We start from the raw sequence: 56,668 nt of genomic DNA, 5'->3' as shown, positions 1-56,668 counted from the left end.
ACCGAGAGCGTGTCCTGGGCGCTTAAGGTGTTCACCGCCATTACGGCGGCTTCTGTTGCTTGTTCGATACGCTCGCCGCCCATAGAGCCGGAGCGGTCAATCACCAGTGCGAGGTTGATCGGGCTGCGTTTAGTTGCATGTAGCGGGAAACCCGTCAGTGACACTTTGAGGTAGTTTTTGTCCTGGCTGTTTTCCAGCACCAGAGGGGAAGCCAGTTCGGATTTGATCGTCACTTTCGGCGCGGACGGTTGTGCCGCCGTTGTTGTCGCAAGCAGTCCCATTGCCAGGGCTGCGAAGAGGTGTTTGAGATTCACGGTACGTCTCCTTGTCTTAAGAATCGACTCCATTCTTATGCGACCGCAACGTCGGTTGGTCTGTTATCTGTATAAAGTTGTCAAAAACTTGTCAAAACTAAAAGCCATTCTAAAAAAACGCCGGAAACTCAGTCTCCGGCGTTAACTTATCGGTTCACGAACAGTCTTTGCTTACGACTGGGTCTTATCCTGCTTTTCACGCACTTCACGATACCAGCGCGGGTGATGTTTCTTCGCCCAGGAGCGAGTCACCCAGCCTTCTACCATCGCGGTAATCGTGCCTTTCACCCACAGCGCGGCGTAAATATGCACCATGATAACCACAATCAGCGCAACGGCGGCAAAAGAGTGCAGCATTAACGCAAAGCGGATCACCGGAATGGAGAACGCTGGCGCAAAGTATGGACGCCAGATGATCACACCGCTCACCAGCAGCAGCACCAGGAAGATAATTGCCGCCCAGAACACGCATTTCTGACCGAAGTTATACCGCCCGGTGTCGCCCACTTCTTCGTTGACGACAATCTTACGGATGTTCTTCGCCCAGAAGATGTCATCCCGATTGATCAGGTTGTGGTGCCAGTACCGGAAGAACATGATGATGAACGAGGCAAACATGATGACGCCTACAAACGGGTGCAGAATACGCGCCAGTTGCGGTGTCCCCATGATTTGCATCAGCCAGTTGAAGGACGGGAAGAAAAAGCCCAGTCCGCTCACCGCCGCCAGCACGAAGCAGAAGGCGGTGACCCAGTGGTTGATGCGTTCCGGCGCGGTGTAGCGCACGATGGTGTCACGTCTTTTCATTTGCGCACCTCATCGTCTTTCTCTTCATGCAGGTTGTTCTCTTCCTCATCCGCACGGTTCGGGCCGACACCGACGTAGTGGAAGATGCTGGCCGCAAAGGTCGCGGCAAAGCCGACCGCTGCAAGAGGCTTCCAGATCCCTTTCCAGAATTTTACGGTGGCGCTGATTTCCGGGTTCTCCGGCAGACCGTGATACAGATTCGGCTTGTCGGCATGATGCAGCACGTACATCACGTGCGTCCCGCCTACGCCTGCCGGATCGTACAGGCCCGCATTGTCGTAACCACGGGTTTTCAGCTCCGCTACGCGCTCGCCGGCCAACGTTTTCATATCCTCTTTCGAACCAAAGTGGATAGCACCCGTCGGGCAGGTTTTCACGCAGGCCGGTTCCTGGCCGACGGTCACGCGGTCAACGCACAGCGTGCATTTATAAACCCGGTTGTCTTCCGGGTTCAGGCGCGGCACGTCAAACGGGCAACCGGCGATGCAGTAGCCACAGCCGATGCACTGCTCAGACTGGAAGTCGACAATCCCGTTGGCATACTGAATGATAGCCCCTTCTGCCGGACACGCCTTCAGGCAGCCCGGATCGGCGCAGTGCATACAGCCATCCTTGCGGATCAGCCATTCCAGTTTGTCGTTCTGCTCCACTTCCGAGAAGCGCATCACCGTCCAGGATTTGGCGGTTAAATCCGCCGGGTTATCATAGACCCCGACGTTGCTGCCGATTTCATCACGGATGTCGTTCCACTCGGAACAGGCCACCTGACAGGCTTTACAGCCGATGCAGGTGGTGACGTCAATGAGCTTCGCCACTTCTTCCTGGAAGTCCCGCGCCTGAGGCGCGGGGGTGAGACCGTTAGTCGCGGAACGACGGATAATGTCTTGCGATTGATAAGCCATAAGTCGTCTCCGTTACACCTTTTCCACGTTCACCAGGAAGGACTTAAATTCCGGCGTTTGTGAGTTGGCATCACCCACCGACGGCGTCAGGGTGTTCGCTATAAACCCTTTCTTCGCCACACCTTCATAGCCCCAGTGAATCGGAATACCGATAGTATCGATATCCTTGCCGTCTGCTTTCAGCGTGCGAATACGCTTAGTCACCACGGCTTTGGCTTTGATATAGCCGCGATTAGAGGAGACTTTAACGGTGTCGCCATGAGCGATGCCGAGCTTGTTCGCCAGCGTCTCGCCGATCTCCACAAACTGTTCCGGCTGCGCGATAGCGTTAAGCAGCGCATGCTTGGTCCAGTAGTGGAAATGCTCGGTCAGACGGTAAGTGGTTCCGACGTACGGGAACTTATCGGCTTTACCCAACGCTTCGGCGTCGCCCTTGAAGATACGGGCGGCAGGGTTGGAGATCACGTTCGGGTGCAGCGGGTTGGTACCCAGCGGCGTCTCAAACGGTTCGTAGTGTTCCGGGAACGGCCCTTCCGCCATCTTGTCGAGAGCGAACAGACGTCCCATCCCTTCCGGCTGCATGATGAACGGCCCGACGTCGCTGCCGGGTGCGGCGGCGCTGTAGTCCGGAATGTCCATCCCGCTCCATTTTGCGCCGTCCCATTTCAGGATTTGGCGCTTCGGATCCCACGGGTTGCCCTGTGGGTCAGCGGAAGCACGGTTGTACAGGATACGGCGGTTCAGCGGCCACGCCCATGCCCAGCCCAGCGTATTGCCCAGACCAGACGGATCGGCGTTATCGCGACGCGCCATCTGGTTGCCTTCCGGCGTCCAGCTACCGGCGAAAATCCAGCAACCGCTGGAGGTGGTGCCGTCGTCACGCAACTGAGCAAACGAGCTGAGCTGTTGGCCTTTCTTCACGATCACCGCGCCCGTAGCCGGGTCGATGAGATCGGCCAGTGCTTTCCCGTTACTCTCCATCGCCACTTCTTCCGATGCCGGTTCATGTGGGGTGGAGTAGTTCCAGGTCATGCTCAGCACCTGTTCCGGGTTGGCGCCGCTCTGCTCAGCATACATTTTGCGCAGGCGCAGGAAGATACCGGCCAGGATTTCGCCATCGGTGACCGCGATCCCCGGGGCGTCCGCACCTTTCCAGTGCCACTGCAGCCAGCGGCCGGAGTTCACGATCGAACCGTTCTCTTCGGCAAAGCAGGTGGAGGGCAGACGGAACACTTCAGTCTGGATTTTCGACGGATCCACATCGTTCGACTCACCGTGATTTTGCCAGAAGGTGGAGGTCTCCGTGTTGAGCGGGTCGATCGTCACCAGGAACTTCAGTTTGGACAGAGATGCAATCGTCTTGTTTTTGTTAGGGAATGACGCGACCGGGTTGAAGCCCTGGCAGATATAGCCATTGACCTTACCCTCTTTCATCATCTCGAAGTACTGCAGCACGTCGTACCCTTTGTCCCACTTCGGCAGGAAGTCAAAGCCCCAGCTGTTTTCCGCTGTCGCTTTATCGCCGTAGAAGGCCTTCATCAACGAGACGAAGAATTTCGGGTAGTTGCCCCAGTAGTTGACCTGATCTTTCAACAGCGGTTTCGGCGTGTTGGCGGCCAGGTATGTTTGCAGGTCAGGCTGTTTTTCATTGGGCAGCGTCAGGTAGCCCGGCAGGCTTTGTGACAGCAGGCCCAGGTCAGTCAGCCCCTGAATGTTGGAGTGACCGCGCAGGGCGTTAACGCCACCGCCCGCCATCCCCATGTTGCCGAGCAGCAACTGGATCATCGCCATCGTGCGGATGTTCTGCGAACCGATGGAGTGCTGTGTCCAGCCGAGGGCATACAGGAACGACGCGGTTTTGTCTTTCGCGCTGGTTTCTGCGATGTACTCACAGACTTTCAGGAAGTCGGCTTTTGGCGTACCGCAGATGTTTTCCACCACGTCCGGCGTGTAGCGGGAGACGTGCTGTTTCAGCAGGTTCCAGACGCAGCGCGGGTGTTGCAGTGTGGTATCGCGTTTGGCAAAGCCCTCTTCGTCCAGCTCATAGTTCCAGCTGGTCTTGTCGTACTTGCGTTTATCCGCGTCATAGCCGGTAAACAGGCCGTCCTCGAAGCCAAAATCTTCACGCACGATCAGACTGGCGTTGGTGTAGGCCTCGGTGTATTCGCGGTTATATTTTTCGTTAGTCAGCAGGTACAGCATGACGCCTGACAGGAAGGCAATGTCAGTACCCGAACGGATTGGGGCATAGAAATCGGCCACCGACGCCGTACGCGTGAAACGCGGATCGATCACAATCAGCTTCGCGCCGTTGTGAATTTTCGCTTCCATCGCCCAGCGGAACCCGACCGGGTGCGCTTCAGCGGCGTTGCCGCCCATCACCACGACGAGGTTGGCGTTTTTGATGTCGACCCAGTGGTTGGTCATCGCACCGCGACCAAATGTTGGAGCAAGACTTGCTACCGTTGGTCCGTGTCAGACACGCGCCTGGTTGTCGACCGCGAGCATACCGAGCGCGCGGGTGAATTTTTGCGTTAAAAAGCCGGTTTCGTTACTGGACGCGGAAGCACACAGCATCCCGGTAGACAGCCAGCGGTTAACGGTAACGCCATCGGCGTTTTGCGCAATGTAGTTGGCATCGCGGTCTTCTTTCATCAGTTTCGCGATGCGGTCAAATGCCTCATCCCAACTGATTTTCTGCCATTTATCCGAGCCTGGCGCGCGGTATTCCGGGAATTTCAGGCGGCTTTCGGAGTGGATGAAGTCCACCAGACCGGCCCCTTTCGGGCAGAGCGCACCACGGTTGACCGGATGGTCCGGATCACCTTCGATATGGAAGATAGACGCTTTGGCGTTTTTAGCACCGTCGCCGAGGCTGTACATCAACAGCCCACAACCAACGGAACAGTAAGTGCAGGTATTACGGGTTTCGCGGGTGCGCAGCAGTTTATATTGCCGTGTTTCCGCTAGCGCTACGCCGGGCGCGAAGCCCAGTGCCGCCGCCGTGGTGCCTGCCATACCGCCAGCGCAGATCTTAAAGAACTGCCTTCTGCTGACCTGCATGGTTTGCTCCTTTTCGACATTGTCACTTCTCTTTCACATTCGTGCCGAATGTTCAGAAAGTGGTTGTTATTTTTCTTTGCGGACAGGACCGCAAAGGTCCAGAATTGGGTCAATTTCCCGGCGTCCTGCCTGGGGTTGTGACAGAATACCACAATGTTGGTACGTGTGTTCTTATACGGTTAAAAGAAAGTGAATAAGATACATCCAGAAGAAGTCGGAAATGTGATAAATGTCACAAGCTCTCGCCAGGTTAACCTGTGGAAGCGTGAGGACTTGCAACATCCTCAGCCGGATGAGGTGGCTGAAGAGGTGCCCGTTGCGCTGGTCTACAATGGCATTTCCCATGTTGTGATGATGGCCTCGCCGAAGGATCTGCACCACTTTGCGGTCGGTTTCTCCCTCTCCGAGGGCATTATTGACAGCCCGCGCGAGATCTATGGTATGGATGTTGTCCCCTCCTGTAACGGCCTTGAAGTCCAGATCGAACTTTCCAGTCGCCGTTTTATGGGGCTGAAAGAACGTCGTCGCGCGCTGGCCGGACGCACCGGCTGTGGCGTGTGTGGCGTTGAGCAGCTCAATGATATCGGTAAACCGGTGCAGCCGCTGCCGTTCACCCAGACCTTTAACCTCGCAAATCTCGACCACGCGCTACGGCATCTGAAGGATTACCAGCCGGTGGGGCAACTTACCGGGTGTACGCACGCTGCGGCATGGGTGCTGCCATCGGGCGAACTGGCGGGCGGACATGAAGACGTTGGGCGTCACGTCGCGCTGGACAAACTGCTGGGGCGTCGCGCCGCAGAAGGCGAAAGCTGGATGGCGGGGGCGGCGCTGGTATCCAGTCGTGCGAGTTATGAGATGGTACAAAAGTCCGCAATGTGCGGTATCGAGATCCTGTTTGCCGTTTCTGCGGCCACCACGCTGGCGGTGGAAGTCGCTGAGCGCTGTAACCTGACGCTGGTGGGTTTCTGCAAACCGGGCAGGGCGACCATTTATACTCATCCGCAGCGTTTAATCGCTGAGTGATTTAAGTTCAGTTTATTTGAATAAGATGGGCAAATCCTTCCGCTTTTAGTTGTCTGAGTAACGGCCTATGATTTATCACATCAAGGCACGGTGCCTTACTCAAACAACTAAGTTAAAGGGTTTACATCATGAAAAGCATCAAAACTTTTGTCGCAGTTATCGCTCTCGCTACCTCTTTCGGTTCTTTCGCTGCCCAGTCCGTAACGGCAACCGGGTCGACCCTGGAAAGCACTGAAGCGAAAATCGCCGCACAGGCGGAACAGGCTGGCGCAAGCTCTTACAAAATCACCCAGGCTTACACCGGCAACCGCGTGCACATGACGGCGGAACTGCTGAAATAAGTTCATCTCCATTGTCGAAAGAGCGCCCTTGAGGCGCTTTTTTTGTTTCTGTCGTTACTGCTTTAGTAGCGCGATAAACGCGTCATAGCCAGTTAACCCACAAATGGTTTCTGCCGGATGGCTGCATAATACGCTTGCCAGATAGCTGAAAATTTTTAATTCATGGTGTGCGTCCGCGGCGGCGCAGGCAATTAACACATGGCTGACCGGTTCGTTATTCACCTGAACGGGAGAGGCCAGAGTGATGAAAAATCCGCGAAAGCGACGCGCCTGCTCGCCCCAGCAGTGGGGGATCGCCAGATGATTCACAATCAGGTTTTCACCTTCGTCTTCACGGGCGCAGATACGCTGTGCCTCATCGCGGGTGATATGTTGCTGCGCCACGAGTTGGGCGCAAATCTGACGGGTAATGCTATGCCAGGTTTCGTCAGGAGTATTCAGGTAGTGAAAACTTCCCGGTTCTGAAAAGAAGCGCTCCGGTTGTTGGCGAATAAACGCGGTCGCAAGGAAGCTTTTGATTTGCTCGGTGCCGGCGGCAGAAATGATATTTTTAATTGTCAGGACATTTTTTAATGAGTCGTCCAGTAAATAATGGCTGTTATTGACGATCAATAGCGGCTCGACCTCCTGACTTATTGCATGCACCTCACCGGGAGTCCGCGCGATCATCACCCGACAACTCAATACGTCACGCTCGATGGCCTGCTGGTTAATGGTGGCAATCGCATTCTGATCGGATAACAAAATGATGGGGTGACGCTCATTTTGATGCCGTTCCAGCGCGCAGGCAAAGTAAAGTCCGATCAGATCGCTGTCGAACAATGGAATCGTAAGTTGTTCACGCAAAAGAGCAATGAATCGCAGGCTCATATCGAACGCCGTCGGCCAGGCGGCTTTCAGGTTGTTCATGCTGCTCTGGCGATGATCCGGTACCCAAACGGGGGCTGAAACGCATCTCAGCAGATGACCCGTGATATTTTCAACCAGTTGCGTATCGATAATGTTCAAGGTGGCCACACCAGGAACGCGTTGTAGCAACGCAATCACGGTTTCAGCAGACAGGGTCATAGCCTGTTGTTGCTGTTTATCCAGTAGCCCGTGTAGCGTTTTGAACGCGTTCTCGCCAAGATAGATCCCGCCCTGTTCTACGGCATTTTTTAGCGATGTCTGTCGACATTCCGGCCATGTGCCCGAGAGTTGATTACGCAGTGCGTAGACCGCCAGCACCAGACTTGCGAGGTATTCTCCCGACGTCAGTGGGAACTCAGCAAGAAGAGGTTCGCATGCGCTGTTAAGTCGTTCGACAGTGTCTCGCGTCACGCCGGGTAGCGGAATTAACAACGGGTCTTTTTTGAGCAGATTCGCCAGCAGAATAATGCGTTTTTCCTCAGGCTCATCAATGAAATGGCCTACGCCCGGGCGACTGGAAAGACAAAATGCCCGTTCGTAGCGTTGCTTCAGTCGGGACAGGCGATCGGCAACCCAGGTTTCGGGCAGGTTAAGCGAAGCGGCCAACTGGACGCGGGGAGTAAACGTATTCAACAGCAAGAACGCCAGCAAGCGATCGTCGTTATCATGGCGTTGCAGAAGCTGGAAAAAGCTACGCCGGTCAATAATGTCCAGTTGATAACCCGCACTGCCACCAGGCTGGATGCGGGCCTTACCGCTGAGCGTAAAGTTAAGATAATCAATATCACGCAGGATCGTTCTACCCGACACGCCAGTTTGCCTCGCCAGCTCGTTCAGCGAACAGGGCTGTTGTTCAAGCAGATCGACGAGCATTAACTGGCGTTCATTGAGCATCAGATCACCTGGCGAAAATCAGTTAACGTGCTGATGTTTTCGGCAGTAAATGACATGAGCAGTTCGCGCACTAAGGTAAACAACGCGTCATAATCCTTTGCGGAAATCATGCCGCTGTTGGCATGCAGATAACGCGTAGGTAAACAGAGCGCCGCAACGGGACGCCCGCCGCCCATCACATTATAACGCCCGCCGTCCGTCGCTCCGGTTTTCATGGTGCAAAACTGCAAAGGAGAATCGCTGCTTGCCGCGCTGGCTTTTAATGCGGCGACCAGTTTTTGATTAGGGAAATAACGCTTATCAAACAGCATAAGCCCAGGACCGTCGCCCAGTTTCAGGGGATACTTAATACTGTCGATACCGGGCACATCGCCCGCCACGGCGGTATCCAGGACGATAACCACATCGGGTTTGATATGTTCTGCAGAGGTTTGCGCGCCGCGCAGCCCCACTTCTTCCTCCACGCTACCCACGCCGTATAGGGTGATATTTGGATTATCGACGGACTGCAAAAGTTCTACCATCAGGGCGCAACCAACACGGTTATCCAGCGCTTTGCCCACAATTTTATCTTCGCCCCAACGGGCAAAGTTTGCTTCCGGGCTAATGAAATCACCGATTGCAATGCCGCGAGTTTCCACTTCTTCGCGGCTGTTTGCGCCAATATCAATGAACATTTCGTCAAAGGTCAGCGGCTGTTGTTTTTGCTTTTCGGTCAGGGCATGTGGCGCAACGGAGCCGATAACGCCCGGGATTTTACTGCCTTTACGAGTGCGGACAGTGACCCGATGGTTCAGCATCGACTGATTCCACCAACCGCCAATCGTTGTGAAGCGCAGAAAACCGCAGTCGTCGATATGGGTGACCATAAAGCCAACTTCATCCATATGGCCGACGACCGCAACCTTAGGCCCACGATGACCTTTGCGGGCGATAACGCTGCCGAGGCCGTCAAAGGTGATGTCATCCACACAGGGTTCCAGCGTCTTGATGAGGATCGTGCGAACGTCCTGCTCATCACCGCTGACGGCGCTGGCTTCGCAAAGCTGTTGAAGTAATTCACTGTTCATTTGCACGCTCCTGTTGTGCGGCCTTCCGCTTCAGCCATAGCCCTTTCAGGATGATAATCAACGCAATATTCAGTGCCAGACCGATAGCCAACACCAGATAAAAGGAACCGACCGGAGACATCAGGCCGATCAGCGGGTCGAAGATACCCAATCCCGGCGCGAGACGTTTGATTCCGAAGGCGATCACCAGCATGCCGGTAATTCCACCGGCGAGCGTATTGGCGGTGATCATCGGCAGCGGTGCGGCCAGCGCATAGGGAATCGCGGGTTCGGTGGCGACGGTGGCACCGACGACAATGGCGCTGCTGGCAGCAGCCTTTTCCTGTTGGGTAAACAGTTTTGGCGTCAGATACGTGGCAATGCCTGCCGCGACGGGCGGCATCAGCGCGACGACGCCGACAATGGCGTACCAGTCGTAAATATGTTTTTCCAGCAGTGAGAAACAGAAGAACCAGGCGGTTTTGTTGATAGGTCCACCCATATCAAATGCCAGCATCGCGCCAACGAGAAAGGCTGCGCCCATTTTCATGGAGGGTGGGATCGTATTCAGAAAATGCAACAGGCCACTCATGATGTCTGACATGACCGGGCCGATGGCGTAATAGGTCAGTACGCCAAATACCAGCAGTGTGACAAACGGAATTAGCATTGATCCCAGCAGCGGTTGAAGCGCTTTGCCGAGACGCACTTTGCGAAACCACAGCACGAAATAACCGATTGCCAGGCCAAGTACTACCGCGCCGAGAAAACCGGCGCCAGACTGGGTGCCGAGCAATCCTTTATCGTTAGCCAGATAACAGACCAGGAATGCCGGGGCGAATGCGGGTTTGTCAGCAATCGACCCTGCGATGTAAGCCCCCATAATCGGGATCATAAAGGTGAAGCCCAGATAACCGATGGATTCGACAATCCAGGAAAATGACGGCGCACCTTTCGACATATCGGTATACGGTAAGCCGAACTGCACCAGCATATTGGCGATGGCAACCAGAATACCGCCACCGATCACAAACGGCAGCGCGGCGGAAACCCCCGCCATCAAATGGCTCATGACGCTGCCTTGCGGGACATCCTGCTTACCGAGTTTTACGCCGTTGTCGGTGGCAAAAAGCTGAGAGTGTGACGGTAATTGCGTGAAAATGAGGTCGATATTTTTCAGCGCCTGCGCAATGGCTATCTCATAGACTTTTTTCCCGGCAAATCGCGCCCGATCTTCACCGCTTAATCCCCGACCGGTGGCTAAAATCACGTAATCGGCCGCGGCAATTTCATCCTGAGTCAGTCGGTTTTCGACACCGCTTGAACCCTGGGTTTCGACTTTTATCGTATATCCGAGCGAGCGCGCTTTTTGCTCCAGCGCTTCCGCCACCATGTAAGTATGAGCGATACCGGCAGGGCAGTTGGTGATCGCCACTAAACGTAAGGATGACTCCATAGCCGCTTCCTTATGAGGTTAGGGTCTGATTTAACAAGGTCAGCACCTGAGTGGCATCGCCTTGTTTCAGTTGATTGATGAAATCCTGATGGATGATTTTGCGACACAGGGTGCCGATGATTTGAACCTGAGCGTCTTCACCGGATTGCGGTACGCCGAGGCAGATCCAACAATTGACGACTTCGCCATCGCTGGCGCGCCAGTCAACGCCCTGAGCGTGACGGGCGAACAGAACAAAGGGATGTTTTACACAGTCGCTTTTGCCATGCGGCACGGCGACGCCTGAGCTAAATCCGGTGGAGTGGAGTTTTTCCCGCATCAAAAGCGTCTGTAGAAACACCTGTCGGTCGGTGATGGCGCCATTGCGAAAGGCCATTTCCGCAAGTTGTTTAAGAATGGAATAAGGACTGTTGCCCTGAATATTCAGATCAAGGCAACGTGTTGTGAGCATGGACATAAAGGAACTCCGTTAAAACGCGTTATGAAGATTTTAACGAGGAGACCGTGTTGTGATGAGCGGCAATATGTCTGAGCGGAGTGACATAATGTGGGCTAAGCATCAACAGGCTTTGTGCGCAAGCCCACAGTTTGCAAAGTGAGGCAGAACGAAATAAGGCGTAAATAAACCTCCCGGTCGCAAAAAAATGCGATATTTCTCACATTTCTCTCTTTTCATAACATCGATGCAGGAAGCGGAAGACAACCGCTTAAAAGAAAAGATTTCTGTGTCAATTAACGCAATGATAATTAACGAAATTAAAAATGGATGCCTCGCGGATGCACCCTCTTAAAATGAGATGTTAGTCACAAAAAACAACCATGTAATCATCCTGTCAATATTCCGCGCTACGGAATTTATCATCATAATGTGATCTTCATTGCAAATAACAGGCTTGAAGTCAGGGAAAAATGTTTCCACGGGTGCTTCGGAGGAAACGCAATGAAAATTGGTATTGTCATTAGTGGTGGCGATGTTTCTGGAATTAATAACTTTATATTCCAGATCGCCAGACTCGCGGATGCAAAAATTACCTTATTCAATGGTGGGATCCCCGGTTTGCTGGAGAAAAATCACCATGACGTGGCGTGGCGTGATTTGGTCGATTTTTCCATTGCAGCGATACCCATTATTACCTCGGGAAGAACAACCCGTAAATTGCAGCGTAGCGAATATGAAACGATCGCCAGAAAACTCAAGTCGCTGCACATTGATGTACTGATTATGGCTGGCGGCGACGGCAGTTTACAGTTTCTCAATACCCTGAGCGAATTTGATATTAATTGTTTTGGTGTGGGCATGACCATCGATAATGATGTTTACGGTAGTCATTATACGATTGGTTTTTCGACTGCCTGCGAACAGATTATTAAGGAGGTTTCTCGTTTACGAAATACGGGCAGAGCCCTACCCGGTCGCGTGTTTATGGTGGAGTTATTGGGTGGCTATTGTGGCGAATTAACCCTGCAATCTGCGATTAAATGCAATGCGGATATCGCCCTGATTCCAGAGTCCCAGATGTCGCTTGAAGCTTTAGCAGAACGGGTAAAGCAAAAACTGGCCACCCAGAACAGCGTGATAATTCTGTGCTCAGAAGGCTACACCAGAGAATATTCCCCCGGTTTTCAGGGGGCGATTGATACCATGATTAAACAACTCGAACCGCGTATCGGCGAGCGAATTCGGAAAACCATTGTCGGTTACGGTTTACGTAATGGCGATCCGACCTGTGAAGAAATTTATCAGGGCACCATTATGGCGAGCGAAGTGGTTCGGTGCATTCAGTCAGGGATGAAAAATAAAGCAATTATTATTAATCAAAGCAATAAACCTATTCCGATTGATCTCGTAAGTATGAAAAAACGTCTGGTCGATACAGAAGGACATCATTACAAACTTGCCAAACAACTCAATATTATTTGAGGAGACCTTACATGCTGAAAATTCTTTGCGTATGTGGCTGCGGCCTCGGTTCAAGTTTTGCTATTGAAATGACGGCGAAAGCGGTTTTAAAGAAACTGGAAATTCCTGCGCATATCGAACATACCACAGTATCCGAAGCAGGCGCGTTTAAATCTGACATGATCCTGACGCAAAAAACCTTTGCTGACATCTTAACGGCGGATGCCAGTGAAGAAGAAATTAAACGGGTTGTGGTACTGAATAAGCTCACGGACAAAGACGAAATTGAAGCTAAGATCGTCGCGTTTTTAAAAGAGCGGAATCTGAAGGTAGCCGATTATGAATAGTATCGTTGAATTCATCGTTAAAGATTTGCTCGGGCAGGCATCGATATTAATTGCTTTTATCGCGATGCTCGGTCTGATCCTGCAAAAGAAATCGCCGGGGAAAACCGCAGAAGGCACGTTTAAAACGCTGCTTGGTTTTTTAATCATGATGGCTGGCATTAATATTATTGTCGCCACGCTGACCTTCCTGAACGATATTTTTACTCAGGGATTTGGCATGAAGGGCTATATTACCGATGTGGCCGCCATTGCCGGGTTAGCGAACCGTGAACTGGGTTCGGAAGTGGCGTTAACGCTCATGGTGATTTTTGCCGTCAATATCATTATTGCGCGCCTGACACCGCTGAAATACATCTTCCTGACCGGACAGGCGTTATTGTGGATGGCGACCATTGGCGCGGTTATTGGCTATAAATCAGGCCTCACCGGACTGCCGCTGATTTTAACCGGTGGGATTTTTGGCGGCGTGATGGCGGTATTGATGCCTGCGCTGGCGCAACCGGTGGTCAGACGCATTACCGGCTCGGATGATGTGGCGCTGGGACATTTCTGCACCATTGGTTATCTGGTCCAGGCCGCAGTGGCTAAAGTGGTAGGCAAAGGGTCTCGCTCCACGGAAGATCTTGAGTTACCTGATAACTTCAAGTTCTTACAGGATACTTATCTCGCCATGGCGGTCGTGATGGTGCCGATGTACCTCATTCCGGCGCTGGCGGCGGGTCCGGAATATATCGCTCAGTTTTCCGGCGGTGTTAACTACCTGATGTTTGCCTTCATGCAGTCCATTCAGTTTGTAGCTGGCGTCTTCGTGCTCTACAGCGGCGTACGCTTATTGCTCAACGAACTGGTTCCGGCGTTTCGCGGTATCGCCATGCGTATCGTCCCGGACGCTAAGCCTGCGCTGGATTGTCCGGTTCTGTTCCCTTATGCACCCAACGCAGTGATTGTCGGATTCCTGGCGACAACCGTCGGTTCCATCATCGGCATGCTGGTCTTCCCGATGTTTGGTCTGGCGATGATTCTACCGGGTCTGCTAACCAACTTCTTCGCCGGGGGGACGGCGGGCGTCTTTGGCAATGCGCTGGGCGGTCGTCGCGGCGCGATGATTGGGGGTGTGGTTCACGGTTTGTTCATCACCTTCCTGCCAGCGATTCTGGTGCCGATGCTGGAAACTTACGGTTTTACCGGCGTCACGTTCAGCGATTCAGACGTTATCAGCTCTGGCCTCGTCCTGGGCCACGCCTTCCAGAATAACTGGCTGTTTGTTGCCTTGTTCATTGTTTTTGTTGCCGCACTGGCGTGGTTCGTCAACGGTAAATCCGCTAAGCCAAAAGGGGAAAATGTTCATGAGTCTTTATAACTTCAACGAGATCCTAAAAATCGGCCAGGAAAGAAATTTCAAAGCGATTGGATCCTTTAATCTGCACTGTATTGAAATGCTGCCCGCGTTTTTTAAAGCGGCGCAAAAAACGAACAGCCCGTTAATGATTCAGATCTCGACCGGGACGGCTGAATATCTGGGCTATCGCCTGTTGGTGGATGCGGTGCGTTCGCTGGCGGAGAGCGAGAATGTCCCGACCTGCCTGCATCTGGATCACTGCTCTGATATCAGCGCCATTGAGACGGCGATGAATGCCGGGTTCTCTTCGGTCATGTATGACGGCTCGCATCTTGAGCTGGATGAAAATATCGGTAATACCCGCATCGTAGTGGAGATGGCGCGACCGCGAAATATTACGGTAGAAGGCGAGCTCGGGGCCATCGGCGGCTCAGAGGATGGTAAAGCGGTGGCGGCAGAAGATATCTGCTTTACGACGGTGGAAGATGCCAGACGCTTCGTTGATGAAACACGAGTCGACATGCTGGCGGTGTCGGTGGGTACGGTACACGGCCTGTATACCGGCAAGGCACAAATTCAACATCAGCGGCTGAAAGAGATCAGCGCCGCGACCGGTGTTCCGCTGGTATTACACGGGGGGACAGGGGTGAGTGACGACGATATGCGCCTGGCCGTCACTGAAGGCATTAATAAAGTGAATGTCGGCACGGAAATGAACGTACAGTGGGTCGACCAGTGTAAAAATACCTTTGAGAAAGGCAAAGTGAATGACAGCGTACGTAAGTTTTTAATTCCGGCAAATAATGCCGTCACCCAGGTATTAATGGAAAAGATCGCGTTATTTAAATAACTCCGTTATTAATGAATGATATTTTGTTGCCCTGTTGTCCATCAGGGCGGGGGATCGCTATGTTTGAATCTTTGAAGTCGCTATGGAAAAAAGAAACACGCCCGCCGGAAGATTATGATGAACAATCTCGTGTTCTGGCGGGAGAAATCGCCAGGCTGGAAGGTGAACTGCAGGGCAATCCGGGTAATGGCGAAATACAGAAGTCATTAATGCTTATCTATAATCGGGCGTTGTCAGTTTATGCCAAAAGCCAAACGCACCGACAGGAAATTGATACGCTTTTTGTGCGTATAGATGAGCTACGTAATGTTATTCGCCGAAATATTTAGAGCCGGATTCGTTAAGCTCTTAGGGAGTCTTCATGACGATAAAAGAATTACTTATCGAGGCCGATGCGATTCAGGTTGGCGTAGCGGAAACTGACTGGCAGAAGGTGATTCAACTGGCGGCCCGTCCATTGGTCGCAAAAGGGTATATTTCAGCGGAATACGGACAGGCGGTGATCGATAATACCCTCAGTCACGGAGCGTATTATGTGTTTGATGAGGGCGTTGCGATCCCCCATGCGCGGCCTGAGTGTGGTGTGAAGCGTAACTGTTTTAGCATGGTATTACTCAATACGCCGATTCAGTTTGCTGACAGTGAAGCCGCCGACATTGTCATTATGTTTGGCGCACAGGACAGTAATGCGCATATCGAAGAGGGCATACGCGCTATTGTCGCGTTACTGGATAACGATGAACGCATGGCGAAGCTGCGGGCGGCAAATTCCCGGGAAGAGGTGGTCGCGCTGCTATGAAAAGACACCTCTCGCCAGACTGTAAAACAGTCATTTTAATCAACGGGGTCCCCGCGTCAGGCAAAAGCACGATTACCCGTCAGCTCTCCGGGACATTCAGTCTGCCGCTGCTGACGATTGATGGGATCAAAGAGCCGTTTATGGCACGCTTTACGGATATCGACCGGCCTTTCAACCGGCAGTTGGGCTGTGCGGCCTATGAGGTGATCTGGTCGATCATTGGCCACTCTCCGGCAAGCGTTGTCTGGCTGGTTGACGCCTGGTTTGGCTTCCAGCCTCGGGAGACATTACAGCAGTTGTTGCAGCAGGCGGGCGTTGAGAAGGTGGTGGAGGTGTGGAACCAGATCACGCCTGAGCTGGCGGTGACGCGTTATGCGACTCGCTTACAGGATCGTAAACCAGGTCATCCCGGTGAGGAGTATTTACCCGAACTGGCGCAACTGGCAGAACACGCTGAGCCAATGCGGCTCGGGCCGGTATTCACGGTTGACCAACAGCAAACGCCGGATATGGACGCCGTTATCGCCTGGATAGGCGAACAGATAGAGAAAACCTGAACGACCCTAACAAAGCGCCCACGGGCGCTTTTTTACTGTATCCCTGTTATTCGCAGCAGCGCGGTTACCACGGCGGCGGCGACGATCACCACAATCAGCGGCATCTTGCGCCAGGCGAGGAAAACCGCGAATGCGACGCCGAGGACGCGTGCCATACCGGCAAAATGTTCTCCTTCGTAGAAGGTCGTGGCCAGGGCGACGGAAAACAGCAGAACCGTGGCGGCATCGGATAACAGCGCCTGAGAGCGCTCCGAAAGCGCCAGGCGGCTGCCGAGTCTGGCGCCGCCGAGGCGCATCAAATAGGTCCCCGCCGATAAAATGGCAATACCGATAATGAAAAGCGTCATGTTGCCCATTATTTTTTCCTCGTCAGTAAGCCCAGCAGGGAGAGCAGAACCGGCAGTCCGACCGGCGCAAAGGGCACGGCGGCGAGCGACACGACGGCGCCGCTCAGGCCACGAACCAGGGTGGTGCGGTTTTTAAACGCCGGGACGACGAGTGCCAGCAGGATTGCCGGGAACACGGCGTCCAGCCCGATGGTTTCCGGAGCAGGCAGCATCTGACCCACGACCGTACCCAGTAACGTTCCCAGCGGCCACAGAATAGCGACGCCGAGGCCGCACAGCCAGTAGGCTGCTTTGCGCTGCTCCGGGGTTTTCTGCGACAGGCCGAATACCACGCTTTCGTCGTTCATAATATGGCAGCCGAAAAAACTCGCCGCACGGGTGCCGACCAGGTCGCGTACCGTCACGCCAAACGGGATATGTCGGGCGTTTACCAGCAAGCCTGCGGCAGCGGCGGCTAACGGATTACCGCCACTGGCGACAATGCCGATAAACATGAATTCGGATGCGCCCGCCAGCACAAAAATAGAGAGGACAAACGGCACCCAGACCGGGAAGCCGTAAGCCATCGCCAGTGAGCCGTAGGACATCCCCACCACGCCCACTGCCAGGCAGACCAGGAAAATTGCTTTGATCGTATCTGCCTTCAGGCAGGAGAAGATGTGCTTCATGATTTAGCCATATCGAACGAATTTCCATTATAATGAACGCAACAAAGATGTTTTACAAGACGAACGATTCGTTCGATATAAAAATGGAGTGGTGTATGACACAACCCATCAGCGTGATTGCTAAAAGTCTGGTTCGTGAACGTCAGCGGACGGGGCTATCTCTGGCAGAAATCGCCAGGCGGGCGGGGATCGCCAAGTCGACGCTCTCTCAACTGGAAGCGGGCAAGGGTAATCCTAGTCTGGAAACCCTCTGGTCGCTCTGTGTGGCGCTGGATATTCCCTTTGCGCAGTTGCTGGAGCCACAGATGCAAAAAACGCAGGTGATCCGCTGCGGTGAGGGCACAAAAGTGGTGGCTGAGCAGGCGCACTATCAGGCGATTTTGCTGGCCGCCTGCCCACCGGGTGCGCGGCGCGATATCTATCTGCTTTTAACCCAGCCCGGCGCAGATCGCATTTCTCAGCCGCATCCGCCGGGATCGATCGAACATATTATTGTGACGAAAGGAAAAGCGCAGGTCGGCCTGACGGAAGCGCCAGAAGTGTTAAGTGAGGGCGACTATATTTGTTATCCCGCCGATCAGGAGCATATTTTTAAAGCGCTGGAAGCGGATACCCAGGCGATTCTGGTGGCCGAACAGGGTTTAGCGACCCTCGAATTCCACCGGTATGGTATAAAATCCCCTCATGAGTGATTACGTTTAACTATTTATTACCTTAATTTTTATTCAAAAAAGCCCGGTTGGAACAGCCCACAGCGGCAACCGGGCTCATCGATTACTCCAGATAAAACACGTTTTTCAGCTCTGCACTCACCGGGCTGTTATCCGGATTCGCGGGCATCACGTCACGCATATATTTCCACCAGCGCTGACAGACGTCAGTACTGGCAACGGCATTCCAGCGTTCTTCGGACTCAATCTCTACAGTCGCAAACAGCAAATTACGCGGCGCATCGAGATAGATCGCGTAATGATGCGCGCCGTGAGCCTTTAGTACGGCTTCCAGTTCCGGCCAGATGGGGTTATGACGACGCTGATACTCATCGTGCGCGCCGGCATTCACCTGCATCACGAACGCTTTGCGGATCATAACGCCTCCAGATACAGTTCGCGCACTTCCTCACGGCTGGCGGTGCGTGGGTTACATGGCGCACACGGATCCGCCAGCGCTTTGTCCAGCCAGCCTTCGATATCCTCTTTGGTGACGCCAAGCTGGCTGAAACCAGCCGGAATACCGACACGTTTGCTTAGCGCGCGGATGGCGTTGATCGCTTCCATACTTGCTGCTTCATCGCTCATACCACGGGTATCGACACCCATCGCCTGCGCGATGCGGGCAAAACGTGCGATCGCGTTCGGGCGGTTAAAGTTTTCAATAATCGGCAACAGGATCGCGTTACAAACGCCGTGCGGCAGGTTATGCGTGGCGCCTGGCTGGTGCGCCAGGGCGTGAACCAGCCCCAGACCGGCGCTGTTAAACGCCATTCCCGCCAGATACTGGCCAAACGCCATTTGCTCGCGCGCTTCCAGGTTGTGGCCATCATCGACCGCTTTTGGCAGCCACAGGGTGATCAGGCGAATCGCTTCCAGCGCATTGGCGTCAGTCAGCGGATGCGCGCCAACGGAAACATACGCTTCCACCGCGTGGGTCAGCGCGTCCATACCGGTTGCTGCCGTCACGGAGGCCGGGATTTCCAGCATCACGCTGGCATCGTCCACGGCGATATCCGGGATAATGTTCGGATCGATGATGACCTCTTTCACCTGGCGTCCGGAGTCGATGATCACGGCATTACTGGTCATCTCGGCAGCGGTCCCGGCAGTGGTGTTAATGGCAACCAGCGGTACGCCTGGGTTTTTCACTTTCCCCACGCCGGAGTAGGCGGTGGAAGGCCCCGGGTTCGCGGTAAGGATTTTCACGGCTTTAGCGGTATCGATCGGGCTGCCGCCGCCAAAGGCGATAAGGTAATCACAGTTCGCTTCCTGATAAGCCGCGTAGCCTTTTTGTACCAGCGCTTCGGTCGGGTTCGGGAACACCTCATCGAACAGGTGGTACGACATTTTGTGCTCATCCAGCGCCGCAAACAGGCTATCGAGCAGGCCCAGCTTAACCAGTTGACCGTCAGTGACGATCAGCGCCTTACCCCATTGCTTATTGGCAACGAGATTCACCATATCGCCAATCGCGCCCGCGCCGTGCAGACTGATTTTCGGAAGTGCCAGCATAAAGCTCATGTTTTTTTCTCCTTAAGATGATGATATTTCCGGCGGCAAAACTCCATGTCGCCGGAGGGATTCTGATGCGTCTTCGTCGCAACAATCGGCGGGTCCTGATCGGCAGTGAGATCACCACGATCAACGCACCGCACAGGCAGCGGACAACGTGACCGATCCCTTCCATCGTACGAATACCCCCAATTAGGGAGATTGCCACAACCTTTCACTCAAAACCGTTAGCCACATCGACATCGGCGACAGCGTTCGCCCCGTCCCAGCGAGCGGGGCGCGATGTTGTTATCAATACAGCTCTAAAGCACTGGCGAGCGGGGTAACACCAAAGCGTTTACCCAGCGCGATCAGTTCTTCACGGCGGATGGTCTGCTTCATTCCGCCCATTGACAGCACTTTGACTAACACTTCGGCGGATTTTTCGGCGGTATCGATTAACCCGAACGCTTCATCCAGCGTCGGGCCACTGCCGAACACGCCGTGGAATGGCCACAGTACCAGCGAATGTTTCTGCATTTCTTGCGCGGTGGCCTGGCCTATCTCGTCGGTTCCCGGCACCATCCACGGCAGAATGCCCACGCCATCCGGGAAGACCACCAGACATTCGGTGCTGCCTTCCCACAGCTTGCGGGTGAAAAGCGCGGTGCTGTTTTCCAGCACATAGGTCAGGGCTATCAGGTTGGTGGCGTGGCAATGCATGATCACGCGATCTTTACCGTGGGTTGTTTTGATGCGTTCACAGTGCGACAGGAAGTGAGCTGGCAGCTCAGAGGTCGGCACCGCGTCGTTCGTCAGTCCCCAGAGAATGTGGTATCCCGCCCCGTCACTGTCTACTTTCACGATGCCTAAATTAGCGGCCGGATCGAGTTGTACGTTACGAAAGAATTTACCCGAACCGGTCACGATAAACGGCGTGTTCGCCAGCAGCGGCATTGGCTGGCTCAGGGCAATGTAGCGCGGCGTTTTATGGAAGTCGGCGCTGAAGGGGGCGATGTCGGCTTCGTCAAGGCGCAGCGTCAGATTGCCGCCGTTGCGCTCGTCCCAGCCTTTCAGCCAGGCGTCGGAGGTGGCTTTAATCATTCCCTGGACAAACCAGGCATCGAGAATATTTTGCATAAAGGGTGTACCTGTTTTATTGAATGCCCGATGGCATTGAGTATTCAGTAGGCCGGATAAGCGCAGCGCCATCCGGCAATAATGGGTTAACCGCGCTGGCTTAAAATCTCTTTCTCGTAGGCGCGAACGCTTTCCAGCCACTGGCTGCCGGCTGGCGTGTCATGACGCTGGCAATACATTTCCCAGACCGCCTGCCACGGCAGCGATTTTTGCTCTTCCAGCAACGCCAGGCGTGCAGTGTAATCGCCGCTGGCTTCAAGCTGGCGCAGGTGTTCAGTCGGTTCCAGCAGGGCACGCAGCAGCGCTTTTTTCATGTTGCGGGTGCCAATAACCCATGCCGCGATGCGGTTGATGGAAGCATCGAAGAAGTCGAGACCGATGTGTACGCGGTCGAACAGGTTGTGACGCACGATTTCGCTGGCAATCGCCTGGGTTTCATCATCCAGCAGCACCACGTGGTCGCTGTCCCAACGCACCGGACGGCTTACGTGCAGCAGCAGACGCGGCACATACAGCATGGCGGCGGAGATTTTGTCGGAGATCACTTCTGTCGGATGGAAGTGGCCCGCATCCAGACATAGCGCGGTCTGACGGCTGGTGGCATAACCCATGTAGAACTCGTTGGAGCCGACGGTGTAGCTTTCCGCGCCGATACCAAAAAGTTTGCTTTCGACGGCATCGATATGGTGCGCCGGGTCCAGCTTTTCGCTGATGACCTCATCCAGCGCGTCCATCAGGCGCTGGCGCGGGGCCAGGCGGTCCACGGTGATATCTTTCATACCGTCGGGGATCCAGATATTCATCACCGACGGCGTGCCCAGTTGTTCGCCAAAGTAGGCGGATACGCGGCGGCTGGCTTTACAGTGATCGATCCAGAACTGACGGATGGTGTCGTCGGCGTGCGCCAGCGTGAAGCCGTCGGCGCTCAGCGGATGCGAGAAGCAGGACGGGTTGAAATCCAGACCAAGCTGATGCGCTTTCGCCCACTCGACCCAGTTTTTAAAGTGTTCCGGTTTGATTTTGTCCCGGGCGACCGGGGTGTCGGATTCCAGGTAAATCGCATGTAGATTCAGGCGTTTTGGACCGGGGATCAGGCTGAGCGCCTGCTCCAGATCGGCGCGTAGCTCATGGGCATTACGTGCTTTACCCGGGTAGTTGCCGGTGGCCTGGATACCGCCGGTGAGCGATCCTTCCGGGTTTTCAAATCCGGCTACGTCGTCGCCCTGCCAGCAGTGCATCGAGACCGGCAGACGATCGAGCTGGCGCAGCGCCTCCTCGACATCAATACCTACTGCGGCGAAGCGGTGTTTCGCCAGTTCCCAGGCTTGTTCCAGTTGAGTGGTCATGCGCAAAGCTCCTTTGTCTGTCGTTTTGAATGAAATTGCGCAACGTAGCGGGCAATTTCACTGTCAGGATTAGGGATAAAAGTCGTCAGGTCGTAGTTGGCGGTGACGACCTGGCGGAAGTCATCGACATTGCTCAGCTCATCCAGCGTCATCAACTGGATACCGATGTTGCCGAGCGTGGAGGCTTCAACAGGGCCGGCCATCACACGAATGCCGCAGGCATCGGCGCAGAGTTGATTCAGTAGGGCGTTCTGACAGCCGCCGCCGACAATGTGCAACTGGCTGAAGGTTTCGCCGCGCAGTGCCGCCAGTTCCTGCAACACATCGGCGTACAGCAGCGCCAGGCTGTCGAAAATACAGCGCGCCAGTTCCGCATCGCTGTTTGGTACCGGCTGGCCGGATTCACGACAGGCGGCCTGAATTTCGGCGCTCATATCGGCAGGATTAATAAAGCGATCGTCATTTGGGTTAATCAGAGAGCGGCAGGCGGGCAGCGCCTCTGTTGCCGCGATCAACGCAGGCAGATTGCGCACCTGACGCTCTTTCAGTACGCGCTGCAGCAGCCAAAGCCCCATGATATTTTTCAGTACCCGATAACGGCCTTCCGCGCCGCCTTCATTGGTAATGTTGGCCGCCAGCGCGGCGTCGTTGGTGTAAGGCGTTCGGCTTTCAAAGCCCATTAACGACCAGGTGCCGGAGGAGAGATACGCGCTGTGTTTGTCGGCCAGCGGCGAGGCGATCACCGCGCTGGCGGTGTCGTGGCTGGCGACCGCGACGACGGGAATGCGATTTTTCTGCGGGCAAATCCAGTAACCAATCACATTACCCGGATGGGTAGGACGACCGAACCACGCTTTGTCTACGCCCGTCCACGCCAGCAATGTGTCATCCCAGTCGTCGCTGTTGATATTGACCAGTTGCGTGGTGGTGGCGTTGGTGTATTCCCAGTTCAGTTCGCCGGTCAGCCGGAAACTAAAGTAATCGGGGATCAGTAGCGCGTGTGCCACCTGAGAAAGCCGTTCCGGCTGCTGCTCGACCAGCGCGCGCAACTGGTAGAGCGTGTTAAACGGCAGGAACTGAATCCCGCTGCGTTGGTAAATGTTGCCTTTACCGAGCTGTTCCTGTGCGCGCTGCATTACGCCTGTGGTGCGGCTGTCACGGTAAGACACGGGTAGCCCGACGCGCTGGCCTTGCTTATCGAGCAGGACATAGTCCACGCCCCAGGTATCAATGCCGATACTGTCGATGCGAATGCCTTCATCGCAGACTTTTTCCAGGCCCAGGCGAATGGCGTCTTCGAGACTGTCGAGATCCCATGTGTCGAAACCGTCCTGATTTTGCAGGCAGTTAACGAAGCGGTGAATTTCACGCAGCGTCAGAGTGCGATGTTCACTGTCATAGCGTGCCAGCATTACCCGTCCGCTGGAGGCGCCAAGATCGACAGCGACACAATGGTGAAAAGTCATAGTGAGGTCCTTCTGAGTTTCATTAGGCCCAGTCTAGAAAACCTCGTAAACGCTCACCTTCTTGTTACTGACAGGCAAAATTGGCCGCTGGCAAGATAGCAAAGATGAACGTGATAACCTTCACAGTTTCCGGTAATTAGCCTGTTCTTCCCGGATGTGACGCCGTCCGCATTTCCGGATCTTTCCCGCCCTTTCTTGAAAAATTGACCGTGTTTGCGCGGTTTCGCGTCAAAAATTTAAGGTGCGGTGGCTAACCCTTAATTACTATTTTGGACATGTTCATTCGCTCAGGAAGCCATCATGACCGTACTGCACAGCGTGGATTTTTTTCCATCAGGTAATGCGCCCGTGGCCATTGAACCCCGGCTTCCGCAGTCCGCTTTTCCTGAGCATCACCATGATTTCCATGAGATTGTGATAGTTGAACATGGCACGGGTATTCATGTGTTTAACGGCCAGCCCTACACCATCAGCGGCGGTACGGTCTGCTTTGTTCGCGACCATGATCGACACTTATATGAACATACGGATAATCTTTGCCTGACGAATGTGCTCTATCGCTCGCCCGATGCGTTCCAGTTTTTATCCGGGCTGAATCAGCTACTGCCGCAGGAGCTGGACGGCGTCTATCCTTCCCACTGGCGAGTGAACCAAAGCGTGCTCCAACAGGTGCGGCAACTGGTGGCAAAGATGGAACAGGATGGCGATGAGAGCGATCTTCCCGGCCTGGCCCATCGCGAAATTCTGTTTATGCAGTTGTTGGTGCTGTTACGCAAAAGCAGCCTGATGGAAGGGGCGGAAAATAACGATGCGCGGCTGAATCATCTGATAGCCTGGCTGGAAGACCATTTTGCGGAGGAGGTCTGCTGGGAGGCGCTGGCCGAACGGTTTTCGCTTTCTCTGCGCACGTTGCATCGCCAGTTGAAACAGCAAACCGGGTTGACGCCGCAGCGTTATCTCAACCGCCTGCGTCTGATCAAAGCCCGTCACTTGTTACGTCATAGCGATGAAAGCGTCACGGAGATCGCCTATCGCTGCGGTTTTGGCGACAGTAACCACTTTTCGACTCTGTTTCGCCGTGAATTCAACTGGTCACCGCGCGACATCCGCCAGGGGCGAGATGCGTTACTTCAGTAACGCGAATACTATCAACGTTTTTTGCCGCCAGAATGTGAATAATCATCGTTCTATGATGCCGGATGTCTAATCCGGCCTGGGTGTTGACGTAATTTGTGGCCGGATAAGCGAAGCGCCATCCGGCAGGGAAGATGCTGGTGGCGAATCATCTGGTGCTTTTAAAAGACGATTTCTTTGCGAATGCCGGGCAAGCCGTCGCCGTTGCCGATCGCTATCCGCAAAATGTGTTTGCTGAACATACGCATGATTTTTGTGAGCTGGTGATGGTCTGGCGCGGCAACGGTTTGCACGTGCTGAATGACCGTCCCTATCGCATCACCCGTGGCGATCTGTTTTATATTCGCGCCGAAGACAAACACTCCTACACCTCCGTTAACGACCTCGTGTTGCAGAACATTATCTATTGCCCGGAGCGGCTGAAGCTGAATCTGGGTTGGGAGAGCGCAATTCCGGGATTTAACGGTACCCCGCGGCAGCCGCACTGGCGGTTGGGCAGCGTTGGCATGGCGCAAGCCCGCCAGGTGATAAGCCAGCTTGAGCATGAAAGTACCCAGCACGATCCGCTCGCTAACGACCTGGCGGAACTGCTGTTTGGTCAACTGGTGATGACGCTGAAACGCCACCGTTATGCCACCGACACGGAGATGGCAACCTCCAGCGAAACGTTACTGGATAAACTCATCACCGCGCTGGCTGGCAGCCTTGAGCGACCGTTTGCGCTGGATGAATTTTGCGAGCAGGAAGCGTGCAGTGAACGCGTGTTGCGCCAGCAGTTTCGCAGCCAGACCGGGATGACGATTAACCAGTATCAGCGGCAGGTCCGCGTTTGTCATGCGCAATATCTTCTTCAGCACAGTCGGTTGATGATCAGTGAAATTTCGATGCAGTGCGGTTTTGAGGACAGTAACTACTTTTCGGTGGTGTTTACGCGGGAAACCGGGATGACGCCCAGTCAGTGGCGTCATCTCAGTCACCAGAGCGATTAGCTAGCCATGCCCAGCCCGACAATGTTGGCGGCGATGATGATCACCACGCATCCCAGACTCAATACACCAACAGGGCGACGTCCGGCATTTTTCCACTCTTTCAGCACCAGACCGACGATGCCGCCGCACAGCACGTAGAAACTCATGTGCAGCATCCAACTGATGTAGTCATATTGCGCCGGAATACGCGCGTGGCCCCAGGCGTAGAAAAAGAACTGCAAATACCACATCAGGCCGCCCAATGCAGACAGCAGCACGTTGGTAATAATCAGCGGCTTTGCCAGTGAGAAGTCGGCTTTTACTGACAGATTTTTTACCTTTGCCAGACGAATAAAGCAGAAGCCCAGGTTGACCAGCGCGCCGCCACCCATGATCACCACGTAGCTTGGTAGTGCGACATACAGCGGATCGACACCCAGCGCGGCAGCGGCTTCATGCATCGGCTTCGCGGCATTCATCGCAAATGACATACCTGCGGAGAAAATGCCGCACATTACCGCCAGCAGCAGCCCTTTTTTCAGGTTGAACTCTTCGGCTTTGATGCCCATTTTGCGCTCTTTGAGCTGGCCCGCGCGGGTGACGATCCCGACGCCAATCAGCGCAACCAGCACCCCGAGCAGCGTCATACGCCCGCCTTCGGTATTGATTAGTACATCAAAGTTGCCATTGATGATGGGCGTCATCAACGTACCGACAATTAGCGTGATGCCGATAGCAATACCAATTCCCATCGACATGCCGAGGTAGCGCATGGTCAGGCCATAGTTGATATTGCCAATGCCCCACATTGCGCCGAACAGGAATACCGGAAGCAGAGTGGAGAGACTGAAAGAACTGTAGTAGGCCCAGAAATCGGGCAGCAGCAGGGCGCTGATGGTCCAGGGAAGGATCAGCCACGAGACCATCCCGCCGACCGACCACATCGTTTCCCATGACCACTGTTTCACTTGTTTAAACGGGGCATAGAAACAGGCTGCACTGGCCGCACCTATCAAATGCCAAAAAATACCCATCGTAATCGCGTTACTCATCACGTCATCCTCATTGTTTTTATCGTCGGTTTTACCCATCCGACGTCATGAGTTTAAAAATTGCGCAGATGTATAACCTTTTGCCGATTGCCGCGATTTTTCCTTTCTGGCAAAGACCCGGTTAAGTGGGTGATATAGCTCACATAATCGACAATCCGCTCAAACATAATAACCTTATTAAAAGTACGGCATTGATAATCATTTTCAATATCATTTAATTAACTATAATGAACCAACTGCTTACGCGGCGTTAACACCCGGCCGCTCGACAATAATGGAGATGAATATGAGTTATACACTGCCATCCCTGCCGTACGCTTATGATGCGCTGGAACCGCACTTCGATAAGCAGACGATGGAAATCCACCATACCAAACACCATCAGACCTATGTAAACAACGCCAATGCGGCGCTGGAGAGTCTGCCTGAATTCGCTAACCTGTCTGCTGAAGAGCTGATCGCTAAACTGGATCAGGTACCGGCCGACAAGAAAACCGTTCTGCGTAACAACGCGGGCGGTCACGCTAACCACAGCCTGTTCTGGAAAGGCCTGAAAAAGGGCACCACCCTGCAGGGCGATCTGAAAGCGGCTATCGAACGTGATTTCGGTTCTGTGGATAACTTCAAAGCCGAGTTTGAAAAAGCGGCGGCAACCCGCTTCGGTTCTGGCTGGGCCTGGCTGGTGCTGAAAGGCGACAAACTGGCGGTCGTTTCTACCGCAAACCAGGATTCCCCGCTGATGGGTGAGGCTATTTCTGGCGCTTCCGGCTTCCCGATTGTGGGCCTGGATGTGTGGGAACACGCTTACTACCTGAAATTCCAGAACCGTCGTCCGGACTACATCAAAGAGTTCTGGAACGTGGTGAACTGGGATGAAGCGGCTGCGCGTTTCGCGGCGAAAAAATAAGTCTTCTTTAACAAGACGTAGCGTATACAGAACCCCGTCGGCGTGGCCGGTGGGGTTTTTTTATGATCAAAATCAAACTAAAAACAGTGATCCGTAAAAAATGAAACATTGTTTTATTGTGTGGTTGGGATCACTTTTATTATTGTGCTGAATGTCTATCGTTGACACATCTTTACATCGGAAGGTGATGGAAATGCAGATTAAACGCACGATAGAAAAAATCCCTGGCGGAATGATGCTCGTCCCCCTGTTTCTGGGCGCGTTGTGTCACACGTTCTCTCCCGACGCGGGGAAATACTTTGGCTCCTTCACTAACGGGATGATCACCGGTACAGTGCCGATTCTGGCCGTGTGGTTTTTCTGTATGGGTGCCTCCATTAAGCTGAGCGCGACGGGGACGGTTCTGCGTAAATCCGGGACGCTGGTAGTGACCAAAATCGCCGTGGCGTGGGTAGTGGCGGCGATTGCCTCGCGGATTATCCCGGAGCATGGTGTGGAGGCAGGATTCTTTGCCGGGCTGTCGACACTGGCGCTGGTTGCGGCAATGGACATGACCAACGGTGGGCTATATGCGTCCATCATGCAGCAGTACGGCACTAAAGAAGAGGCCGGGGCATTTGTCCTCATGTCACTGGAATCGGGCCCGCTGATGACGATGATCATCCTCGGTACCGCCGGGATTGCGTCGTTTGAACCCCATGTTTTTGTCGGTGCGGTGCTGCCTTTCCTGGTGGGTTTTGCGTTGGGTAACCTGGACCCTGAGCTGCGCGAGTTTTTCAGTAAAGCGGTACAAACGTTGATTCCCTTCTTCGCCTTTGCACTGGGTAACACCATCGACCTGAGCGTGATTGCCCAGACCGGGCTGCTGGGTATTCTGCTGGGTGTCGCGGTGATTATCGTGACCGGTATTCCGCTGATCATTGCCGATAAACTGATTGGCGGTGGTGACGGTACGGCAGGGATTGCTGCGTCCAGCTCAGCAGGTGCGGCAGTGGCAACACCGGTACTGATCGCAGAAATGGTTCCCGCGTTTAAACCGATGGCGCCGGCTGCCACTTCGCTGGTGGCAACCTCAGTGATTGTGACGTCAATCCTGGTACCGATTATCACCTCCATCTGGTCGAAAAAGGTAAAAGCGAAGGCTGCGATGATCGACATCCAGAATGCAGTGAAATAACCCCATAATGCCGGATGGCACTGTGTACATCCGGCCTGTTTTTGCGCCATAAAAAAGGCCTGGTGGATCTCACCGGGCCTTGTCTTTTAACGACCAAACACCTCATCAATCGTCCGACAATCGTGTTCGTTCAACTCGCCGCCCGCATTGCGTGAAACCCCCGTGCAATAGCCAAACTTCCGCGAAACCACCGTCTTGATGGTGGTGACGAAATCCTCGCCGATGGCATAAATCGACATGTACACGCCGATCTTCTGTTGAATGTCATGCAGCGCCGCCAGATCGCCGGCTTTAAAAGCTTCACGCGCGCTGACAAACAGCTCCGGCATCACATTGTTGAGCCCGGAGATAATCCCCGCGCCGCCCGCCAGCAGGTTGGGAATGAAATATTCGTCATAGCCGGAGAGGACGGCAAAATCATCCCGCACGGCCTGGGTTGCCTCGATCATTCTGCGGGTATGCGACTGACAGTCTACGGTATCTTTGATCCCGGCAAAGTTTGGGAACTCGCTGGCAAGCTGGGCAACCAGGTCCGGCGTTAAGTCGCTGCCGGTCCGCGGTGGGAAGTTGTAGGCAAACCATTTCCCGCTGAGCTTTTGCCCCAACTGGCGGAAGTAGCTCAACAGTTGCTTTGGCGTTTGGCCGTAGTAATAGGGCGGCAGAACCATCACGGCATCATAGCCTGTGCGGTATGCTTCCTGCGCCATCCGCAAGACATCGTGGAGGCAGGTCGAAGAGACGTTTGCCACCATTTTCAGCGGACTCATGCCGCGCGCCTCGCGAATCAACAGCAACCGCTCTTCGAGCGTGAAAGAAGCAAATTCTCCGATGCTGCCCATCAGCAAAATCACGTCGATTTTAGCTTCAGTCAGGCGCTGAAGATGTTGGCTCAGACCGTTGAGATCGATATTCCCATCCTGATCCATTGGCGTAATGGAGGGACACCAGACGCCAGCAAACTGCGTTTGACCTGTCACGTTGTTGACTCCTTATTATGAAATGGCGTTTCAAAAACCCTTTCATTGATAGCATGTATCTTTTGGCGTCGTGTGAACCTTGCTCTCATTTTGCGCGGTTGAGGTAAAATAATTGTGGTTTAATAAGGCAAATTGATCGGGGAGAGGGACCAGATGCGATATCCAGTAGAGGTATTCAGCGGCAAGATTCAGGATTATGTGGGAAGCCGCCCGAGTGCGATTGGTAAAATTCAGGTCGATGGCGAACTGATGCTGACGGAGCTGGGCCTGGAAGGCGATGAGCAGGCGGAGAAGAAAATCCACGGCGGGCCGGATCGTGCACTGTGCCACTATCCGCGTGAGCATTATCAGTACTGGGCGCGGGAATTTCCGGAGCAGGCAGAGCGCTTCGTGGCCCCGGCTTTTGGCGAGAACCTCTCTACCGAGGGGCTGACGGAACACAATGTTTATATTGGTGATATTTTTCGCTGGGGCGAGGCGCTGATTCAGGTCACGCAGCCGCGTTCACCGTGTTTTAAGCTCAATTTTCATTTTGGTATCAGCGATATGGCCAGTCTGATGCAAGACAGCGGCAAAACAGGTTGGCTGTGTAGCGTCATTGCACCTGGCATGGTGTCTGCCGATGCGCCGCTGGAACGGGTCTCCCGCGTTAGCGACGTCAGCGTGCAGGAGGCGATCGCCATTGCCTGGCATATGCCATTTGATGATGAGCAGTATCACCGCTTACTGTCAGCGGCGGGGCTGTCGAAGAGCTGGACGCGAACGATGCAAAAGCGCCGTTTAAGCGGCAAAATCGAAGATCAATCACGGCGTTTGTGGGGTAAATAAGCGCTGTTATCCGGCACCGGAAAAAATGCCTGATGGCGCTATGCTTATCAGGCCTACCGTTCGTGGAGAGTTGTAGGCCGGATAAGGCGTTTGCGCCGCTATCCGGCACAATACCGTTACGAACGCTTATACAGCGGCAACCAAATCACCAGCCGTAAACCGCCCAGCGGGCTGTCTTCGGCTTTCACCCAGCCACGATGCTGCTGAATGGCAGTTTCTACAATCGCCAGACCCAGACCGGTGCCGCCGGATTCACGATCGCGCGCTTCGTCAGTACGGTAGAACGGGCGGAAAATCTGCTCGCGGTCTTCCGGGCTGACGCCAGGGCCATCGTCATCCACCGTAATCGTAATCCCGTCTTTATCCACCGCGAAGCCCACTTCAATCTTCGTATGCGAATAACGCAGGGCGTTACGCACGATGTTCTCCAGCGCACTTTCCAGCGCATTCGGGTTGCCGTACAGCGGCCATGGTCCCGGAGGGAAATTTACCGTCAGCGATTTGCCCATCTGTTCGGCTTCAAAGGCGGCGTTATCCAGTACTTCACCCCACAGATGGTTGGCCTTCATCGTTTCACTGACCAGCGCGTTTTTCTGTTGATTACGCGACATCACCAGCAGGTCGTTGATCATGCTGTCCAGACGCTGCGCTTCAGTCTCAATGCGCTCCAGTTCCTTGCTCTCACCGCTGCGGCGGCGCAACAGCGCAGTGCCCAGTTGCAGACGGGTGAGCGGGGTTCTCAGTTCGTGCGAGATATCTGACAGCAGACGCTGCTGCGTGGTCATCATCCGTTCCAGCGCAGTCACCATCTGGTTAAAACTGGCGCCTGCGGCAAGAAATTCCTGAGGGCCGGCTTCCAGTTCCGGATGCTGACGCAAGTTACCCTGAGCCACCTCATCCGCCGCGTTTTTCAGCTTACGCGCCGGTTTCGCCAGGCTCCACGCCAGCCATAACAACAGCGGGGAACTGACTAACATCGTGACGATCAGCAACAACAGCGGGCGGTCAAACAACAGGTTGATAAAATCGGATTGGGAATTACTGGCTGGACGAATCAGGTAAAGCTGATAGTTATCTTCCCCATCCCGCACGGAAAACGGCCCAACCATTTCTACGCGACCGTACTTTTTCTTCTGCGGATGATCGGCGTTGTCCGCCTGACCAATAAAGTTACGAATGATCTGCATTTCGCTGCGTTCAGCGCCGATCACGCGGCCTTCGGTGGTCACAAGCAATAATCGCTGTCCTGGCGGCGCCCACTTGTCTATCGCACGGAACAGGCGACGCCACCACATCAAATCGTTGGGTGGATCGTTCGCGAGTTCAGCTTCTACGTGTTGCTCAATCATCAACCCCTGGCGCTGTTCGCTGTCCAGTAGCTCGGTCATCTGGCGTGAGTCGAGCTTGGGTAACATCAATACCAACATCAACACCAGTGCCAGCGTCAACCAGAAGATGGCAAAGATGCGTGCGGTTAAACTGCCTATCATGAAGCCGAAACCATCAGATAGCCGCGACCACGCAAGGTTTTAAACCACGGATGCCCGTCTTTACGCTCCGGCAGTTTGCGCCGCAGGTTGGAGATATGCATGTCGATGGCGCGGTCGAAAGGCGTCAGGCGTTTACCCAGCACTTCCTGGCTCAAATGTTCACGTGATACCACCTGGCCGAGATGTTGCGCCAGCAGATAAAGCAGGGTGAATTCGGTGCCGGTAAGCTCCAGCGTCTGGCCATCGAAGCTGGCTTCCTGGCGGCCCGGATTAAGGCTAAGGGCATCCACTTCCAGCGTCGGCGAGCCGTTATCGCTGCTCTGCTGCTGCTCGCTCCAGTGCGAACGGCGCAGAATCGCGCGGATACGGGCGACCAGTTCACGATCGTTAAACGGTTTCGGTAAATAGTCATCTGCACCCAGCTCAAGGCCAAGTACGCGATCCAGTTCGCTGCCGCGGGCGGTCAGCATAATCACGGGGGTCTGGTGTGTCTGGCGAAGCGCTTTCAACGTATCGATACCGTTTTTCTTCGGCATCATCACGTCAAGCAAAAGTAAATCAATGCTGTCGTCCAGAAGCTCAAGCGCCTGCTCCCCGTCATGGGCAACCAGCACATTGAATCCTTCCATTTCGAGCAGCTCCTTTAACAGGGAAGTCAGCTCTCGGTCATCATCAACTAACAGGATTTTATTCATTGTTTAAGTACCTCCGAGGCAGAAATTACGTCATCAGGCGTCGCTAATCCATGACTTTACGTTGTTTTACACCCCCTGACGCATGTTTGCAGCCCGAATCGTAAACTGTCTCTCGTTGAATCGCGACAGAAAAGATTTTGGGAGCAAATGATGCGCAAAGTTACCGCTGCCGTCATGGCCTCAACGCTGGCACTCAGTACGATAAGCCATGCTGCTGAAGTCGTTACAGGCGATAACTGGCATCCGGGTGAACCCCCTGCGCCGCGCACTGTACAGAGCCATATGTTTGACGGCATAAGTTTAACCGAACATCAACGTCAACAGATGCGAGATCTGATGCAACAGGCACGACATGAGCAGCCGCCTGTTAATGTTAGCGAAATGGAGACGATGCATCGTCTTATTATCGCAGAAAATTTTGATGAAACCGCTGTACGCGCTCAGGCAGAAAAGATGGCGCAGGCACAGGTTGACAGACAGGTCGAAATGGCCCGTGTTCGCAACCAGATGTATCGCCTGTTAACGCCCGAGCAGCAAGCGGTTTTAAACGAGAAACATCAACAACGAATGGAGCAGTTGCGCGACGTGACGCAATGGCAAAAAAGTTCATCGTTGAAGTTATTGAGTAGTAGCAACTCACGTTCCCAGTAGTAAACCCTGTTTTCCTTGCCATAGACACCATCCCTGTCTTCCCCCTCATGATGAGGGGGTTTTTTTTGCCTGAAAATTGTCACCGCCATAAACGCTGACTGTCTTACGCCATCCGTTATACTACCGGCATGAAATGGCAGGAGTGTTTATGAATCAATCCTATGGGCGGTTAGTCAGTCGGGCGGCCATTGCCGCGACAGTGATGGCATCGCTGTTACTTTTGATCAAAATTTTTGCGTGGTGGTACACCGGGTCGGTGAGTATTCTGGCGGCTCTGGTCGACTCGCTGGTGGATATTGCCGCGTCGCTCACCAACCTGTTAGTGGTGCGCTATTCGCTGCAGCCAGCGGATGACGAACATACCTTTGGTCACGGCAAAGCGGAATCGCTGGCCGCGCTGGCGCAAAGTATGTTTATTTCTGGTTCGGCGCTGTTCTTGTTTTTAACCGGTATTCAGCATTTGATTACGCCCACGCCGATGAACGATCCTGGCGTAGGGGTTGTGGTGACGATCATCGCACTGATTTGTACGATAGTACTGGTCACGTTTCAGCGCTGGGTGGTGAAGCGGACGCAAAGCCAGGCAGTGCGGGCAGATATGCTTCATTATCAGTCTGATGTTATGATGAACGGTGCGATTCTCGTGGCGCTCGGCCTGGCATGGTACGGCTGGCATCGTGCGGACGCATTGTTTGCATTGGGGATTGGCATCTATATTTTATATAGTGCTTTACGCATGGGCTATGATGCAGTGCAGTCGTTACTGGATCGCGCATTACCCGATGAAGAACGTCAGGAAATTTTTGAAATCGTGACATCGTGGCCGGGCGTCAGTGGTGCTCACGATCTCCGTACGCGGCAGTCAGGGCCGACCCGCTTTATTCAGATTCATTTGGAAATGGAAGATAATCTGCCGCTCGTTCAGGCACATGTTGTGGCTGAGCAGGTTGAGCAGGCGATTTTGCAGCGTTTTCCGGGCTCCGATGTCATTATTCATCAGGACCCCTGTTCCGTTGTTCCCAGGGAAGGCAAAAAGTTTGAGCTTTCGTAAGTGAGCGTAAAAAAGAGAGCCAGGCCCGCATTTTGTGTATAAATTACCGCCATTTGGCCTGACCTGAATCAATTCAGCAGGAAGTGATTGTTATACTATTTGCATATTCGTTGGATCGTATCGATATGCAGGTTCGACTTCCGGCAACAGACTTCATTTTGCATTCCAAAGTTCAGAGGTAGTCATGATTAAGAAAATCGGTGTGTTGACAAGCGGCGGTGATGCGCCGGGCATGAACGCAGCAATCCGTGGTGTGGTGCGCGCAGCACTGACGGAAGGACTGGAAGTCATGGGTGTTTATGATGGCTACCTGGGTCTGTACGAAGACCGCATGGTCCAGCTTGACCGTTATAGTGTGTCCGACATGATTAACCGCGGTGGTACTTTCCTGGGTTCCGCTCGCTTTCCGGAATTCCGTGACGAAAACGTCCGCGCCGTGGCTATCGAAAACCTGAAAAAACGTGGTATCGACGCGCTGGTGGTGATCGGCGGTGACGGTTCTTACATGGGTGCAAAACGCCTGACTGAAATGGGCTTCCCATGCATCGGTCTGCCTGGCACCATCGACAACGATATCAAAGGCACTGACTACACCATCGGTTACTTTACGGCGCTGGGCACCGTGGTTGAAGCGATTGACCGTCTGCGCGACACCTCGTCTTCACACCAGCGTATCTCTATCGTTGAAGTGATGGGCCGTTATTGTGGTGACCTGACTCTGGCGGCGGCGATTGCCGGTGGTTGTGAGTTTGTGGTGGTTCCGGAAGTGGAATTCAGCCGTGACGATCTGGTCGCTGAAATCAAAGCAGGCATCGCGAAGGGTAAAAAACACGCTATCGTGGCAATCACTGAGCACATGTGCGATGTCGACGAACTGGCGCATTACATTGAGAAAGAGACGGCCCGTGAAACCCGTGCGACCGTGCTGGGTCACATCCAGCGTGGCGGCTCTCCGGTGCCTTACGACCGTATCCTGGCTTCCCGTATGGGTTCTTACGCCATTGAACTGCTGCTGGAAGGTCACGGTGGTCGTTGCGTCGGTATTCAGAACGAAAAACTGGTTCACCATGACATTATCGACGCTATTGAAAACATGAAGCGTCCGTTCAAAGCAGACTGGCTGGATTGCGCGAAGAAACTGTACTGATTCTTCGCTGCGCCTGATGGCGCGACGCTTATCAGGCTTACAGATCGCAAAGACTTGTAGGCCGGATAATGCGTCAGCCGCCATCCGGCATAAGCCCTTCATATATTCCCCAAGGTTATAGCCAATCTTTTTTTATTCTTTAATGTTTGGATTCCTTTCTGGCAGGCTTTGCTCATCACAACACAACATAAGAGAGTTGGGCGATGAACAAATGGGGCGTGGGGTTAACCTTGCTGCTGGTATCCAGCGGTGTTCTGGCAAAGGATATTCAATTACTGAACGTGTCTTACGATCCAACGCGTGAGCTGTACGAGCAGTACAACAAAGCGTTTAGCGCGCACTGGAAGCAAGAAACGGGCGATAACGTGGTGATTCGACAGTCGCATGGCGGTTCGGGCAAACAGGCGACCTCGGTGATTAACGGCATTGAGGCGGATGTGGTGACGCTGGCGCTGGCCTATGATGTTGATGCGATAGCCGAACGTGGGCGCATTGATAAAAACTGGATCAAACGCCTGCCGGATAATTCCGCACCCTACACCTCCACCATTGTGTTCCTGGTTCGCAAAGGCAATCCGAAGCAAATCCATGACTGGAACGATCTGGTTAAACCTGGCGTCTCTGTGATCACCCCGAACCCGAAAAGCTCCGGCGGCGCACGCTGGAACTATCTGGCTGCGTGGGGTTATGCACTGCACCACAACAACAACGATCAGGCGAAAGCACAGGATTTCGTGAAGGCGCTGTTTAAGAACGTCGAAGTGCTGGACTCTGGCGCACGTGGCTCGACCAATACCTTTGTCGAGCGCGGCATCGGTGATGTACTGATCGCGTGGGAGAACGAAGCGCTGCTGGCGACCAATGAGCTGGGCAAAGATAAGTTTGAAATCGTGACGCCGGGCGAATCCATTCTGGCTGAACCGACGGTCTCCATTGTGGATAAAGTGACTGAGAAGAAAGGGACTCAGGCGGTAGCCGAAGCCTACCTGAAGTATCTCTATTCACCGGAAGGTCAGGAGATCGCGGCGAAAAACTACTACCGTCCGCGTGATGCGGATGTGGCGAAAAAATACGAAAATGCGTTTCCGAAGCTGAAGCTCTTCACCATTGATGACGTCTTCGGCGGCTGGACGAAAGCGCAGAAAGAACATTTCTCAAACGGTGGAACGTTTGATCAGATCAGTAAGCGCTAAGCACAACTGAAACGTGGCCCGGGAGCTTTTGCTGTCGGGCTTTTTTATTTGTCATCATTTTGCGTTACTCTTGCAGGCCGTTGAGATACAGGGAACGCGTTATGAAAAAAACTGGCTATGGACTACTGGCCGTGGTCGTTATTGCTGCTGCGGCAGGTTTCGGCTACTGGAAGCTGGCCGGAAACCCGGATGCGTTGCGCCAGATTGTCCTTGAACAATGTCTGCCCAATCAGTTGCAGCATCAAAATCCGGCGCCATGCGCCGAAGTGAAGGCCGATGCCGGATATGTGGTCTTTAAAGATCGCAATGGCCCACTGCAATATTTGCTTATGCCGACTTACCGCATTAACGGCACCGAAAGTCCGCTGCTGGTGGAACAATACACGCCGAATTTCTTCTGGCTGGCCTGGCAGTCACGCGACTTTATGAGCAAGAAGTATGGCCGGGATATTCCGGACAGCGCCGTTTCGCTGGCAATCAACTCGCGCAGCGGACGGACGCAAAATCATTTCCACATTCATATCTCCTGCCTGCGTCCTGACGTCAGAGCGCAACTGGACGCTAACCAGGCCAAAATCAGCACCCGCTGGTTGCCGCTGCCGGGCGGACTGCGCGGGCACGAATATCTCGCCCGTCGCGTGACGGAAAGCGAACTGGCGCAGCGCAGCCCGTTTATGATGCTGGCGGAAGAGGTGCCGGAAGCGCGTGAGCGAATGGGCAGCTATGCACTGGCGCTGGCGCGTCAAAGCGATGACGCTTTTGTTCTGCTGGCGACGCAGCGTAATTTACTGGCGCTTAACCGCGCATCGGCAGAGGAAATTCAGGATCATCAATGTGATATTCTCCAGTAACCCCACCTAATCTGGCGTTTACTCTCGTTGCCTGTCCCCGTATTCTTGTTGAAAAAAACAACAGGAGACAGGCATGTCGCTCTGGTTTTCACACCCTCTGTTTCTGCCTTCGCTGGTGGTGGTTGTCACTATTCTGCTCTGGGCGAGCTCTCTCTTGCCGGAATTCATCACCGCGCTGCTGTTTTTCACCGTAGCGATGGTGGCGAAAATCGCCCCGCCGGACGTTATCTTTGGCGGCTTTGCCTCCTCAGCGTTCTGGCTGGTGTTCAGCGGCTTTGTGCTGGGTGTGGCGATCCGCAAAACCGGGCTGGCGGACAGGGCGGCGCGGGCGTTGTCATCCCGGCTGACGGAATCCTGGCCGTTGATGGTCTCAAGCGTGGTGCTGCTGAGCTATGCGCTGGCGTTTGTGATGCCCTCCAATATGGGGCGTATCGCGTTGCTGATGCCCGTTGTTGCGGCGATGGCGAAGCGTGCCGGGATCCTCGATGGCACTCGTGCGTGGTTCGGACTCGCGCTTGCCGTCGGGTTTGGCACTTTCCAGCTTTCCGCTACCATTCTGCCTGCGAACGTGCCGAACCTCGTGATGAGTGGGGCGGCGGAAGGTTCGTACGGCATCCACCTGAATTATCTGCCTTACTTGCTGCTGCATACGCCGGTATTAGGTTGGCTGAAAGGTGGGCTGTTGATTGCGCTGATCTGCTGGCTGTTTCCTGGAAAACCCCATCTACCGCGTGAGTTAACGCCGCCGGAACCGATGAGCCGCGATGAAAAGCGGCTGGCCTGGATGCTGGGAGTGGTGCTGGTAATGTGGGTCAGTGAAAGCTGGCATGGTATTGGCCCTGCGTGGACCGGGCTGGCGGCGGCGGTTATCACTCTGCTACCGCGTGTCGGGTTTATCAACGGAGAGGAGTTTTCCGCAGGGGTTAACATCCGTACCTGCATTTATGTTGCCGGTATTCTTGGGCTGGCGAGCGTCGTAACGCAAACCGGCATTGGCGATGCGGTTGGTGAGGCGCTGCTGCAGGTAATGCCGCTGGACCCGGAGAAACCGTTCACCAGTTTTCTCGCCCTGACCGGTATCACCACCGCGCTTAACTTTATTATGACCGCTAACGGTGTTCCGGCGCTGTATACCAGCCTGGCGCAAAGCTTTTCTGAGGCAACGCACTTTCCGCTGCTGTCGGTGATCATGATTCAGGTATTGGGCTACTCAACGCCGCTATTGCCGTATCAGGCGTCGCCTATTGTGGTGGCCATGGCGTTGGGAAGAGTGCCGGCGAGGGCCGGGATGTTGCTGTGTCTGGTGCTGGCGGTGATGACGTATCTGGTTTTGCTGCCGCTGGACTACGCGTGGTTTAATTTATTAGGAAAATTGTAGGGTACAGGCCTGATTTTTAGTTTTTGTGAGAGGGCGGTGAGTTTTACCGGCACGAATGACGGTTAATACCGGAACGCATACTTATGCGCAGGATACTCAAGGATTGATCCATGGAAAGATTGACTCCCGTGCGTTGTTGGCCCGCCGTTATCTCTATCGTTATCACGCTGACTATCTGGTTTATCATCCCTTGTCCCGCAAACGTGACGCCACAGGCGTGGCATCTGCTGGCGCTGTTTATCGGCACGATTGCGGCGATTATCGGTAAAGCGATGCCCATTGGCGCGATTGCGATTGTGGCGATCATGCTGGTGGCGATGACCGGCGTGACGAATCCCGGTAAACCTTCTGCGGCACTTAACGATGCGCTGAGCGGCTTTTCCAACCAACTGATCTGGTTGATCGGTTTGTCGATCATGCTGTCGCAAAGCTTGCTGAAAACAGGACTTGGGGCGCGTATCGGCTACGGATTTATTGCGTTGTTTGGTAAGCGAACCTTAGGTATCGCGTGGGCATTAACACTCGCTGAAACGCTGATTGCTCCCGTCACCCCAAGCAATACGGCGCGCGGCGGCGGGATTATCCACCCGGTCATGCGTGCGATAGCGGATAGCCTGGGATCTCAGCCGGGCGATCGCGAAAATGGATCTACGGGGCGATATCTGGCGCTGGTGAACTACAACATTAACCCGATCAGCTCGGCGATGTTTATCACCGCAACCGCCCCTAACCCGTTGATCGTCAGCTTTTTAACGAAGGGGACGGATGGAGTACTGAATATGACCTGGGGGATGTGGGCGATGGCTGCGCTCCTTCCGGCGGTAGTTTCGCTGATTGTGATGCCCATCGTCATCTGGTGGCTCTATCCGCCCGCCATTACCCGCACGCCGAACGCGCCGCAGTTCGCCCGACAAAAGCTGGATCTTCTCGGCCCGCTGTCGCTGGCGGAAAAAATCACGTTGGCGGTGTTCATTTTGCTGCTCTGCTTGTGGGCTGGCGTTCCCGCGATGATCATGGGCAACGGCTGGACTGTTAACCCTACCAGCGCGGCGCTGATCGGTTTATCGATTCTGTTGCTCACTGGCGTACTCAACTGGGAGGATATCCTTAAGTGCCGCGGCGCCTGGGATACCATTGTCTGGTTCGCCGCACTGGTGATGATGGCGGATTTTCTCAGCAAGCTGGGGCTGGTGGGTTGGCTGGCAACGAGCGTAGGGACAGCGATTGATCATCTTGGCGTTCACTGGAGCATCGCAACGCTGCTACTCATTCTGCTGTACGTCTATTCTCACTATTTTTTCGCCAGCACTACGGCGCATATCACCGCCATGTTCTCTGCCTTCTTCATCGCCGGATTAAGCCTGGGCGCGCCGCCAGCACTGCTCGGCCTGATGCTCGGTTTCTCATCCTCGCTGATGATGTCGCTCACGCACTATGGAACGGGCACGGCGCCGATTATTTTTGGCTCGGGTTACGCCACGCTGGCGGAATGGTGGAAAACGGGACTGGTGATGAGTGTGGTGAACCTGACTATCTGGGCGGTGACGGGCGCTTTCTGGTGGCACTGGCTGGGATACTGGTAATACAAGGAGAAGCCGGAGGAGCGATTCCCCCGGCTCAACAACTTAAGCCTGTTTTGCCGCTTCAGCTGCTTTAACGATCACAGCGAAAGCGTCAGCTTTCAGAGAAGCACCGCCTACCAGCGCGCCGTCGATATCCGGCTGAGCGAACAGTTCTGCCGCGTTAGCTGCGTTTACAGAACCGCCGTACTGGATGATGACCTGCTCAGCAATTTTTGCGTCCGCTTTGGCAATGTGGTCACGAATGAATTTGTGAACAGCCTGTGCCTGAGCCGGCGTGGCAGATTTGCCGGTGCCGATTGCCCAAACGGGTTCGTAAGCGATAACCACGCCTTCGAATGCAGCCGCGCCCTGTGCTTTCAGCACTGCGTCGATCTGACGTGCGCAGACTTCTTCAGTTTTGCCTGCTTCGTTTTCAGCTTCGGTTTCACCGATGCACAGAACGGGAGTCAGACCCTGTTCTTTCAGTACGGCGAATTTTTTCGCGATCAGTTCGTCAGACTCTTTGTGGTACGTACGACGCTCAGAGTGGCCGATGATGATGTACTGCGCGCCGATGTCTTTCAGCATTTCAGCGCTTGTTTCACCGGTAAATGCGCCGGACAGGTTCAGGTCAACGTTCTGTGCGCCCAGGATGATGTGGCTACCGGCCGCCGCGTGTTTGGCCAGGTCGATGTACATTTCCGGCGGTGCGATCGCTACCGCACAGCCAGCGACGCCAGCCAGCTCTTTACGCAGGTTAGCAACCAGTTCGTTTACCATGTGGCGGCTGCCGTTCAGTTTCCAGTTACCCATCACTAAAGGATGTCGCATTTTTATTCTCCACGCTTTGTCAGCGAATTAAGGAAGATGGCCGCCCCTCAGGGCAGCATGGTCTGTGAAACAGTATAGAGATCACTCCCTGGAAAGGCTTTGCTTTTTATCATCAATTGGACCCGTCCAGGTTTTCAGATAACGTCAGCTTAATCGGTTCAACTGCGAAGGTCAGCCCTTTTTCGCCGTTATCTGCGACTACATAGCGAATTGCGCCTTCGGTTTCCGCGTAATAGCGCTTATTTTTTCCCGCGGCGAGGAGTTTCTGCAGCTTTTTCTGGCTCTGCTCTTTGGTCAGTAGAGGGGCTACAGTGCGGATGACCGCCGCCATATATTCCAGAGCTTTGGCTTTTGCTGCTTTTTGTTCCGGGCCCTGAATGGGCAGCCAGGTTATCTGCATGCTCTTGATCTTCAGCGTCCCGCGCTCAAGGGCGGTTGAGGCATACAGATTCTCATTTATTTTGCTGGCCGCGCGGGTGAGGTTGGCCTTGTCGCGATTGCTGTCGATGGCGCGGAATTCATTTAAGGTAAGCTTCGGATTTTGGCTATTAAAGTTTTCGCGAAACTGGCTGATGGAAAGGTCAAATGTGGGCGCTCCGGCGAGTAAATACGGTGCGGTGGTGGCCACCAATGGCTCAGCCGCCAGCGCCGGCGTGCCGGAGAGCATCGCCGAAAACAATAATAAAAACAGTGAACATCCTGGCTTCATCAATCTTACCTTTCGTTATGACTGTCCACGATTAAAACGATAACCGTCTGGCTTGTCAAAAGGGTAAACTATCGAAGACAGTCATTTTTTAGGAACAGGCATGACCCTACAGCAGTGGTTATTCTCATTTAAAGGGCGTATTGGACGCCGTGATTTCTGGATCTGGATTGTGCTGTGGATACTCAGCATGGTGGTTCTGTTTTCGCTCGAGAGTCAAAAATTACTTCCTGATCAGATAGCGCCCTTTGCCCTGGTGTGTCTGCTCTGGCCGACGGCGGCGGTTACGGTGAAACGTCTGCACGATCGTGGGCGTTCAGGGCTGTGGGCGTTATTGATTATTCTTGCCTGGATGTTGTTAGCCGGCAACTGGGCCATTTTGCCGGGGATGTGGCAATGGGTGGTCGGACGCTTTGTGCCGACGCTGATCCTCATCATGACGATTATCGACTTGGGGGCGTTTGTCGGCATCCAGGGCGAAAATAAATACGGTAAAGACACGCAGGATGTCGCGTTTAAATCAGCGCCATAAACTGTAGCCAGCGGCGCTTGCCCGGCCTACGGTAGGCCGGTTGAGGCAGCACGTTCATCCGGCGCCGTATTACCAGTAATGCTCGGCGGTCATATGGCCCGGTCGGCGACGAAGGTGTTTCGTCATCTGTCGGGTCTCCTTCAGTAGCTGCTGCGTGTCGCGGACCATCTGCGGGTTCCCACACAGCATCACATGGCTGGTCTCTTTATCGATCGGTAAGCCCACCGCTGATTCCAGTTCACCACTCTCAATCAGCGCCGGAACGCGGCCAGTCAGTGAACCTGAGACCGTTTCACGGCTCACCACCGTCTGGATCCGCAGTTTACCTTCGTAGCGTTTTTGCAACGCCTGCATCAGCGGCAGATAGCTTAGATCCGCGGCGTAGCGCGCAGCATGCACCAGCACCAGGTTTTTAAAACGCTCAAGGTCTTTGCCCAGTTGCAGAATCGATAAATAGGGGCCGATGGCGGTACCGGTTGCCAGCATCCACAGCGTGTCGCAATCAGGCACCTCATCCAGCACAAAGAAACCAGCGGCTTCGCTCACCACCTGTACTTCGTCACCGGGCTTGAGTGCTGCCAGACGCGGGCTGAGCTTACCATCAGGCACGGTGACCAGGTAAAACTCCAGATCGGGATTGTCAGGGGCATTCACATACGAGTAAGCGCGCTGGACGCGCTCGCCGTCAATCTCAAGGCCAAGCTTGGTAAATTGACCGGCGGTGAAGGGATGAACGGGGGCGTGAACGGTCAGACTAAACAGGGCATCGGTCCAGTTCTGTACCTTTGTGACTTTGCCTGTTACCCAATCTGCCATGGTTTTCTCCTGTACGGGTCTCGTCCCCTTATCTTCGTTTGTTGGCGGAAAGATTTCCAGCCCCGGAGGGGCTGGAAGGCTCGAACGAACAAATCAATTACAGGATGTGCGCCTGCACGTCCGGGTCTTTACGGTCGAGATAGTGAATCGACTGAATACGGCGGATGGTGCGTGACTTACCGCGGATCAGCAGCGTTTCGGTAGTGGCGATATTGCCCTTACGGCTAATGCCATCCAGCAGATCGCCTTTGGTGATGCCGGTTGCGGAGAAGATGACGTTGTCGCTGCGAGCCATTTCATCCAGACGCAGCGCTTTACCGGCCTCGATGCCCATTGCCTGACAGCGCGCCAGTTCCTGTTCGCCGATGCGGCGGTTTTCATCGCTGTCGCCTTTGACATCATGACGCGCCAGCAGGCGGCCCTGCATATCGCCATCCAGCGCGCGGATCACTGCGGCGGACACCACACCTTCCGGCGCACCGCCAATCCCGTACAGCACATCGACTTCACTGTCCGGCATGCAGGTCAGGATGGACGCGGCCACATCGCCATCAGGAATCGCGAATACACGCACGCCAAGCTTCGCCATCTCTGCGATCACCTCATCGTGACGGGGTTTTGCCAGGATCGTTACCGTCAGCTCGCGCAACGGTTTGCCCAGCGCGTTGGCGATATTACGCAGATTCGTTTCCAGCGGGAGGTTGAGATCGATGCTGCCTTTTGCGCCCGGTCCGACAATCAGCTTTTCCATATACATATCAGGTGCGTTCAGGAAGCAACCCTTGTCACCCACGGCCAGAACGGCCAACGCGTTGGCCTGGCCCATTGCCGTCATTCGCGTGCCTTCAATGGGGTCGACGGCAATATCCACCGCGTCGCCGCGACCGGTACCGACTTTCTCACCGATGTAGAGCATCGGCGCTTCGTCGATCTCGCCTTCGCCGATCACAATGGTTCCGTCAATGTTGACCTGGTTTAGCATAATGCGCATGGCGTTAACCGCCGCGCCGTCGGCGGTGTTTTTGTCACCGCGTCCTAACCATTTGTAGCCAGCCAGCGCCGCCGCTTCGGTTACGCGGGAAAATTCGATGGCAAGTTCTCGTCTCATAGCAAACTCGTAGCAAAAAGGAATGGCGCGAAGTGTAGCACAGGGGAGGGCGTGAAATTATTGATGTGTGTGCGGGGTAGGCCCCCGCCGTAATAGTATCTGTTGGCCGGATAAGACGCTTTCGCGTCGTCACCCGGCCATTTACGATTACTCTTCGTGGTCTTCCCACGCCAGCGCGCGTTTGACCGCTTTCTTCCAGCCGCTGTAACGATAGTTACGCTCGGTGGTTTCGATGCCAGGACGGAATTCACGTTCGATGACGGCTTTTTCCTGTAACTCATCGAGGTTCTGCCAGAAACCAACCGCCAGACCGGCCAGGTAGGCCGCACCCAGCGCCGTGACTTCACGCACTTCCGGACGCTCAACGCGCGTGCCGAGAATGTCAGACTGGAATTGCATCAGGAAGTTGTTGGCGACCGCACCACCGTCCACACGCAGGGCGTGCAGGCGAATGCCGGAGTCTGCCTGCATCGCTTCCAGCACGTCGCGGGTCTGGTAAGCGATAGATTCCAGCGTTGCACGGATGATGTGGTTGGAGTTCACACCACGGGTCAGACCGAAGATCGCGCCACGGGCATACGGGTCCCAGTACGGTGCGCCCAGGCCGGTGAAGGCGGGGACAACGTACACGCCGTTGGTGTCCTTCACTTTGGTCGCGAAATACTCGGAATCGAAGGCGTCGCTGATGAGCTTCATTTCATCGCGCAGCCACTGAATAGAGGCGCCCGCCATAAACACCGCGCCTTCCAGCGCGTAGTTCACTTCTCCGGTCGGGCCACAGGCGATGGTGGTCAGCAGGCCGTTCTCAGACTTAACCGCTTTCTCGCCGGTATTCATTAGCATAAAGCAGCCGGTGCCGTAGGTGTTTTTCGCCATCCCTTCCTTCACGCACAGCTGGCCGAACAGCGCTGCTTGCTGGTCACCGGCGATACCGGAAATTGGAATACGCGTGCCGCCTTTACCGCCGATGTTGGTTTGACCGTAGACTTCGGAAGAACGACGCACATCCGGCAGCATGGCACGTGGAATATCCAGCGCATCCAGCATTTTGTCGTCCCAGTCCAGCGTGTGGATGTTGAACAGCATGGTACGTGAGGCGTTGGTGTAATCCGTGACGTGTACGCGTCCCTGGGTCATTTTCCAGATAAGCCAGGTATCAACGGTGCCGAACAGCAGTTCGCCGCGACGTGCGCGCTCACGGGAACCTTCGACGTGGTCGAGGATCCACTTCACTTTGGTGCCGGAAAAATAGGGGTCAATCACCAGACCGGTGTTATTGCGGATGTATTCTTCCATGCCATCACGCTTCAGGCGTTCGCAGATATCCGCGGTACGACGGCACTGCCAGACGATCGCGTTATAGATAGGTTTACCGGTTTCTCGTTCCCAGACGATAGTGGTTTCACGCTGGTTAGTGATCCCGATGGCTGCAATCTGATCGGAACTGATGTCCGCTTTCGCCAGCACTTCCACCAGCGTCGAGCTCTGCGTGGCCCAGATTTCCATCGGGTCGTGTTCTACCCAGCCTGCTTTCGGGTAGATCTGCTCAAATTCGCGCTGTGAAACGCTCACGATATTGGCATCATGATCCATTACGACGGCGCGGGAGCTGGTAGTGCCCTGGTCGAGCGCAACGATATACTTTTTCTCAGTCATAATTTTTTGTCCCGTAGTCACATTACAGCGACGCTTTTTGTTGTGAAGTGGTCGTGGTTTCCTTCTCTTCCACGGCACAGATATCGCACGGCAAATGGCGGCCGATCAGCTTGCGATAGGCGAAAGCGCCCAAAATAGCGCCAACGATGGGGCCAAACAGCGGCACCAGGAAGTAAGGAATATCTTTGCCACCGGTGAAGGCAACATTACCCCAGCCCGCGAGCCAGGCGAATGCTTTCGGACCGATGTCACGCGCCGGGTTCATCGCAAACCCGGTCAATGGGCCCATGGATGCGCCGATAACCGCAATCAGTAAACCAATCAACAAAGGAGCCAGCGGGCCACGCGGTACACCGTTACCGTCATCAGTCAGCGCCAGAATAAGCCCCATCAGGATAGCGGTAATCACCATTTCAACCGCGAAGGCCTGCACAAAATTGATATGTGGGTTGGGATACGTTGAGAAAGTGCCAGCCAGATCAACACTCTCAATGCTGCCACGCACAATGTGGTGCGTCTGTTCGAAGTCGGCGAAAAGATTGTAATAAAGCCCGTAAACTAACGCCGCTGCGCAAAACGCACCGGCAAATTGAGAAAGAATAAAAGGAACAACTTTGCGCTTGTCGAAACACGCAAACAGCCACAATGCAATCGTGACTGCCGGGTTGAGATGTGCGCCAGACACCCCTGCGGTCAGGTAGATAGCCATCGCCACCCCCAGACCCCAGATGACGCTGATTTCCCACTGACCAAAAGACGCACCCGCGACTTTAAGCGCAGCGACACACCCCACACCGAAGAAAATCAACAACCCGGTACCGAGGAATTCAGCAATGCACTGGCCTTTCAAGGTTGATGTTTGACTCATAATCGGATCCTGAAGAGTTTAATGTTTATTGTATGCGAGGAGGTCACTGACGTCCGCGATGCCCTGTAGGCACACTGTTAATTTATCGTTAACGAGCACAAACGAGAAATATCGAACTTAAAATGTGTGTGCTCCGTCAATAAAATGAGCGTTTTCGCGCCATAAGGCGCGTTTTGTTATACAAAAATAGTGTGAGCTGAATCATTTCATTAACCAGATTGTTAACACTTAAGGGTTAGAGGCGAAGAGTCTGTAAGACCAGGCTGAAAAGAGGTGTAAACCGCAATCAGCGCGGTATGCCGCTGGACAGGGAGGGCGGGGCTTCATACAATCGGCACTATATATTGTGCGCGTTCACGTGAAGCGTCGCCTTGCAATTCAGGAGAGTATGACCATGTCTTTAGAAGTGTTTGAGAAACTGGAAGCAAAAGTACAGCAGGCGATTGATACCATCACCTTGTTGCAGATGGAAATTGAAGAGCTGAAAGAGAAGAACAGCTCGCTGGCGCAGGAAGTGCAGTCTGCACAGCACAGCCGCGAAGAGCTCGAGCGCGAAAATCAGTCTCTGAAAGAACAGCAGAATGGCTGGCAGGATCGTCTGCAGGCATTGCTGGGCCGCATGGAAGAAGTCTAATCCTCGTCATTTTTCACGTTATGGCGGCGTTGGCTGCGCGTATTCACCCCAGTCACGTAGTTTACTACGCTCCTGGGGATTCATGCGCTTGCCGCCTTGCCCTAACGCGAAATCTTTAGGGGATTCCTGAGCAAGTAGCTTGTAGGCCGGATAAGGCGCTTGCGCCGCCATCCGGCATTGTCTCAGATGACACCGCGCATAAAAAAGGCACCTTGCGGTGCCTTTTTCGATCACTCGATATCGAGAGGATCTTCGGAAAGGATGATTCCCGTGTTGTCGGCGTACAGATGGTCGCCGGAGAAGAACGTCACGCCGCCGAAATTCACGCGGATATCGCTTTCCCCAATCCCTTCACCTGCGGCGCCTACCGGAATCGCGGCAATCGCCTGAATGCCGATGTCCAGTTCTTCCAGATCGTCTACCTGACGCACCGCGCCGTAAATGACCAGCCCTTCCCATTCATTCTGTACCGCCAGACGCGCCAGTTCGGCGTCGACCAGCGCACGACGGACAGAACCGCCGCCATCAACCAGCAGAATGCGACCACGGCCATTTTGTTCGAGCAGATCATAGAGCAACCCGTTGTCCTCGAAACATTTCACCGTGACGATTTGTCCGCCAAACGACGACCGTCCTCCAAAGTTAGAGAACAGTGGTTCCACGACGTTGACATCCTCTTGATAGATGTCACAAAGCTCGGAAGTATCGTATTTCATAGGCTTAACGTTCAGTTGCTGCGAGAATTTTTAGTATATCGCGCTATGTGTACTGTTGGCAAAATCATCAATTGTTAATTGATATTTGTCAGTTATCTTCCCCACTGACTTAAGAAAATCCCGACAACAAACAGCAGGTTAGTCAGTAACGCGGCTTTTACCGTACGTTCAAGCATCGGGCGCATCGCTGCCGGTTCCATCTGGCGCATCACGTAACGCGCCTGTTTTACCAGCACTGGCGCGGCCAGCAGGAACAGCCAGCCCCACGGGCTTTGCAACGAAAGCAGGTTAAACAGTGCCAGGCAGATCAGTGTCCCTATCAGCAGACAGGCATGGTAACGGCGGGCATTCACGGCGCCGAGGCGGACGACTAATGTGTTTTTCCCGTTTTCCCGGTCACTGTTAATATCGCGAAGGTTATTGATGTTAAGCACCGCAGTCGCCAGCAACCCACAGGCGGTTGCCGGGAGAATCAGCGCCGGGATTAGCGTATGCGCCTGTAGATACCAACTGCCCATCACGCTCAGCCAGCCAAAGAAGACCAGCACGGAAATATCGCCCAGACCGATGTAGCCATACGGACGATTGCCCACGGTATAGGTGATGGCGGCAATGATCGACAGCACACCCAGCACCAGGAAACCGACAAAATCCGCCGGCGTGCGACACGCGACGGCAACCAGCGACAGACCGGACACGCAAATAAGTACGACGGTGATGATCAGCGCGCGCTTCATCTCCTGCTGAGTAATGACGCCTTTTTGCATCCCCCGCAGCGGTCCGATGCGGTCCGGTTTGTCGCTGCCCTTAACGGCATCGCCATAATCGTTGGCAAGGTTCGACAGGATTTGCAGCAGCCCTGCTGTAATCAACGCCAGCAGGGCGACCAGCGGATCAAAGTATCCCTGCCACCATGCCAGGGCCGTACCGACGATGATCGCCGCAAAGGCGAGCGGTAGGGTCTTGGGTCGTAAACTTTCCAGCCAGGCCTGGGAGCGGCTAATTTGTTGTTGTTCAGTCATATTTAGCGCCAATAAAAATGGGGCCTTTCAGCCCCATCAACAATGATGAAAATGCAGTGAACGCGATTATAGGATAAAACGGCTCAGATCTTCATCTGCGACCAGCGCATCCAGATGTTTGCTCACATAATCTGCATCAATTGTTATGTTTTGACCGTTCAAATCGCTCGCATCATAGGAAATATCTTCCATCAGACGCTCGAGAACGGTGTGCAAACGACGAGCCCCGATGTTTTCGGTGGTCTCGTTAACCTGCCATGCCGCTTCAGCAATTTTCTTGATGCCGGATTCCGTAAACTCAATGTTGACGCCTTCGGTCGCCATCAGCGCTTTGTACTGCACGGTGACAGAGGCGTTAGGTTCCGTCAGGATGCGTTCGAAGTCGCTGGTGGTCAGCGCCTGCAACTCGACACGAATTGGCAAACGACCCTGCAGTTCAGGGATCAGGTCAGACGGTTTCGCCACCTGGAATGCGCCAGAGGCAATGAACAGAATGTGATCGGTTTTGACCATACCGTGCTTGGTTGAGACGGTGCAGCCTTCAACCAGCGGCAGCAGATCGCGCTGTACGCCTTCACGGGACACGTCCGGGCCAGAGGATTCGCCACGCTTACAGATTTTGTCGATTTCGTCGATAAACACGATCCCGTGCTGCTCAACGGCGTCGATGGCTTCCTGCTTCAGCTCTTCCGGATTCACCAGCTTGGCCGCTTCTTCTTCAATCAGCAGCTTCATCGCGTCTTTGATTTTCAGCTTACGCGCTTTCTGCTTCTGTCCGCCCAGGTTCTGGAACATGGACTGAAGCTGGCTGGTCATCTCTTCCATTCCCGGAGGCGCCATGATTTCAACGCCCATCGGTGCGGCGGCAAGATCGATCTCGATTTCTTTATCGTCAAGCTGGCCTTCACGCAGCTTTTTACGGAATGCCTGACGCGCAGCGGATGGCTCAGACTGCTGCTCCGCCTGGCCCCAGTTATTTTTAGCCGGTGGGATCAGCACATCAAGAATGCGCTCTTCCGCCATCTCTTCTGCACGATAACGATTTTTCTCGATCGCCTGGACGCGAACCATTTTGAGCGCGGCATCGGTCAGATCGCGGATGATGGAATCCACTTCTTTACCGACATAACCCACTTCGGTGAATTTTGTCGCTTCGACTTTGATGAACGGCGCGTTGGCAAGCTTTGCCAGACGACGGGCGATTTCGGTTTTACCGACGCCGGTGGGGCCTATCATCAGAATGTTTTTCGGTGTGACTTCATGGCGCAGCTCTTCGTCAAGCTGCATGCGGCGCCAGCGGTTACGCAGTGCAATCGCCACGGAACGCTTGGCGTTATCCTGGCCGATGATGTGCTTATTCAGTTCGCTGACAATTTCGCGTGGGGTCATTTCAGACATGGGAGATCCTTACGCTTTAGAGGGTAATTCTTCAATGGTATGGAAATGGTTGGTGTAAATGCAGATATCACCTGCAATATCCAACGCTTTTTCAGCTATTTCGCGAGCGCCGAGCTCGGTGTTTTCCAGCAGAGCGCGGGCCGCAGCCTGGGCGTAGGGACCGCCGGAGCCGATGGCAATCAGATCGTTTTCCGGCTGCACGACGTCACCGTTACCGGTGATGATGAGGGAGGCGTTTTCATCCGCGACGGCTAACAGCGCCTCGAGTTTGCGCAGCATACGATCGGTACGCCAGTCTTTCGCCAGCTCCACGGCGGCTTTGACCAGGTGTCCCTGATGCATTTCCAGCTTGCGCTCAAACAGTTCAAACAGCGTGAATGCATCCGCCGTACCGCCCGCAAAGCCCGCAATGACTTTGTCGTTGTACAGACGGCGCACTTTCTTCACGTTGCCTTTCATGACGGTGTTGCCCAGTGTGGCCTGACCATCACCGGCGATAACCACCTGGCCGTTACGGCGTACGCTTACTATTGTTGTCACGAGCAGACCCCTTGGTTACAAATGCAGAATACAAGCCCCGCACGGTGTGCGGGGCGTAATGCAAGTAAAGATGGGGGGGATTTTGGGGGTTTCAACCCCCGGAGGCGAGTCGAATACAGTTTGTGTGACCTGCCATCTTCAGACGGCTAATGGTGCTGTCGGCATTCTCTTTCCCTTTCACCGGCCCGATGACCACGCGATTCCAGCCATTATTGGTGGTGATTTTGGAGTCAAAGCCTTCGAAAGCAAGTTGTGCGCGCACGGTTTCAGCCTGCTCTGCGCCTTTAAACGATCCGCACTGAACCATCCAGCGACGTTCATCTTTCTTCTCCGCGGTTGGCTTCGGCGCTTCTGGCACGCGCTCAACCGGAGCGGCCTGCTGCGTTTTGGGCTGAGACGCCGTGGTGTGCGCCGGAGTCTGCAGCAGATCCTGATACGGCTGAGACGTTGTCGCAGGTTTCTGCGGTGTTTGTTTCGGCGTCTGCTGCACCGGCGCAGTTTGCGCGGTACGCGTTTGCGTCTGCGGCGGCGTGCGTGGCTGTTGTACCGGCTGCGTGTTGCTCCACTGCTGTTGTTGCTGCTGCTCAGCCTGACGTTGCTGAGCCTGACGCTGCAACGTTTGCTGACGCTGCGCAGGCGTCTGCTCGTTCCACGGCACTTCGTTGAGTTGCGTAGGTTGCTGGCGCATATCGGCCTGCATTTGCGCAAGCAACTGACGCTGTTCGTTGGTCAGTTGGTCTGGCTTCATCACTTCACCACCCGCAGACGGCTCTGTCGGCGCACGTACGCCAGGCTGGCGGCTTTCCAGCTCTTTAATATAGCGCCAGCGCTCTTCCGGCTTTGGCGGCAGCCCGTTGCCGGTCACCTTCTGACCCTGCAACGTTTCAGATTCTTCTTTCTTATGATGCGTAATGAAGTACAGACCGCCGATAAAGGCCACAAGGACGGCGGCGGCAATGGCGACCATTGCGGGCGATACCGCAGACGTGTTGCGTTGCTTTTTCCGTGAGGTGCTCTTTTTGCGCCGCGAAGGTGCCGGTTGGCCGCGACGTACATAATCTCGTTGTGCCACTATCGTTTCGCTGTATTGATTCGTTCGTCAGCCCGCCATGTTACTTAAGCGGCGGGCCTTTGACCAGACACGGTGTCTGAAAGGTTTACGTTAAGGCGCGCGTCGTACCCCGAAGGATTAACTCACAATCCATTAAACGCGAGCCGCTGTTGACATTCTGCCCCTGAATCTGGTCAAGCAGTAACAGCATCGCTTCACGACCAATTTCAAAGCGCGGTTGTGCAACGGTAGTCAGCGGCGGATCACAGAATTCTGCCAGCGCGATGTTATCGAATCCAATGATCGACAAATCTTGCGGGACTTTTATGCCCTGGCGTTTCGCCCATGACAGCGCGCCGAGCGCCATAACATCACTGTGACAGAATACGGCTGTCGGCGGTTGCGGCAGTTCAAACAACTGTCTGAGCGCATTGCCACCCGCCTCGTAAGTAAAATCTCCACGAGCGATATAGTGCGGGTCTACCGCCACACCACAACGACGCAGCGCCTGCACATATCCCTGCAGGCGGTAATGACACAGCGGCATCTCTTCTGGCCCGGCGATACAACCGATGCGCTGATGCCCCAGCTCATGCAGATAGTTCACGGCATTGAAGGCGGCGGTCAGGTTATCGATATGGACGGTGGGCAGTTCCAGTTCCGGCGCAAATTCGTTCGCCATCACCATTGGTGGCAGATTGCGCTGTTCTTCAATACTGGCGTCAAACGGCAGACGAGAGCCCAGCAGCAACATGCCATCAATTTGCTTGGTGATGATCAGATTAACAAACGTCTTTTCCTGCTGATTCTGGTGCGCGCAATCGCCGATCAGTACCAGATAGCCATGACTGGCGGCAGTGACCTCGATCCCACGGATCAGTTCGCTAAAGAAGGGATCGCAAATATCCGGGACAATCACCAGGATGGTTCGCGATTCATTACGTTTAACGTTGCGCCCCGCCGCCTGCGGTAAATACCCCACCTCTACAGCTGCCTGTTCAACCCGGTTTCGGGTGGACTGAGAGACTTTATCCGGGTTCATTAGCGCGCGGGACACGGTTGCCGTTGAGACTTTCGCCTTCATGGCAACATCTTTCATTGTAGCGGCAGCAACCTGCTTATTCGGTTTCACTCTTTCTCCTCGCCTGGGAAATCCGGCGCAGCACAATCCCTGTTTAAATTCACATCGAAAACATTTTTATCAGATAGCGAATGGAAACGGTTACAGAATTTTCATAAAAAGTGTGATGGGTGTTGAATTTTACGATCCGCCTCGCATCGTGAGGGGGTTATCCCTCAATGGGATCGACATCCAGCACCCATTTCACCTTGCGCGAATCCGGCAAAGTGTTGATGAGCGCCAGCGTTCCACTGACGATGTGTTGCAAACGAATGCGTGACGGGTGTTGCAATAAAATCTGCCAGCGATAGCGGCCTCCGCGCTTCGGCGCCAGCGCCGGCACCGGGCCTAAAACCCAGAGCTTATCGTCAGCTAACGGACTGGCCTGAATCAGATTACGCAACTGCTGCAAAAACAGCGGTGCCTGCTGATTATTATGATCTTCTGCCCGCACAATAACGTGACTGGTCCACGGTGGCAGTTGCAGCGTTTGCCGTTCCGCCAGCGCGTGTTCAGCAAAGGCGTCATAGCCTTTATGCAACAGCGTTTGCAGCAGCGGATGTTCCGGATGATGGGTCTGCAAAACCACTTCCCCCTGTTTACCCGCGCGACCTGCGCGCCCGGATACCTGGGTATAAAGCTGGGCAAAGCGCTCCGCCGAGCGGAAGTCTGCGGAGAACAGCGCACCGTCCACATCCAGCAGCGCAACCAGCGTCACGTCAGGAAAGTGATGACCTTTTGCCAGCATCTGGGTGCCGATCAGGATCCTTGCGCCGCCGCGATGCACTTCCGCCAGATGCTGCTCAAGCGAGCCTTTACGGCTGGTGGTGTCGCGGTCAATACGGGAAATCGGTACGCCGGGAAAAATGGGGGCTAAGGCTTGTTCAAGCTGCTCGGTGCCTAACCCGACCGGCACCATATGCGTGGAGCCGCAGGAGGGGCACTGACGCGGCACCGGACGTTGGCTGTCGCAGTGATGGCAGCGTAAGTGGTGCTGCGCCTGATGTAAGGTGTAATAGTGATCGCAACGCGGACACTCCGCAATCCAGCCGCAGTCGTGGCAAAGTAGCGCAGGTGCAAAACCCCGGCGGTTGAGGAATAAAATCACCTGGTTATCGGCCTGTAAATGCTGGCGCATACGGGTGATTAACGCCGGTGCCAGGCCTGCCTGCACCTGTTGACCTTTTAAATCGAGTACATGCTGAGTAGCGGGGCGTGCATTTCCGGCACGACGCGTCAGGCGCAGCATGCGGTATTTTTTCTGCCTGACATTGCAAAGCGTCTCAAGCGCGGGTGTTGCCGAGCCAAGGATAATCGGGATCTGTTCGCTATGCGCACGCCAGATCGCCAGATCGCGAGCGTGGTAGCGCCAGCCTTCTTGCTGTTTATAAGAGCTGTCGTGCTCTTCATCGATAACGATGACGCCAAGATTTTTAAACGGTGTAAATAATGACGAACGCGTACCAATCACGATGGCCGCTTCGCCGTTTTTAGCCTTCAGCCAGGCTGAAAGGCGTTCGCTGTCGTTAAGACCTGAATGTAATACTTCCACCGGCGCGTTGAAACGTTCGCGAAAACGGGCGATGGTTTGCGGTGTCAGGCCAATTTCCGGCACCATCACTAACGCCTGCTTGCCCTGCGCCAGAACGTTTTCCAGTACGCTCAGGTAAACCTCGGTTTTCCCTGAGCCCGTCACCCCGGCCAGTAGCCAGGCACAGAAACTGTCGGATGCGCTGTGAATGGCGCCCACGGCGGTGGCCTGTTCGGTGTTCAGACGCAGTCGTTCCCCGCAGACCTCGTAGTGCGTGCGCCAGTCGCTGAAACCAGGGGTTTCACTCGCCAGTTCGCAGAGGCCTTTTTTACGCAGCGCCTGCAGCGCGGCATCGTTGAATTCGAGATCGGCCACCTGATCGCGCCAGATTTTCCCCTGACGCAACGCAGCCAGCGCCTGCTGCTGTTTGGGAGAACGTTTCAGACTATTGAGATCAACCGCCTGGCCCTCTTCGGTGGCAAACCAGTACCACATTGGTGCGTTGGTGGCGGGTTTCCCCTGACGCAGCAGGATGGGTAGGGCGTGGAACAGTACATCTCCAATGGGATGATGGTAATAATCCGCCGCCCAAAGTAGCAAGCGCCAGACGGAGGACGAATAAATTGATTCGCTGTCCAGCACTTCAACCACTGCTTTCAATTCATGCAGCGGCAACTCGCTTTTATCGCTGACTGAGACCACGATCCCAACGCGCTCCTGCTGTTTGCCAAATGGCACGCGCACGCGACACCCCGCGTTGACGTTCATGCCTTCCGGCAGAAGATAGTCAAAGGTGCGAGGAAGCGGAACGGGTAAGGCAACGTGCGCTACGGGCATAAATCGTCCTGACTTGAAATCTGGCGGGTTAGTATACACATTAGTCGTGGGTGACGAGCGAATCAGTTTGCATGAGCGGGCTAATTTCTGTATGATTCGCCGCCTTTGATGCAAATTGATTGCGTCAAACTATACTATCAACATCGCGTGGTGTCTGGCGTTAGGGCTGGAAGAGCGACGCGGCCTTAAACTGAGGTTTCCCCATGAAAAAAGATATTCACCCGAAATACGAAGAAATTACTGCTACCTGTTCTTGCGGTAACGTCATGAAAATCCGCTCTACCGTTGGTCACGATCTGAACCTGGACGTGTGCGGTAAATGCCACCCGTTCTACACTGGCAAACAGCGTGACGTTGCAACCGGTGGCCGTGTTGACCGCTTCAACAAGCGTTTCAACATCCCGGGCAGCAAATAAGTTTCAGCTGTCAAAAAAAAGCGCCGACTGGCGCTTTTTTTGTATCTGAATTTTATCATTTTATTTCTCTCATTTATATCCTGAATAAATAAATTAAAGTC

57 protein-coding genes (1 of these 57 running past the window's edge) are annotated in these 56,668 nt (G+C 54.3%); 25 read left to right on the top strand and 32 right to left on the bottom strand.

Features of this window, described 5'->3' with window-relative positions:
* From QNN88_RS19865 to fdnG, 4 genes are all read right to left on the bottom strand, one after another.
* Positions 1 to 314: the 5' end (the start) of a vWA domain-containing protein gene (locus QNN88_RS19865; protein WP_414241724.1), read on the bottom strand. The gene continues 1,024 nt to the left of window position 1, outside the view; the window shows 314 of its 1,338 coding nt (coding positions 1-314); the start codon lies at positions 312 to 314; its stop codon lies beyond the left edge, outside the window.
* 171 nt (positions 315 to 485) lie between these two features.
* Positions 486 to 1,121, bottom strand: coding sequence for a formate dehydrogenase cytochrome b556 subunit (gene fdoI / locus QNN88_RS19860; protein WP_044257180.1), 636 nt, complete (start codon positions 1,119 to 1,121; stop codon positions 486 to 488).
* A complete protein-coding gene (gene fdoH / locus QNN88_RS19855; RefSeq protein WP_042998870.1) occupies positions 1,118 to 2,023 on the bottom strand; it encodes a formate dehydrogenase O subunit beta in 906 nt (301 codons plus the stop codon). The genes fdoI and fdoH overlap by 4 nt, the downstream gene beginning before the upstream one ends.
* Positions 2,024 to 2,035: 12 nt before the next feature.
* On the bottom strand, positions 2,036 to 5,086 hold the full coding sequence (gene fdnG / locus QNN88_RS19850) for a formate dehydrogenase-N subunit alpha (protein WP_414241723.1): 3,051 nt from the start codon (positions 5,084 to 5,086) through the stop codon (positions 2,036 to 2,038).
* Positions 5,087 to 5,275: 189 nt separating this feature from the next.
* On the opposite strand from fdnG, the gene fdhD reads away from it, so the two are divergent.
* Complete coding sequence (gene fdhD / locus QNN88_RS19845; RefSeq protein WP_414241722.1) at positions 5,276 to 6,112, top strand: formate dehydrogenase accessory sulfurtransferase FdhD; 837 nt, start codon at positions 5,276 to 5,278, stop codon at positions 6,110 to 6,112.
* Positions 6,113 to 6,240: 128 nt separating this feature from the next.
* Positions 6,241 to 6,453 carry a DUF1471 domain-containing protein gene (locus tag QNN88_RS19840; protein ID WP_042325482.1) on the top strand — a complete coding sequence of 71 codons (213 nt, stop codon included), beginning with the start codon at positions 6,241 to 6,243 and terminating at the stop codon, positions 6,451 to 6,453.
* A 54-nt stretch (positions 6,454 to 6,507) separates the two neighbouring features.
* On the opposite strand, the gene QNN88_RS19835 is transcribed toward QNN88_RS19840, so the two are convergent.
* The 4 genes from QNN88_RS19835 to QNN88_RS19820 are packed head-to-tail and all read right to left on the bottom strand — an operon-like array spanning position 6,508 to position 11,218.
* A complete protein-coding gene (locus QNN88_RS19835; RefSeq protein ID WP_414241721.1) occupies positions 6,508 to 8,256 on the bottom strand; it encodes a putative frv operon regulatory protein in 1,749 nt (582 codons plus the stop codon).
* Positions 8,256 to 9,326, bottom strand: a complete 1,071-nt coding sequence (locus QNN88_RS19830) for an aminopeptidase (protein ID WP_414241720.1) — start codon at positions 9,324 to 9,326, stop codon at positions 8,256 to 8,258. The genes QNN88_RS19835 and QNN88_RS19830 overlap by 1 nt, the downstream gene beginning before the upstream one ends.
* Positions 9,316 to 10,761, bottom strand: a complete 1,446-nt coding sequence (locus QNN88_RS19825) for a PTS fructose-like transporter subunit IIBC (protein ID WP_414241719.1) — start codon at positions 10,759 to 10,761, stop codon at positions 9,316 to 9,318. Before QNN88_RS19825 ends, QNN88_RS19830 begins: the two co-directional genes overlap by 11 nt.
* Before the next feature lie 10 nt (positions 10,762 to 10,771).
* Positions 10,772 to 11,218: a PTS fructose transporter subunit IIA gene (locus QNN88_RS19820; protein WP_414241718.1), complete on the bottom strand. Its 447-nt coding sequence runs from the start codon at positions 11,216 to 11,218 to the stop codon at positions 10,772 to 10,774.
* Between the two features lie 483 nt (positions 11,219 to 11,701).
* Here QNN88_RS19820 and QNN88_RS19815 point away from each other — a divergent pair, with 483 nt between their 5' ends.
* Genes QNN88_RS19815 through QNN88_RS19785 form a run of 7 tightly spaced genes read left to right on the top strand, consistent with a single transcriptional unit; the run spans position 11,702 to position 16,553 of the window.
* Complete coding sequence (locus tag QNN88_RS19815; protein WP_414241717.1) at positions 11,702 to 12,682, top strand: 6-phosphofructokinase; 981 nt, start codon at positions 11,702 to 11,704, stop codon at positions 12,680 to 12,682.
* Positions 12,683 to 12,693: 11 nt separating this feature from the next.
* Positions 12,694 to 13,008, top strand: a complete 315-nt coding sequence (locus QNN88_RS19810; RefSeq protein WP_414241716.1) for a PTS sugar transporter subunit IIB — start codon at positions 12,694 to 12,696, stop codon at positions 13,006 to 13,008.
* Entirely contained in the window at positions 13,001 to 14,368 is a 1,368-nt protein-coding gene (locus QNN88_RS19805; protein WP_414241715.1) for a PTS sugar transporter subunit IIC, read from the top strand. The genes QNN88_RS19810 and QNN88_RS19805 overlap by 8 nt, the downstream gene beginning before the upstream one ends.
* Positions 14,355 to 15,197, top strand: a complete 843-nt coding sequence (locus QNN88_RS19800; protein ID WP_414241714.1) for a class II fructose-bisphosphate aldolase — start codon at positions 14,355 to 14,357, stop codon at positions 15,195 to 15,197. The genes QNN88_RS19805 and QNN88_RS19800 overlap by 14 nt, the downstream gene beginning before the upstream one ends.
* Positions 15,198 to 15,256: 59 nt before the next feature.
* Positions 15,257 to 15,526, top strand: a complete 270-nt coding sequence (locus tag QNN88_RS19795; protein ID WP_414241713.1) for a hypothetical protein — start codon at positions 15,257 to 15,259, stop codon at positions 15,524 to 15,526.
* A 32-nt stretch (positions 15,527 to 15,558) separates the two neighbouring features.
* On the top strand, positions 15,559 to 15,996 hold the full coding sequence (locus QNN88_RS19790; RefSeq protein WP_414241712.1) for a PTS sugar transporter subunit IIA: 438 nt from the start codon (positions 15,559 to 15,561) through the stop codon (positions 15,994 to 15,996).
* Entirely contained in the window at positions 15,993 to 16,553 is a 561-nt protein-coding gene (locus QNN88_RS19785; protein WP_414241711.1) for an AAA family ATPase, read from the top strand. Before QNN88_RS19790 ends, QNN88_RS19785 begins: the two co-directional genes overlap by 4 nt.
* A 32-nt stretch (positions 16,554 to 16,585) precedes the next feature.
* Here the strand turns inward: QNN88_RS19785 and QNN88_RS19780 are convergent, their stop codons facing one another.
* Together QNN88_RS19780 and QNN88_RS19775 are read right to left on the bottom strand one after the other, a co-directional pair.
* Positions 16,586 to 16,909 (bottom strand): AzlD domain-containing protein, encoded by a 324-nt coding sequence (locus QNN88_RS19780; RefSeq protein WP_414241710.1) that lies wholly within the window; start codon positions 16,907 to 16,909, stop codon positions 16,586 to 16,588.
* On the bottom strand, positions 16,909 to 17,568 hold the full coding sequence (locus QNN88_RS19775; protein ID WP_414241709.1) for an AzlC family ABC transporter permease: 660 nt from the start codon (positions 17,566 to 17,568) through the stop codon (positions 16,909 to 16,911). Before QNN88_RS19775 ends, QNN88_RS19780 begins: the two co-directional genes overlap by 1 nt.
* A gap of 95 nt (positions 17,569 to 17,663) precedes the next feature.
* On the opposite strand from QNN88_RS19775, the gene QNN88_RS19770 reads away from it, so the two are divergent.
* The gene (locus QNN88_RS19770; RefSeq protein ID WP_414241708.1) at positions 17,664 to 18,260 is read left to right on the top strand and encodes a helix-turn-helix domain-containing protein; all 597 of its coding nucleotides are present in this window, start codon (positions 17,664 to 17,666) and stop codon (positions 18,258 to 18,260) included.
* Positions 18,261 to 18,342: 82 nt separating this feature from the next.
* Here the strand turns inward: QNN88_RS19770 and rhaM are convergent, their stop codons facing one another.
* The 5 genes from rhaM to rhaB form a co-directional block, all read right to left on the bottom strand.
* Positions 18,343 to 18,657, bottom strand: a complete 315-nt coding sequence (gene rhaM, locus QNN88_RS19765) for an L-rhamnose mutarotase (protein WP_414241707.1) — start codon at positions 18,655 to 18,657, stop codon at positions 18,343 to 18,345.
* Positions 18,654 to 19,802, bottom strand: a complete 1,149-nt coding sequence (fucO, locus tag QNN88_RS19760) for a lactaldehyde reductase (protein ID WP_414241706.1) — start codon at positions 19,800 to 19,802, stop codon at positions 18,654 to 18,656. The genes rhaM and fucO overlap by 4 nt, the downstream gene beginning before the upstream one ends.
* Positions 19,803 to 20,084: 282 nt before the next feature.
* Complete coding sequence (rhaD, locus tag QNN88_RS19755) at positions 20,085 to 20,912, bottom strand: rhamnulose-1-phosphate aldolase (protein WP_414241705.1); 828 nt, start codon at positions 20,910 to 20,912, stop codon at positions 20,085 to 20,087.
* Between the two features lie 86 nt (positions 20,913 to 20,998).
* Positions 20,999 to 22,258 (bottom strand): L-rhamnose isomerase, encoded by a 1,260-nt coding sequence (gene rhaA / locus QNN88_RS19750; RefSeq protein ID WP_414241704.1) that lies wholly within the window; start codon positions 22,256 to 22,258, stop codon positions 20,999 to 21,001.
* The gene (rhaB, locus tag QNN88_RS19745) at positions 22,255 to 23,724 is read right to left on the bottom strand and encodes a rhamnulokinase (protein ID WP_414241703.1); all 1,470 of its coding nucleotides are present in this window, start codon (positions 23,722 to 23,724) and stop codon (positions 22,255 to 22,257) included. Before rhaB ends, rhaA begins: the two co-directional genes overlap by 4 nt.
* Positions 23,725 to 24,024: 300 nt before the next feature.
* Between rhaB and rhaS the strand changes: the two genes are divergently transcribed.
* The gene (rhaS, locus tag QNN88_RS19740) at positions 24,025 to 24,861 is read left to right on the top strand and encodes an HTH-type transcriptional activator RhaS (RefSeq protein ID WP_414241702.1); all 837 of its coding nucleotides are present in this window, start codon (positions 24,025 to 24,027) and stop codon (positions 24,859 to 24,861) included.
* 137 nt (positions 24,862 to 24,998) lie between these two features.
* Positions 24,999 to 25,847 (top strand): HTH-type transcriptional activator RhaR, encoded by an 849-nt coding sequence (gene rhaR, locus QNN88_RS19735; protein ID WP_414241701.1) that lies wholly within the window; start codon positions 24,999 to 25,001, stop codon positions 25,845 to 25,847.
* Here rhaR and rhaT read toward each other — a convergent pair.
* On the bottom strand, positions 25,844 to 26,878 hold the full coding sequence (gene rhaT / locus QNN88_RS19730; protein ID WP_414241700.1) for an L-rhamnose/proton symporter RhaT: 1,035 nt from the start codon (positions 26,876 to 26,878) through the stop codon (positions 25,844 to 25,846). The two genes, rhaR and rhaT, sit on opposite strands and share 4 nt — an antisense overlap.
* A 286-nt stretch (positions 26,879 to 27,164) precedes the next feature.
* Here rhaT and sodA point away from each other — a divergent pair, with 286 nt between their 5' ends.
* Positions 27,165 to 27,785, top strand: coding sequence for a superoxide dismutase [Mn] (gene sodA, locus QNN88_RS19725; RefSeq protein WP_044257452.1), 621 nt, complete (start codon positions 27,165 to 27,167; stop codon positions 27,783 to 27,785).
* Between the two features lie 193 nt (positions 27,786 to 27,978).
* Positions 27,979 to 28,962, top strand: a complete 984-nt coding sequence (gene kdgT, locus QNN88_RS19720; protein WP_414241699.1) for a 2-keto-3-deoxygluconate transporter — start codon at positions 27,979 to 27,981, stop codon at positions 28,960 to 28,962.
* An 86-nt stretch (positions 28,963 to 29,048) separates the two neighbouring features.
* Here the strand turns inward: kdgT and QNN88_RS19715 are convergent, their stop codons facing one another.
* Positions 29,049 to 29,939, bottom strand: coding sequence for a dihydrodipicolinate synthase family protein (locus tag QNN88_RS19715; protein WP_414241698.1), 891 nt, complete (start codon positions 29,937 to 29,939; stop codon positions 29,049 to 29,051).
* 153 nt (positions 29,940 to 30,092) lie between these two features.
* On the opposite strand from QNN88_RS19715, the gene yiiM reads away from it, so the two are divergent.
* On the top strand, positions 30,093 to 30,767 hold the full coding sequence (gene yiiM, locus QNN88_RS19710) for a 6-hydroxyaminopurine reductase (protein WP_414241697.1): 675 nt from the start codon (positions 30,093 to 30,095) through the stop codon (positions 30,765 to 30,767).
* A gap of 116 nt (positions 30,768 to 30,883) precedes the next feature.
* On the opposite strand, the gene cpxA is transcribed toward yiiM, so the two are convergent.
* Complete coding sequence (cpxA, locus tag QNN88_RS19705; protein WP_046493226.1) at positions 30,884 to 32,257, bottom strand: envelope stress sensor histidine kinase CpxA; 1,374 nt, start codon at positions 32,255 to 32,257, stop codon at positions 30,884 to 30,886.
* Positions 32,254 to 32,952, bottom strand: a complete 699-nt coding sequence (gene cpxR / locus QNN88_RS19700) for an envelope stress response regulator transcription factor CpxR (RefSeq protein WP_001033731.1) — start codon at positions 32,950 to 32,952, stop codon at positions 32,254 to 32,256. The genes cpxA and cpxR overlap by 4 nt, the downstream gene beginning before the upstream one ends.
* Before the next feature lie 150 nt (positions 32,953 to 33,102).
* On the opposite strand from cpxR, the gene cpxP reads away from it, so the two are divergent.
* From cpxP to QNN88_RS19665, 7 genes are all read left to right on the top strand, one after another.
* Entirely contained in the window at positions 33,103 to 33,603 is a 501-nt protein-coding gene (gene cpxP / locus QNN88_RS19695) for a cell-envelope stress modulator CpxP (protein ID WP_414241755.1), read from the top strand.
* Between the two features lie 148 nt (positions 33,604 to 33,751).
* Entirely contained in the window at positions 33,752 to 34,654 is a 903-nt protein-coding gene (gene fieF / locus QNN88_RS19690; protein WP_414241696.1) for a CDF family cation-efflux transporter FieF, read from the top strand.
* 184 nt (positions 34,655 to 34,838) lie between these two features.
* Entirely contained in the window at positions 34,839 to 35,801 is a 963-nt protein-coding gene (gene pfkA, locus QNN88_RS19685; RefSeq protein WP_414241695.1) for a 6-phosphofructokinase, read from the top strand.
* Positions 35,802 to 36,004: 203 nt separating this feature from the next.
* Positions 36,005 to 36,994 carry a sulfate ABC transporter substrate-binding protein gene (locus QNN88_RS19680; RefSeq protein ID WP_414241694.1) on the top strand — a complete coding sequence of 330 codons (990 nt, stop codon included), beginning with the start codon at positions 36,005 to 36,007 and terminating at the stop codon, positions 36,992 to 36,994.
* Positions 36,995 to 37,095: 101 nt separating this feature from the next.
* Complete coding sequence (locus QNN88_RS19675; protein ID WP_414241693.1) at positions 37,096 to 37,845, top strand: CDP-diacylglycerol diphosphatase; 750 nt, start codon at positions 37,096 to 37,098, stop codon at positions 37,843 to 37,845.
* A 73-nt stretch (positions 37,846 to 37,918) separates the two neighbouring features.
* Positions 37,919 to 39,223, top strand: a complete 1,305-nt coding sequence (locus tag QNN88_RS19670; protein ID WP_414241692.1) for an SLC13 family permease — start codon at positions 37,919 to 37,921, stop codon at positions 39,221 to 39,223.
* Between the two features lie 110 nt (positions 39,224 to 39,333).
* Positions 39,334 to 40,806, top strand: a complete 1,473-nt coding sequence (locus tag QNN88_RS19665; protein WP_414241691.1) for a DASS family sodium-coupled anion symporter — start codon at positions 39,334 to 39,336, stop codon at positions 40,804 to 40,806.
* 42 nt (positions 40,807 to 40,848) lie between these two features.
* Here the strand turns inward: QNN88_RS19665 and tpiA are convergent, their stop codons facing one another.
* Positions 40,849 to 41,616 (bottom strand): triose-phosphate isomerase, encoded by a 768-nt coding sequence (gene tpiA / locus QNN88_RS19660; protein WP_414241690.1) that lies wholly within the window; start codon positions 41,614 to 41,616, stop codon positions 40,849 to 40,851.
* Positions 41,617 to 41,728: 112 nt separating this feature from the next.
* On the bottom strand, positions 41,729 to 42,325 hold the full coding sequence (locus tag QNN88_RS19655; RefSeq protein WP_414241689.1) for a YiiQ family protein: 597 nt from the start codon (positions 42,323 to 42,325) through the stop codon (positions 41,729 to 41,731).
* Between the two features lie 100 nt (positions 42,326 to 42,425).
* Between QNN88_RS19655 and QNN88_RS19650 the strand changes: the two genes are divergently transcribed.
* Positions 42,426 to 42,854 (top strand): DUF805 domain-containing protein, encoded by a 429-nt coding sequence (locus QNN88_RS19650; protein WP_414241688.1) that lies wholly within the window; start codon positions 42,426 to 42,428, stop codon positions 42,852 to 42,854.
* A gap of 69 nt (positions 42,855 to 42,923) precedes the next feature.
* Here QNN88_RS19650 and fpr read toward each other — a convergent pair whose 3' ends face one another.
* From fpr to glpF, 4 genes are all read right to left on the bottom strand, one after another.
* Positions 42,924 to 43,670, bottom strand: coding sequence for a ferredoxin--NADP(+) reductase (fpr, locus tag QNN88_RS19645; RefSeq protein WP_414241687.1), 747 nt, complete (start codon positions 43,668 to 43,670; stop codon positions 42,924 to 42,926).
* A 97-nt stretch (positions 43,671 to 43,767) separates the two neighbouring features.
* Complete coding sequence (gene glpX / locus QNN88_RS19640; protein ID WP_414241686.1) at positions 43,768 to 44,778, bottom strand: class II fructose-bisphosphatase; 1,011 nt, start codon at positions 44,776 to 44,778, stop codon at positions 43,768 to 43,770.
* 147 nt (positions 44,779 to 44,925) lie between these two features.
* Positions 44,926 to 46,434 (bottom strand): glycerol kinase GlpK, encoded by a 1,509-nt coding sequence (gene glpK, locus QNN88_RS19635; protein ID WP_414241685.1) that lies wholly within the window; start codon positions 46,432 to 46,434, stop codon positions 44,926 to 44,928.
* A gap of 22 nt (positions 46,435 to 46,456) precedes the next feature.
* On the bottom strand, positions 46,457 to 47,302 hold the full coding sequence (glpF, locus tag QNN88_RS19630; protein ID WP_042998923.1) for a glycerol uptake facilitator protein GlpF: 846 nt from the start codon (positions 47,300 to 47,302) through the stop codon (positions 46,457 to 46,459).
* Between the two features lie 388 nt (positions 47,303 to 47,690).
* Between glpF and zapB the strand changes: the two genes are divergently transcribed.
* Complete coding sequence (gene zapB / locus QNN88_RS19625) at positions 47,691 to 47,936, top strand: septal ring assembly protein ZapB (RefSeq protein ID WP_090050665.1); 246 nt, start codon at positions 47,691 to 47,693, stop codon at positions 47,934 to 47,936.
* 230 nt (positions 47,937 to 48,166) lie between these two features.
* Here the strand turns inward: zapB and rraA are convergent, their stop codons facing one another.
* The 7 genes from rraA to priA form a co-directional block, all read right to left on the bottom strand.
* Positions 48,167 to 48,652, bottom strand: coding sequence for a ribonuclease E activity regulator RraA (gene rraA / locus QNN88_RS19620; RefSeq protein WP_229237814.1), 486 nt, complete (start codon positions 48,650 to 48,652; stop codon positions 48,167 to 48,169).
* 92 nt (positions 48,653 to 48,744) lie between these two features.
* A complete protein-coding gene (gene menA, locus QNN88_RS19615; protein ID WP_414241684.1) occupies positions 48,745 to 49,674 on the bottom strand; it encodes a 1,4-dihydroxy-2-naphthoate polyprenyltransferase in 930 nt (309 codons plus the stop codon).
* Positions 49,675 to 49,740: 66 nt separating this feature from the next.
* The gene (gene hslU / locus QNN88_RS19610) at positions 49,741 to 51,072 is read right to left on the bottom strand and encodes an HslU--HslV peptidase ATPase subunit (protein WP_414241683.1); all 1,332 of its coding nucleotides are present in this window, start codon (positions 51,070 to 51,072) and stop codon (positions 49,741 to 49,743) included.
* Between the two features lie 9 nt (positions 51,073 to 51,081).
* Entirely contained in the window at positions 51,082 to 51,612 is a 531-nt protein-coding gene (gene hslV, locus QNN88_RS19605) for an ATP-dependent protease subunit HslV (RefSeq protein ID WP_414241682.1), read from the bottom strand.
* 91 nt (positions 51,613 to 51,703) lie between these two features.
* A complete protein-coding gene (gene ftsN, locus QNN88_RS19600) occupies positions 51,704 to 52,684 on the bottom strand; it encodes a cell division protein FtsN (RefSeq protein ID WP_414241681.1) in 981 nt (326 codons plus the stop codon).
* 85 nt (positions 52,685 to 52,769) lie between these two features.
* Positions 52,770 to 53,795 carry a DNA-binding transcriptional regulator CytR gene (gene cytR, locus QNN88_RS19595; RefSeq protein ID WP_414241680.1) on the bottom strand — a complete coding sequence of 342 codons (1,026 nt, stop codon included), beginning with the start codon at positions 53,793 to 53,795 and terminating at the stop codon, positions 52,770 to 52,772.
* A gap of 157 nt (positions 53,796 to 53,952) precedes the next feature.
* Positions 53,953 to 56,151: a primosomal protein N' gene (gene priA / locus QNN88_RS19590; protein WP_414241679.1), complete on the bottom strand. Its 2,199-nt coding sequence runs from the start codon at positions 56,149 to 56,151 to the stop codon at positions 53,953 to 53,955.
* 203 nt (positions 56,152 to 56,354) lie between these two features.
* On the opposite strand from priA, the gene rpmE reads away from it, so the two are divergent.
* Positions 56,355 to 56,567 carry a 50S ribosomal protein L31 gene (gene rpmE / locus QNN88_RS19585; protein ID WP_042325590.1) on the top strand — a complete coding sequence of 71 codons (213 nt, stop codon included), beginning with the start codon at positions 56,355 to 56,357 and terminating at the stop codon, positions 56,565 to 56,567.
* Positions 56,568 to 56,668: the final 101 nt, after the last annotated feature.

The sequence above is a fragment of the Citrobacter sp. ANG330 genome (assembly GCF_047467925.1).
Classification (GTDB): domain Bacteria; phylum Pseudomonadota; class Gammaproteobacteria; order Enterobacterales; family Enterobacteriaceae; genus Citrobacter_A; species Citrobacter_A amalonaticus_G.
Note: the sequence above shows the minus strand (reverse complement) of the source record. Positions and strands in the feature narration are given on the sequence as shown.

Bases quoted from the DNA above. Each gene is read 5' to 3' on its own strand.
- fdoI (WP_044257180.1), bottom strand. From the start codon at position 1,121: ATGAAAAGACGTGACACCATCGTGCGCTACACCGCGCCGGAACGCATC.
- fdoH (WP_042998870.1), bottom strand. From the start codon at position 2,023: ATGGCTTATCAATCGCAAGACATTATCCGTCGTTCCGCGACTAACGGT.
- QNN88_RS19840 (WP_042325482.1), top strand. From the start codon at position 6,241: ATGAAAAGCATCAAAACTTTTGTCGCAGTTATCGCTCTCGCTACCTCT.
- QNN88_RS19835 (WP_414241721.1), bottom strand. From the start codon at position 8,256: ATGCTCAATGAACGCCAGTTAATGCTCGTCGATCTGCTTGAACAACAG.
- QNN88_RS19830 (WP_414241720.1), bottom strand. From the start codon at position 9,326: ATGAACAGTGAATTACTTCAACAGCTTTGCGAAGCCAGCGCCGTCAGC.
- QNN88_RS19825 (WP_414241719.1), bottom strand. From the start codon at position 10,761: ATGGAGTCATCCTTACGTTTAGTGGCGATCACCAACTGCCCTGCCGGT.
- QNN88_RS19820 (WP_414241718.1), bottom strand. From the start codon at position 11,218: ATGTCCATGCTCACAACACGTTGCCTTGATCTGAATATTCAGGGCAAC.
- QNN88_RS19815 (WP_414241717.1), top strand. From the start codon at position 11,702: ATGAAAATTGGTATTGTCATTAGTGGTGGCGATGTTTCTGGAATTAAT.
- QNN88_RS19810 (WP_414241716.1), top strand. From the start codon at position 12,694: ATGCTGAAAATTCTTTGCGTATGTGGCTGCGGCCTCGGTTCAAGTTTT.
- QNN88_RS19805 (WP_414241715.1), top strand. From the start codon at position 13,001: ATGAATAGTATCGTTGAATTCATCGTTAAAGATTTGCTCGGGCAGGCA.
- QNN88_RS19800 (WP_414241714.1), top strand. From the start codon at position 14,355: ATGAGTCTTTATAACTTCAACGAGATCCTAAAAATCGGCCAGGAAAGA.
- QNN88_RS19795 (WP_414241713.1), top strand. From the start codon at position 15,257: ATGTTTGAATCTTTGAAGTCGCTATGGAAAAAAGAAACACGCCCGCCG.
- QNN88_RS19790 (WP_414241712.1), top strand. From the start codon at position 15,559: ATGACGATAAAAGAATTACTTATCGAGGCCGATGCGATTCAGGTTGGC.
- QNN88_RS19785 (WP_414241711.1), top strand. From the start codon at position 15,993: ATGAAAAGACACCTCTCGCCAGACTGTAAAACAGTCATTTTAATCAAC.
- QNN88_RS19780 (WP_414241710.1), bottom strand. From the start codon at position 16,909: ATGGGCAACATGACGCTTTTCATTATCGGTATTGCCATTTTATCGGCG.
- QNN88_RS19775 (WP_414241709.1), bottom strand. From the start codon at position 17,568: ATGAAGCACATCTTCTCCTGCCTGAAGGCAGATACGATCAAAGCAATT.
- QNN88_RS19770 (WP_414241708.1), top strand. From the start codon at position 17,664: ATGACACAACCCATCAGCGTGATTGCTAAAAGTCTGGTTCGTGAACGT.
- rhaM (WP_414241707.1), bottom strand. From the start codon at position 18,657: ATGATCCGCAAAGCGTTCGTGATGCAGGTGAATGCCGGCGCGCACGAT.
- fucO (WP_414241706.1), bottom strand. From the start codon at position 19,802: ATGAGCTTTATGCTGGCACTTCCGAAAATCAGTCTGCACGGCGCGGGC.
- rhaD (WP_414241705.1), bottom strand. From the start codon at position 20,912: ATGCAAAATATTCTCGATGCCTGGTTTGTCCAGGGAATGATTAAAGCC.
- rhaA (WP_414241704.1), bottom strand. From the start codon at position 22,258: ATGACCACTCAACTGGAACAAGCCTGGGAACTGGCGAAACACCGCTTC.
- rhaB (WP_414241703.1), bottom strand. From the start codon at position 23,724: ATGACTTTTCACCATTGTGTCGCTGTCGATCTTGGCGCCTCCAGCGGA.
- rhaS (WP_414241702.1), top strand. From the start codon at position 24,025: ATGACCGTACTGCACAGCGTGGATTTTTTTCCATCAGGTAATGCGCCC.
- rhaT (WP_414241700.1), bottom strand. From the start codon at position 26,878: ATGAGTAACGCGATTACGATGGGTATTTTTTGGCATTTGATAGGTGCG.
- sodA (WP_044257452.1), top strand. From the start codon at position 27,165: ATGAGTTATACACTGCCATCCCTGCCGTACGCTTATGATGCGCTGGAA.
- kdgT (WP_414241699.1), top strand. From the start codon at position 27,979: ATGCAGATTAAACGCACGATAGAAAAAATCCCTGGCGGAATGATGCTC.
- yiiM (WP_414241697.1), top strand. From the start codon at position 30,093: ATGCGATATCCAGTAGAGGTATTCAGCGGCAAGATTCAGGATTATGTG.
- cpxA (WP_046493226.1), bottom strand. From the start codon at position 32,257: ATGATAGGCAGTTTAACCGCACGCATCTTTGCCATCTTCTGGTTGACG.
- cpxR (WP_001033731.1), bottom strand. From the start codon at position 32,952: ATGAATAAAATCCTGTTAGTTGATGATGACCGAGAGCTGACTTCCCTG.
- cpxP (WP_414241755.1), top strand. From the start codon at position 33,103: ATGCGCAAAGTTACCGCTGCCGTCATGGCCTCAACGCTGGCACTCAGT.
- fieF (WP_414241696.1), top strand. From the start codon at position 33,752: ATGAATCAATCCTATGGGCGGTTAGTCAGTCGGGCGGCCATTGCCGCG.
- pfkA (WP_414241695.1), top strand. From the start codon at position 34,839: ATGATTAAGAAAATCGGTGTGTTGACAAGCGGCGGTGATGCGCCGGGC.
- QNN88_RS19680 (WP_414241694.1), top strand. From the start codon at position 36,005: ATGAACAAATGGGGCGTGGGGTTAACCTTGCTGCTGGTATCCAGCGGT.
- QNN88_RS19675 (WP_414241693.1), top strand. From the start codon at position 37,096: ATGAAAAAAACTGGCTATGGACTACTGGCCGTGGTCGTTATTGCTGCT.
- QNN88_RS19670 (WP_414241692.1), top strand. From the start codon at position 37,919: ATGTCGCTCTGGTTTTCACACCCTCTGTTTCTGCCTTCGCTGGTGGTG.
- QNN88_RS19665 (WP_414241691.1), top strand. From the start codon at position 39,334: ATGGAAAGATTGACTCCCGTGCGTTGTTGGCCCGCCGTTATCTCTATC.
- tpiA (WP_414241690.1), bottom strand. From the start codon at position 41,616: ATGCGACATCCTTTAGTGATGGGTAACTGGAAACTGAACGGCAGCCGC.
- QNN88_RS19655 (WP_414241689.1), bottom strand. From the start codon at position 42,325: ATGAAGCCAGGATGTTCACTGTTTTTATTATTGTTTTCGGCGATGCTC.
- QNN88_RS19650 (WP_414241688.1), top strand. From the start codon at position 42,426: ATGACCCTACAGCAGTGGTTATTCTCATTTAAAGGGCGTATTGGACGC.
- fpr (WP_414241687.1), bottom strand. From the start codon at position 43,670: ATGGCAGATTGGGTAACAGGCAAAGTCACAAAGGTACAGAACTGGACC.
- glpX (WP_414241686.1), bottom strand. From the start codon at position 44,778: ATGAGACGAGAACTTGCCATCGAATTTTCCCGCGTAACCGAAGCGGCG.
- glpK (WP_414241685.1), bottom strand. From the start codon at position 46,434: ATGACTGAGAAAAAGTATATCGTTGCGCTCGACCAGGGCACTACCAGC.
- glpF (WP_042998923.1), bottom strand. From the start codon at position 47,302: ATGAGTCAAACATCAACCTTGAAAGGCCAGTGCATTGCTGAATTCCTC.
- zapB (WP_090050665.1), top strand. From the start codon at position 47,691: ATGACCATGTCTTTAGAAGTGTTTGAGAAACTGGAAGCAAAAGTACAG.
- rraA (WP_229237814.1), bottom strand. From the start codon at position 48,652: ATGAAATACGATACTTCCGAGCTTTGTGACATCTATCAAGAGGATGTC.
- menA (WP_414241684.1), bottom strand. From the start codon at position 49,674: ATGACTGAACAACAACAAATTAGCCGCTCCCAGGCCTGGCTGGAAAGT.
- hslU (WP_414241683.1), bottom strand. From the start codon at position 51,072: ATGTCTGAAATGACCCCACGCGAAATTGTCAGCGAACTGAATAAGCAC.
- priA (WP_414241679.1), bottom strand. From the start codon at position 56,151: ATGCCCGTAGCGCACGTTGCCTTACCCGTTCCGCTTCCTCGCACCTTT.
- rpmE (WP_042325590.1), top strand. From the start codon at position 56,355: ATGAAAAAAGATATTCACCCGAAATACGAAGAAATTACTGCTACCTGT.